Source organism: Ensifer sp. MJa1, assembly GCF_037026475.1.
GTDB lineage: Bacteria > Pseudomonadota > Alphaproteobacteria > Rhizobiales > Rhizobiaceae > Ensifer.
In genome coordinates this window covers 166170-221424 of record NZ_JAKUMO010000009.1, presented here as the reverse complement: position 1 = coordinate 221424, position 55255 = coordinate 166170, and the positions used below count along the sequence as shown (strand labels likewise).

General features: G+C 61.9%; 60 protein-coding genes, 1 tRNA gene and 1 pseudogene (1 of these 62 running past the window's edge). 25 read left to right on the top strand and 37 right to left on the bottom strand.

Features of this window, described 5'->3' with window-relative positions; translation table 11 throughout:
- From MKZ91_RS15050 to MKZ91_RS15025, 6 genes are all read left to right on the top strand, one after another.
- A protein-coding gene (locus MKZ91_RS15050; protein WP_336171768.1) for an ABC transporter ATP-binding protein crosses the window boundary here: on the top strand, window positions 1-20 show its final stretch. 682 nt of this gene lie to the left of the window's left edge; only the last 20 of its 702 coding nucleotides appear in the window; its start codon lies beyond the left edge, outside the window; the stop codon is at window positions 18-20.
- Window positions 21-23: 3 nt separating this feature from the next.
- On the top strand, window positions 24-911 hold the full coding sequence (locus MKZ91_RS15045; protein WP_336171767.1) for a branched-chain amino acid ABC transporter permease: 888 nt from the start codon (window positions 24-26) through the stop codon (window positions 909-911).
- Complete coding sequence (locus MKZ91_RS15040) at window positions 904-1899, top strand: branched-chain amino acid ABC transporter permease (RefSeq protein WP_336171766.1); 996 nt, start codon at window positions 904-906, stop codon at window positions 1897-1899. Before MKZ91_RS15045 ends, MKZ91_RS15040 begins: the two co-directional genes overlap by 8 nt.
- An 88-nt stretch (window positions 1900-1987) precedes the next feature.
- Window positions 1988-3583: a GMC family oxidoreductase gene (locus MKZ91_RS15035; protein ID WP_336171765.1), complete on the top strand. Its 1596-nt coding sequence runs from the start codon at window positions 1988-1990 to the stop codon at window positions 3581-3583.
- A gap of 47 nt (window positions 3584-3630) precedes the next feature.
- The gene (locus MKZ91_RS15030; RefSeq protein WP_336171764.1) at window positions 3631-3765 is read left to right on the top strand and encodes a hypothetical protein; all 135 of its coding nucleotides are present in this window, start codon (window positions 3631-3633) and stop codon (window positions 3763-3765) included.
- Between the two features lie 85 nt (window positions 3766-3850).
- Window positions 3851-4852, top strand: a complete 1002-nt coding sequence (locus MKZ91_RS15025; protein ID WP_442892288.1) for a Tim44 domain-containing protein — start codon at window positions 3851-3853, stop codon at window positions 4850-4852.
- 74 nt (window positions 4853-4926) lie between these two features.
- Here MKZ91_RS15025 and MKZ91_RS15020 read toward each other — a convergent pair whose 3' ends face one another.
- Entirely contained in the window at window positions 4927-5952 is a 1026-nt protein-coding gene (locus MKZ91_RS15020) for a LysR family transcriptional regulator (protein ID WP_336171762.1), read from the bottom strand.
- On the opposite strand from MKZ91_RS15020, the gene MKZ91_RS15015 reads away from it, so the two are divergent.
- From MKZ91_RS15015 to MKZ91_RS14980, 8 genes are all read left to right on the top strand, one after another.
- Window positions 5945-6433 (top strand): DMT family transporter, encoded by a 489-nt coding sequence (locus MKZ91_RS15015; protein ID WP_336171761.1) that lies wholly within the window; start codon window positions 5945-5947, stop codon window positions 6431-6433. The genes MKZ91_RS15020 and MKZ91_RS15015 overlap by 8 nt on opposite strands.
- Window positions 6434-6596: 163 nt before the next feature.
- Window positions 6597-8075 carry an aldehyde dehydrogenase family protein gene (locus tag MKZ91_RS15010; protein ID WP_336171760.1) on the top strand — a complete coding sequence of 493 codons (1479 nt, stop codon included), beginning with the start codon at window positions 6597-6599 and terminating at the stop codon, window positions 8073-8075.
- A gap of 117 nt (window positions 8076-8192) precedes the next feature.
- On the top strand, window positions 8193-9107 hold the full coding sequence (ppk2, locus tag MKZ91_RS15005; RefSeq protein WP_336171758.1) for a polyphosphate kinase 2: 915 nt from the start codon (window positions 8193-8195) through the stop codon (window positions 9105-9107).
- Between the two features lie 121 nt (window positions 9108-9228).
- Window positions 9229-10071, top strand: coding sequence for a MurR/RpiR family transcriptional regulator (locus MKZ91_RS15000; protein WP_336171756.1), 843 nt, complete (start codon window positions 9229-9231; stop codon window positions 10069-10071).
- A gap of 292 nt (window positions 10072-10363) precedes the next feature.
- Window positions 10364-11827, top strand: coding sequence for an MFS transporter (locus tag MKZ91_RS14995; RefSeq protein ID WP_336171754.1), 1464 nt, complete (start codon window positions 10364-10366; stop codon window positions 11825-11827).
- Window positions 11824-12483 (top strand): aspartate/glutamate racemase family protein, encoded by a 660-nt coding sequence (locus MKZ91_RS14990; RefSeq protein WP_336171752.1) that lies wholly within the window; start codon window positions 11824-11826, stop codon window positions 12481-12483. The genes MKZ91_RS14995 and MKZ91_RS14990 overlap by 4 nt, the downstream gene beginning before the upstream one ends.
- A gap of 235 nt (window positions 12484-12718) precedes the next feature.
- A complete protein-coding gene (locus MKZ91_RS14985) occupies window positions 12719-13309 on the top strand; it encodes an ankyrin repeat domain-containing protein (protein ID WP_336171751.1) in 591 nt (196 codons plus the stop codon).
- Window positions 13310-13336: 27 nt separating this feature from the next.
- Window positions 13337-13840 (top strand): YHS domain-containing (seleno)protein, encoded by a 504-nt coding sequence (locus MKZ91_RS14980; protein ID WP_336171750.1) that lies wholly within the window; start codon window positions 13337-13339, stop codon window positions 13838-13840.
- A 28-nt stretch (window positions 13841-13868) separates the two neighbouring features.
- Here MKZ91_RS14980 and MKZ91_RS14975 read toward each other — a convergent pair whose 3' ends face one another.
- On the bottom strand, window positions 13869-16088 hold the full coding sequence (locus MKZ91_RS14975) for an adenylate/guanylate cyclase domain-containing protein (RefSeq protein WP_336171749.1): 2220 nt from the start codon (window positions 16086-16088) through the stop codon (window positions 13869-13871).
- A gap of 170 nt (window positions 16089-16258) precedes the next feature.
- On the opposite strand from MKZ91_RS14975, the gene MKZ91_RS14970 reads away from it, so the two are divergent.
- The 3 genes from MKZ91_RS14970 (at window position 16259) to MKZ91_RS14960 (ending at window position 19662) form a co-directional block, all read left to right on the top strand.
- Window positions 16259-17677, top strand: coding sequence for a DUF1254 domain-containing protein (locus MKZ91_RS14970; protein ID WP_442892286.1), 1419 nt, complete (start codon window positions 16259-16261; stop codon window positions 17675-17677).
- Between the two features lie 18 nt (window positions 17678-17695).
- Window positions 17696-18718, top strand: a complete 1023-nt coding sequence (locus MKZ91_RS14965) for a DUF1254 domain-containing protein (RefSeq protein WP_336171748.1) — start codon at window positions 17696-17698, stop codon at window positions 18716-18718.
- 107 nt (window positions 18719-18825) lie between these two features.
- Window positions 18826-19662: an alpha/beta fold hydrolase gene (locus MKZ91_RS14960; RefSeq protein ID WP_336171746.1), complete on the top strand. Its 837-nt coding sequence runs from the start codon at window positions 18826-18828 to the stop codon at window positions 19660-19662.
- Window positions 19663-19702: 40 nt separating this feature from the next.
- Here the strand turns inward: MKZ91_RS14960 and metH are convergent, their stop codons facing one another.
- From metH to MKZ91_RS14940, 4 genes are all read right to left on the bottom strand, one after another.
- Complete coding sequence (gene metH, locus MKZ91_RS14955; protein ID WP_336171744.1) at window positions 19703-23473, bottom strand: methionine synthase; 3771 nt, start codon at window positions 23471-23473, stop codon at window positions 19703-19705.
- A gap of 165 nt (window positions 23474-23638) precedes the next feature.
- Window positions 23639-24799 carry an AGE family epimerase/isomerase gene (locus MKZ91_RS14950; RefSeq protein WP_336171743.1) on the bottom strand — a complete coding sequence of 387 codons (1161 nt, stop codon included), beginning with the start codon at window positions 24797-24799 and terminating at the stop codon, window positions 23639-23641.
- A gap of 3 nt (window positions 24800-24802) precedes the next feature.
- Window positions 24803-25297, bottom strand: coding sequence for a heme-degrading domain-containing protein (locus tag MKZ91_RS14945; RefSeq protein WP_336171742.1), 495 nt, complete (start codon window positions 25295-25297; stop codon window positions 24803-24805).
- Between the two features lie 4 nt (window positions 25298-25301).
- On the bottom strand, window positions 25302-26198 hold the full coding sequence (locus tag MKZ91_RS14940; protein ID WP_336171741.1) for an ROK family protein: 897 nt from the start codon (window positions 26196-26198) through the stop codon (window positions 25302-25304).
- 251 nt (window positions 26199-26449) lie between these two features.
- On the opposite strand from MKZ91_RS14940, the gene MKZ91_RS14935 reads away from it, so the two are divergent.
- Both MKZ91_RS14935 and MKZ91_RS14930 read left to right on the top strand, forming a co-directional pair.
- Window positions 26450-26526 (top strand) — tRNA-Arg (locus tag MKZ91_RS14935).
- A 205-nt stretch (window positions 26527-26731) separates the two neighbouring features.
- On the top strand, window positions 26732-27124 hold the full coding sequence (locus tag MKZ91_RS14930) for a hypothetical protein (protein WP_336171740.1): 393 nt from the start codon (window positions 26732-26734) through the stop codon (window positions 27122-27124).
- Here MKZ91_RS14930 and ligD read toward each other — a convergent pair.
- Complete coding sequence (ligD, locus tag MKZ91_RS14925; RefSeq protein WP_336171739.1) at window positions 27104-28048, bottom strand: non-homologous end-joining DNA ligase; 945 nt, start codon at window positions 28046-28048, stop codon at window positions 27104-27106. The two genes, MKZ91_RS14930 and ligD, sit on opposite strands and share 21 nt — an antisense overlap.
- 355 nt (window positions 28049-28403) lie before the next feature.
- On the opposite strand from ligD, the gene MKZ91_RS31615 reads away from it, so the two are divergent.
- The 3 genes from MKZ91_RS31615 to MKZ91_RS14915 all read left to right on the top strand — a co-directional run bounded on the left by MKZ91_RS31615 (window position 28404) and on the right by MKZ91_RS14915 (window position 30537).
- Window positions 28404-28772, top strand: coding sequence for a DUF4258 domain-containing protein (locus tag MKZ91_RS31615; protein ID WP_442892285.1), 369 nt, complete (start codon window positions 28404-28406; stop codon window positions 28770-28772).
- Window positions 28765-29229 carry a helix-turn-helix domain-containing protein gene (locus MKZ91_RS14920; protein ID WP_336171738.1) on the top strand — a complete coding sequence of 155 codons (465 nt, stop codon included), beginning with the start codon at window positions 28765-28767 and terminating at the stop codon, window positions 29227-29229. The genes MKZ91_RS31615 and MKZ91_RS14920 overlap by 8 nt, the downstream gene beginning before the upstream one ends.
- A 231-nt stretch (window positions 29230-29460) precedes the next feature.
- Window positions 29461-30537, top strand: a complete 1077-nt coding sequence (locus tag MKZ91_RS14915; protein ID WP_336171737.1) for an LPO_1073/Vpar_1526 family protein — start codon at window positions 29461-29463, stop codon at window positions 30535-30537.
- A 20-nt stretch (window positions 30538-30557) separates the two neighbouring features.
- Here the strand turns inward: MKZ91_RS14915 and MKZ91_RS14910 are convergent, their stop codons facing one another.
- The 4 genes from MKZ91_RS14910 to MKZ91_RS14895 are packed head-to-tail and all read right to left on the bottom strand — an operon-like array spanning window position 30558 to window position 32135.
- Entirely contained in the window at window positions 30558-30884 is a 327-nt protein-coding gene (locus MKZ91_RS14910; RefSeq protein ID WP_336171736.1) for a phage holin family protein, read from the bottom strand.
- Window position 30885: 1 nt separating this feature from the next.
- Entirely contained in the window at window positions 30886-31131 is a 246-nt protein-coding gene (locus MKZ91_RS14905; protein ID WP_336171735.1) for a hypothetical protein, read from the bottom strand.
- Window positions 31028-31246, bottom strand: a complete 219-nt coding sequence (locus MKZ91_RS14900; RefSeq protein WP_336171734.1) for a hypothetical protein — start codon at window positions 31244-31246, stop codon at window positions 31028-31030. The genes MKZ91_RS14905 and MKZ91_RS14900 overlap by 104 nt, the downstream gene beginning before the upstream one ends.
- A 1-nt stretch (window position 31247) precedes the next feature.
- A complete protein-coding gene (locus tag MKZ91_RS14895; RefSeq protein ID WP_336171733.1) occupies window positions 31248-32135 on the bottom strand; it encodes a chitinase in 888 nt (295 codons plus the stop codon).
- A gap of 68 nt (window positions 32136-32203) precedes the next feature.
- On the opposite strand from MKZ91_RS14895, the gene MKZ91_RS14890 reads away from it, so the two are divergent.
- Window positions 32204-32329: a hypothetical protein gene (locus tag MKZ91_RS14890; protein ID WP_336171732.1), complete on the top strand. Its 126-nt coding sequence runs from the start codon at window positions 32204-32206 to the stop codon at window positions 32327-32329.
- A gap of 92 nt (window positions 32330-32421) precedes the next feature.
- The gene (locus tag MKZ91_RS14885) at window positions 32422-32892 is read left to right on the top strand and encodes a hypothetical protein (RefSeq protein WP_336171731.1); all 471 of its coding nucleotides are present in this window, start codon (window positions 32422-32424) and stop codon (window positions 32890-32892) included.
- Window positions 32893-32912: 20 nt separating this feature from the next.
- Here the strand turns inward: MKZ91_RS14885 and MKZ91_RS14880 are convergent.
- The 5 genes and pseudogenes from MKZ91_RS14880 to MKZ91_RS14860 all read right to left on the bottom strand — a co-directional run.
- Window positions 32913-33224 (bottom strand): annotated as a pseudogene (locus MKZ91_RS14880) (hypothetical protein); the annotation flags it as partial.
- A 316-nt stretch (window positions 33225-33540) separates the two neighbouring features.
- Window positions 33541-34449 carry a gp53-like domain-containing protein gene (locus MKZ91_RS14875; protein ID WP_336171728.1) on the bottom strand — a complete coding sequence of 303 codons (909 nt, stop codon included), beginning with the start codon at window positions 34447-34449 and terminating at the stop codon, window positions 33541-33543.
- 12 nt (window positions 34450-34461) lie between these two features.
- A complete protein-coding gene (locus MKZ91_RS14870; protein WP_336171727.1) occupies window positions 34462-35982 on the bottom strand; it encodes a hypothetical protein in 1521 nt (506 codons plus the stop codon).
- A complete protein-coding gene (locus MKZ91_RS14865; protein ID WP_336171725.1) occupies window positions 35982-38534 on the bottom strand; it encodes a phage tail tip fiber protein in 2553 nt (850 codons plus the stop codon). The genes MKZ91_RS14870 and MKZ91_RS14865 overlap by 1 nt, the downstream gene beginning before the upstream one ends.
- An 8-nt stretch (window positions 38535-38542) precedes the next feature.
- A complete protein-coding gene (locus MKZ91_RS14860; protein WP_336171723.1) occupies window positions 38543-38947 on the bottom strand; it encodes a DUF6950 family protein in 405 nt (134 codons plus the stop codon).
- Between the two features lie 114 nt (window positions 38948-39061).
- On the opposite strand from MKZ91_RS14860, the gene MKZ91_RS14855 reads away from it, so the two are divergent.
- Complete coding sequence (locus MKZ91_RS14855; RefSeq protein ID WP_336171721.1) at window positions 39062-39190, top strand: hypothetical protein; 129 nt, start codon at window positions 39062-39064, stop codon at window positions 39188-39190.
- On the opposite strand, the gene MKZ91_RS14850 is transcribed toward MKZ91_RS14855, so the two are convergent.
- From MKZ91_RS14850 to MKZ91_RS14750, 21 genes are all read right to left on the bottom strand, one after another.
- Window positions 39171-39806 carry a hypothetical protein gene (locus MKZ91_RS14850; protein ID WP_336171720.1) on the bottom strand — a complete coding sequence of 212 codons (636 nt, stop codon included), beginning with the start codon at window positions 39804-39806 and terminating at the stop codon, window positions 39171-39173. The genes MKZ91_RS14855 and MKZ91_RS14850 overlap by 20 nt on opposite strands.
- Window positions 39807-39874: 68 nt before the next feature.
- Entirely contained in the window at window positions 39875-40468 is a 594-nt protein-coding gene (locus tag MKZ91_RS14845) for a DUF2163 domain-containing protein (protein WP_336171718.1), read from the bottom strand.
- A complete protein-coding gene (locus MKZ91_RS14840) occupies window positions 40465-41118 on the bottom strand; it encodes a hypothetical protein (RefSeq protein WP_336171716.1) in 654 nt (217 codons plus the stop codon). Before MKZ91_RS14840 ends, MKZ91_RS14845 begins: the two co-directional genes overlap by 4 nt.
- A complete protein-coding gene (locus tag MKZ91_RS14835) occupies window positions 41118-43007 on the bottom strand; it encodes a tail tape measure protein (protein WP_336171714.1) in 1890 nt (629 codons plus the stop codon). The genes MKZ91_RS14840 and MKZ91_RS14835 overlap by 1 nt, the downstream gene beginning before the upstream one ends.
- 14 nt (window positions 43008-43021) lie before the next feature.
- A complete protein-coding gene (locus tag MKZ91_RS14830) occupies window positions 43022-43261 on the bottom strand; it encodes a phage tail assembly chaperone (RefSeq protein ID WP_336171775.1) in 240 nt (79 codons plus the stop codon).
- The gene (locus MKZ91_RS14825; protein ID WP_336171712.1) at window positions 43261-43662 is read right to left on the bottom strand and encodes a hypothetical protein; all 402 of its coding nucleotides are present in this window, start codon (window positions 43660-43662) and stop codon (window positions 43261-43263) included. The genes MKZ91_RS14830 and MKZ91_RS14825 overlap by 1 nt, the downstream gene beginning before the upstream one ends.
- An 11-nt stretch (window positions 43663-43673) precedes the next feature.
- Window positions 43674-44084 (bottom strand): phage tail tube protein, encoded by a 411-nt coding sequence (locus MKZ91_RS14820; protein WP_336171710.1) that lies wholly within the window; start codon window positions 44082-44084, stop codon window positions 43674-43676.
- Window positions 44085-44117: 33 nt separating this feature from the next.
- On the bottom strand, window positions 44118-44582 hold the full coding sequence (locus MKZ91_RS14815; protein ID WP_336171708.1) for a hypothetical protein: 465 nt from the start codon (window positions 44580-44582) through the stop codon (window positions 44118-44120).
- Between the two features lies 1 nt (window position 44583).
- Complete coding sequence (locus tag MKZ91_RS14810; RefSeq protein WP_336171707.1) at window positions 44584-44877, bottom strand: hypothetical protein; 294 nt, start codon at window positions 44875-44877, stop codon at window positions 44584-44586.
- A 1-nt stretch (window position 44878) separates the two neighbouring features.
- Complete coding sequence (locus MKZ91_RS14805; protein WP_336171706.1) at window positions 44879-45208, bottom strand: head-tail joining protein; 330 nt, start codon at window positions 45206-45208, stop codon at window positions 44879-44881.
- Window positions 45205-45591, bottom strand: coding sequence for a hypothetical protein (locus tag MKZ91_RS14800; RefSeq protein WP_336171704.1), 387 nt, complete (start codon window positions 45589-45591; stop codon window positions 45205-45207). Before MKZ91_RS14800 ends, MKZ91_RS14805 begins: the two co-directional genes overlap by 4 nt.
- A 56-nt stretch (window positions 45592-45647) precedes the next feature.
- Window positions 45648-46667: a major capsid protein gene (locus MKZ91_RS14795; protein ID WP_336171703.1), complete on the bottom strand. Its 1020-nt coding sequence runs from the start codon at window positions 46665-46667 to the stop codon at window positions 45648-45650.
- Between the two features lie 13 nt (window positions 46668-46680).
- Window positions 46681-47043 carry a head decoration protein gene (locus tag MKZ91_RS14790; protein WP_336171702.1) on the bottom strand — a complete coding sequence of 121 codons (363 nt, stop codon included), beginning with the start codon at window positions 47041-47043 and terminating at the stop codon, window positions 46681-46683.
- A 1-nt stretch (window position 47044) separates the two neighbouring features.
- On the bottom strand, window positions 47045-47605 hold the full coding sequence (locus MKZ91_RS14785) for a hypothetical protein (RefSeq protein ID WP_336171701.1): 561 nt from the start codon (window positions 47603-47605) through the stop codon (window positions 47045-47047).
- A 57-nt stretch (window positions 47606-47662) separates the two neighbouring features.
- The gene (locus MKZ91_RS14780; RefSeq protein WP_336171700.1) at window positions 47663-48562 is read right to left on the bottom strand and encodes a S49 family peptidase; all 900 of its coding nucleotides are present in this window, start codon (window positions 48560-48562) and stop codon (window positions 47663-47665) included.
- Window positions 48559-50193 (bottom strand): phage portal protein, encoded by a 1635-nt coding sequence (locus MKZ91_RS14775; RefSeq protein ID WP_336171698.1) that lies wholly within the window; start codon window positions 50191-50193, stop codon window positions 48559-48561. The genes MKZ91_RS14780 and MKZ91_RS14775 overlap by 4 nt, the downstream gene beginning before the upstream one ends.
- Entirely contained in the window at window positions 50190-50423 is a 234-nt protein-coding gene (gene gpW, locus MKZ91_RS14770) for a gpW family head-tail joining protein (RefSeq protein ID WP_336171696.1), read from the bottom strand. Before gpW ends, MKZ91_RS14775 begins: the two co-directional genes overlap by 4 nt.
- A gap of 3 nt (window positions 50424-50426) precedes the next feature.
- Entirely contained in the window at window positions 50427-52484 is a 2058-nt protein-coding gene (locus MKZ91_RS14765) for a phage terminase large subunit family protein (RefSeq protein ID WP_336171695.1), read from the bottom strand.
- Window positions 52481-53116 carry a hypothetical protein gene (locus MKZ91_RS14760; RefSeq protein ID WP_336171694.1) on the bottom strand — a complete coding sequence of 212 codons (636 nt, stop codon included), beginning with the start codon at window positions 53114-53116 and terminating at the stop codon, window positions 52481-52483. Before MKZ91_RS14760 ends, MKZ91_RS14765 begins: the two co-directional genes overlap by 4 nt.
- A gap of 143 nt (window positions 53117-53259) precedes the next feature.
- Window positions 53260-54006 carry a hypothetical protein gene (locus MKZ91_RS14755; protein ID WP_336171693.1) on the bottom strand — a complete coding sequence of 249 codons (747 nt, stop codon included), beginning with the start codon at window positions 54004-54006 and terminating at the stop codon, window positions 53260-53262.
- A gap of 192 nt (window positions 54007-54198) precedes the next feature.
- Window positions 54199-55104 (bottom strand): hypothetical protein, encoded by a 906-nt coding sequence (locus tag MKZ91_RS14750; RefSeq protein WP_336171692.1) that lies wholly within the window; start codon window positions 55102-55104, stop codon window positions 54199-54201.
- Window positions 55105-55255: the final 151 nt, after the last annotated feature.

Below are 55255 nucleotides of genomic sequence, written 5' to 3'. Positions count from 1 at the left end.
ATGACGTGCTGGGGGTCTGAGCGATGAGCACGATTTTCGGAATTCCGATGCAGGCCTTCCTCGGGCAATTGCTGATCGGCCTGATCAACGGTTCGTTCTATGCGCTCCTGAGCCTTGGGCTTGCGATCATCTTCGGCCTTTTGCGGGTCATCAACTTTGCCCATGGCGCGCAATACATGCTCGGCGCCTTCTTCGCCTGGCTGCTGCTCTCCTATTTCGGCCTTGGCTACTGGCCAGCTCTGGTCATCGCCCCCATTGCCGTCGGCCTGGTCGGCGCGGTGATCGAACGCACGATGCTGAGACGGCTCTACACCCTCGATCCTCTCTATGGCTTGCTCTTCACTTTCGGCCTGGCGCTGACGATCGAGGGCACCTTCCGCTACCTCTACGGCGCCTCCGGCCAGCCCTATGCGACGCCGGCAGCACTCGCCGGTGGCACCAATCTCGGCTTCATGTTCCTGCCCATCTATCGCGGCTGGGTGATCGTGTTCTCGCTTGTCGTCTGCATCGGCACCTGGCTGGTGATCGAAAAGACCAAGCTCGGCTCCTATCTGCGCGCCGCCACCGAAAACCCGGTGCTGGTGCAGTCCTTCGGCATCAACGTGCCGTTCCTCTTGACGCTGACCTATGCGCTGGGGGCTGCCTTGGCTGCTCTTGCCGGCGTGCTGGCCGCGCCGATCTACCAGGTCTCGCCGCTGATGGGATCGAACATCATCATCGTCGTCTTTGCCGTGGTGGTGGTTGGCGGCATGGGCTCGATCATGGGCGCGATCGTCACCGGTTATCTGCTCGGCGTTGCCGAGGGGCTGACTAAGGTCTTCTATCCGGAGGCCTCCAACATCGTGATCTTCGTGATCATGGCCATCGTTCTCCTGATACGGCCGGCAGGCCTCTTCGGCCGGGATGCTTGATATGACGCTGACACTCGACATCGAAAAACCGAAGGAAAAGAACCCGGTCGTCGTACAGACCGTGTTTCTTGGGATCGGACTGGCGCTGCTCCTGCTGGCGCCTTTGTTCTTCTACCCCGTGTTCCTGATGAAGCTTCTGTGCTTCGCGCTCTTTGCCTGCGCCTTCAACCTGTTGCTCGGCTATACCGGACTGCTCTCCTTCGGCCATGCGGCCTTTTTCGGCGGGGCCGCCTATTTCACCGCCCATGCGGTCAAGGAATGGGGCCTGCCACCGGAACTCGGCATCCTCGTCGGCGTCGTCGGCGCGGCCTTTCTCGGCCTGATCGTCGGCTATCTCGCCATTCGCCGGCAGGGTATCTACTTCGCCATGATCACGCTGGCGCTGGCGCAGATGTTCTATTTCTTCTGCCTGCAGGCGGAATTCACCAAGGGCGAGGACGGCATCCAGTCCGTGCCGCGCGGCCACCTCTTCGGCTTCATCGATCTCAGCCAGTCGACCAACATGTATTATTTCGTGCTCGGCGTTTTCGTCATCGGTGTCGCCATCATCTGGCGCATCATCCACTCGCCCTTCGGCATGATCCTGAAATCGATCCGCGAGAACGAAACGCGCGCCGTGTCGCTCGGCTATTCCGTGCGCAACTACAAGCTCGCCGCCTTCGTCATGTCGGCAGCACTCACCGGCCTTGCCGGCGGGGTCAAGGCGCTGGTCTTCCAGTTTGCAACGCTGACGGATGTCGGCTGGCAGATGTCGGGCGAGGTGATCCTGATGACGTTGCTTGGCGGCATCGGCACGCTGATCGGCCCGCTTTTCGGCGCCGGCCTCGTGGTGACGCTGCAGAACTACCTCGCGACCTCGGAATTCCCGGTGACCATCATCACCGGTCTCGTTTTCATGGTCTGCGTGCTGGTCTTCCGCCGCGGCATCGTCGGCGAGTTCTATCATTCGCGGCTCGGCCGCAAGCTTGGATTTGAACACAGACAGTAGCTGGCCCCACCCGCCCCCGTGGGCGGGAAGGAGCCATAGCCCGATCCGGATAGAACAAGGATCGAGCCCCGAACATTGAGAGAGAACCATGGACACGTTCGACTACATCGTCGTCGGGGCGGGTAGCGCCGGCTGCGTGCTTGCCAACCGCCTTTCGGAAAACCTGGGACATCGCGTGCTGCTTTTGGAAGCCGGCGGCCGCGACAACTACCACTGGATCCATATCCCGGTCGGCTATCTCTATTGCATCAACAATCCGCGCACCGACTGGTGCTTCACCACGGCGGCGGAAGAGGGGCTCAACGGCCGCTCGCTCGGTTATCCCCGCGGCAAGGTGCTCGGCGGCTGCTCGTCGATCAACGGCATGATCTACATGCGTGGACAGGCTCAGGACTATGATCACTGGCGCCAGCTCGGCTGCTCCGGCTGGGGCTGGGACGACGTGCTGCCGCTGTTCAAAAAATCCGAGGACCATTATCGCGGCGCCAACGAGATGCACGGGGCCGGCGGCGAGTGGCGGGTGGAAAAGGCGCGGGTGCGCTGGGACGTGCTCGACGCGTTCCAGAAGGCGGCAACCGAGGCCGGCATCCCGGAAACGCCGGACTTCAACCGCGGCAGCAACGAGGGCTCGGGTTACTTCGACGTCAACCAGCGCTCCGGCATCCGCTGGAACACGGCAAAGGCGTTCCTGCGCCCGGCGCAAAAGCGCGGCAACCTGACGGTGCTCACCAAGGCGCATGTGCGCAAGCTGATCATCGAGGGCGACCGCATCGCCGGCGTCGAGTTCCAGCACGACGGCGTGGTGAAACGCGCCCGTGCGACCCGCGAGACCGTGCTTTCGGCCGGCGCCATAGGCTCGCCGCATATCCTCGAACTCTCCGGCATCGGACGCGGCGACGTGCTTCAGGAAAACGGCATCGAAGTCCGGCATGAGCGGCCGGGCGTCGGCGAAAACCTGCAGGATCACCTGCAATTGCGCATGGCCTACAAGGTGACGGGCGTGCCGACGCTCAATGAAAAGGCCAACTCGCTCTTCGGCAAGGCGTCGATCGGTCTTGAATATCTGCTGAAACGCTCCGGCCCGATGGCGATGGCGCCGAGCCAGCTCGGCATCTTCACACGGTCCGGTCCGGAGAAGGAAACGCCCGATCTGCAGTATCACGTCCAGCCGGTTTCGCTCGACAAGTTCGGCGAGCCCGTTCACTCCTTCCCGGCAATCACTGCCAGCGTCTGCAATCTCAGACCGGAAAGCCGTGGCTCGGTACACCTGAAGGGTCCGGACTTTGCCGCGGCGCCGGACATCCGACCGCGCTATCTCACCGCCGAAGCCGACCGCAACGTCGCCGTCAGCGCCATCCGCATGACACGACGCATCGTCAAGCAGCCGTCTTTCGCCCGCTTCAACCCGGTCGAGTTCAAGCCGGGCCCATCCTATGAGAGCGAAGACGACCTGAAACGCGCAGCCGGCGATATCGGCACGACCATCTTCCACCCGGTCGGCACCTGCCGCATGGGTGCCGATCCGGACAGCATCGTCGATCCCGAGCTGCGGTTGCGGGGGCTCAAGGGGTTGCGTATTGCCGACGCCTCGATCATGCCGACGATCACCTCGGGCAACACCAACTCGCCGACGATCATGATCGCCGAAAAAGCGGCAAGCCTGATCCTCGCGGCCAATCGCTAGCGCAGTTCCAGCAAAGGTCTGCAACGGTTTTGCGTCCGGAAATGCCAATGCCTGATGCCATCGAAGGTGCTGATTCCACGCCGGAATCAGCCCACCGAGTGCGGGTGGATAACGGTAAACTGGCCAAAAATCGACGCGAAAAGCTTAAATCTCAGGCTTTGAGCCCCTATATCAGCCCCTGATGGCCCAGTTCTGGGCCCAAGCAAGATCTAAGGGGTTGTGATGGCAATGCAGCGATTTGGGCGATTTGGACGAACTCTGGCAATGATGGCGATCGGCATGACCGTCGCGCTGACCGTTGTGGACGTCGCCGAAGCGCGGCGTTCGGGCGGCGGCTTCGGCAGCCGCGGCACCCGTACGTTTTCGCAGCCGCCGGTCACCCGCACGGCGCCGACCAACGCAGCACCGATCGACCGCTCGATGACACCGCGGCAGGACGCTGGCCCTGCCGCCACCAATCCGGCAGCCGGCCAGACGCGCCCGACCAACGCCACCCAGCCGAACGCCCGTCCGGGCTTCTTCAGCGGCTTCGGCGGCTCGCTGCTCGGCGGTCTGATGGTTGGCGGCCTCATCGGCATGCTGATGGGCGGCGGCTTCGGCGGTGCGGCCGGTTTCCTCGGCCTGATCGTGCAGATGCTTTTGATCGGTGGCCTGATCATGCTCGCCATGCGCTTCTTCGGCCGCAACCGTCAGCAGACGGCCTATGCCGGTCCGTCCGAGCGCTCGTCGGGTCAGTCGAACGGCATGCCGTCGTTCAAGATTCCGAGCATCGGCGGTGGCCAACCGGCGGGACAGGCGAACGCGCGCCCCATGGCAGCCCCTGCCCCGGCACCTGTCACCGACGGCCCTGCGGATGAAATCGGCGTTCAGTCGTCCGACCTCGACCAGTTCGAAAAGATGCTGAAGGACGTTCAGGCCGCCTATGCCGCGGAAGACTACGGCACGCTGCGTCGCCTGACGACGCCGGAAGCCATGTCCTATCTCGCCGAAGAGCTCAGCGACAACGCAACGAGTGGCGTGAAGAACGATGTCCGTGACGTGCACCTTGTCCAGGGCGACGTGGCGGAAGCCTGGTCGGAAAACGGAACCGACTACGCGACCGTTGCCATGCGTTACGAAAGCATCGACGTGATGCGCGACCGCGCCACCGGCAAGGTGATCAGCGGCGATCCGGACAATCTGACTGAAGCCGTCGAGCTCTGGACCTTCGTCCGCAAGCCGGGTGCGGAATGGCAGGTTTCGGCGATCCAGGGCGTCAGCCACGACTGACGCCAAACAAAGTCCTTGAAGAAGGCCCGGTCGGCACCGCCGCACCGGGCCTTTTCAGTTTCGGGATCGCATTCTCAAGGCGACACGATGCCCGAAACATTCTCCAACGGCGCGAGCATACCGGCGATCAGGTCTCGGACCCAACGATGGGCGGGGTCGCCGTCGCGCCGGCGGTGCCAGATCTGCCTGAAGGCAAAGGGCGGGATGGCAAAGGGCGGATCAAAGACCGTCAACGGCCCGGCCTCAGCAGCGTTCGGAAGGATACGGCGCGCGACCGTCAGCACGAGATCGGTTCCGAGCACCAGGCCGGGTGCGGCGCTCCAATGGGGCAGCGCCAGGGCGATGCGGCGTTTGTGCCCCACCGCCGCCAAAGCCAGGTCGATCTCGTTGCCGGTGTCGCCGCGCAGCGAAACGAGAACATGCGGCCGCTCCAGATACGCGGCGAGGGCCATCGTCCTTTCACCGCCAAGGCTCGCGGCATCGGCCAGGCAGGCGAAGTCCTCCTCAAACAAAAGCGATGTCCTCAGATCCTCGGCCAGCGTCGGAAACACGCCGAGCGCCAGGTCGATCTCGCCGTCGACCGCTTGCGACATCATCACTTCACGGCTCGCCTGGCTGACGATGAGATCGACGTTTGGCGCACGCTGACGCAACGTCGCCATCAACTGCGGCAGCAGAACCAGTGCCGCGTAATCAGACATCGCCAGCCGAAAGACATGGCGTTCTCGCGCCGGATCGAACGCTTGCGATCCCACGAGCTGGCGCATGTGCGCCAGGGCCTCGGCGAGCCGCGGCGCGATCTCCAGCGCCCGCAACGTCGGTTCCAGTTGTCCGCCATGGCGCACGAGCAGCGGATCGTCGAACAGGGACCGCAAGCGCGCCAGCGCATGGCTGACCGCCGGTTGGCTCTTGTTCAAGCGGATGGCCGCACGTGAGACATGGCGCTCGGTCAGCAGTGCGTCGAGCACCACCAGCGAGTTCAGGTCAATTCCAGCGAGATTATTCATAGAACGAATATAGCATGTGCGATTTTGGAATTTCCATTCCTCAAGCTGATAGGAGAGAATGGGGCAATCAAGAAGGAAAACAACAATGCCCACACTCTCCTCCCTCCTGTTGCTTGCCGCAGCCGTCTTCGCCGGCGCCGTCGTCCCCCTCCAGGCCGGCGCCAATGCCACTCTTGGTCGCCTCCTCGGCCATCCGCTCTGGGCGACGGTCGTCTCTCTCGGCGTCAGCCTGGCTCTCGTCTTGCCGATGCTGATCGCCTTCCGGGCGCCGTTGCCAAGTCTCGCGGTGGCATTCAAGGGTCCGTGGTGGCTCTGGATCGGCGGCGTCGCCGGCGTGATCTACATCACCGCGGCTCTCCTCCTTGCGCCGAAGCTCGGCGCGGCAAGCTTCATTGTCGCCGTGATCGCCGGTCAAATGGTCATCTCCATGATGATCGACCATTTCGGCCTGATGGGCTTTCCGGTGAAACCGGTCAATGCGGCACGGCTCAGCGGCCTGCTTTTGATCATCGGCGGCATGATCGTCACCCAGATCGCGAATGCCTCTCCTGCATTGGCGAGCGTGACGCGCTAGCGCTCGCCCACTCATATCAGTTGCCGAACAGGCCAAGCGACTGGACCATCGTGTCTCCCCCAGAGAGCGCCGAACCAAAAACACCAACGCCAGCCGTAACTTGCGGCTGGCGCGTTTCGCTTTCACTGGCCATACTCACACCGGGCTTTTTGAGGGGTATGGCATGCAGGAGCGGTTGTTCATCGACGGCAAATGGGAGAAACCACGGCGCGGGGGCACGTTCGACGTCATCGACCCGGCGACGGAGGAAATCATCCATCGCGCACCCGCGGCAACCTATGAAGACATAGACCGGGCCGTGAAAGCCGCTCGTATCGCCTTCGACAATGGCGGCTGGCGGCAACTATCCGGCACTGAGCGCGGCGCCTATCTTCGCGCAATCGCGGCCAAGATCGAGGAGAAGCGTCATTCGCTGGCGCGGCTCGAGGTGGCCGACAATGGCAAGCCTCTGCCGGAAGCGTTGTGGGATATTGACGATGCCGCCGGTTGCTTTCGCTACTATGCCGGCCTTGCCGAGGAACTGGACACCGACCCCGAGGAGACGATCGCCGTCAGCGACAGCCGTTTCACGGCGCGCGCCGTGCGCGAACCGCTTGGCGTCGTCGGCGCGATCACGCCGTGGAACTATCCGCTGCTGATGGTGTCGTGGAAGGTGGCGCCGGCGCTGGCCGCCGGCTGCACTATCGTGCTCAAGCCTTCGGAGTTGACGCCGCTGACAGCACTTGAGCTCGGCGTCATTGCCGAGGAGGTGGGGCTCCCCCCAGGCGTGCTCAACATCGTGACCGGCACCGGCCAGGACGCCGGCCAGCCGCTCACCGAACATCCGCTCGTCGACAAGCTCGCCTTCACCGGTTCCGTGGTGACCGGCCGCAAGGTGATGATGGCCGGCGCCCAGGACATCAAGAACGTCAGCCTGGAACTCGGCGGCAAGTCGCCCTTCGTCGTCTTTGCCGATAGCGATATCGACAGGGCCGTCGAATGGATCATGTTCGGCATCTTCTGGAACCAGGGCCAGGTCTGCTCGGCGACCTCGCGCGTGCTCGTCGAGGAGGAGATCTACGAGGCGGTCGTGAAGCGACTGTGCGAGGAGGCTGCCAAGATCACCATCGGCAACGGACTGGAAGACGGCACCCTGCTCGGGCCCATCGTTTCCAGGGGCCAGTACGACAAGATCATGGGCGCGATCGACCGGGGCCGTCAGGACGGCGCCACGGTGGCCGCCGGCGGCGGTCGCCCGGCCAACCTCAATACCGGATTCTTCATCGAGCCAACGGTTCTTATCGATATGCGCGAGGACAGTTTCGTCTGGCGCGAGGAAATCTTCGGCCCGGTCGTCTGCGTCAAGCCCTTCCGCGAGGAGGCCGATGCGATCCGCATGGCCAATGACAGCCGCTTCGGTCTGGCTGCCGCCGTCATGTCGGCCGACAAGGAACGTTGCGAGCGCGTCGCCCGCGCTTTTCGCGCCGGCATCGTCTGGATCAATTGCTCGCAGCCAACCTTCCCCGAAGCGCCATGGGGCGGCTACAAGCAATCGGGCATCGGCCGGGAACTCGGCCGCTGGGGCCTGTCCAACTATCTCGAGACCAAGCAGATCACCAGTTTCGACGCGGACGAGCCCTGGGGCTGGTATCTCAAGGGATAGTGGCGAACGGGCCCAGCTGCCCCGTCGTCAAATTCCCTTCATGCGCCTGTGAAATAAGCCGACTAACGATAGCATCGCCAAAAGCTGTCGCTGGGCACATCGTATCCGGAGGGTCAGATGAACAGTTCGAACGACGAAACACAGGACTGGCTGGAAGCGGAACTGGCCGACACGCTCGATGAGGATTACGAGCTCGAGCTCTCCGAACCGGCGCTGTCGGAAGAGATCCGCAAGATCTACCGAAAGAGCCACCCGCCATCGATCCCGCGTATCGAATATTTCCGCACGCTTTTGAAGCTGCAGTCGGAACTGATCAAGCTTCAGGACTGGGTCGTCTACCACAAGGAAAAGGTGGTGGTGATCTTCGAGGGCCGTGATTCCGCCGGCAAGGGCGGTGTCATCAAGCGCATCACCCAGCGGCTCAATCCGCGCGTCGTGCGCGTCGCCGCATTGCCGGCGCCGTCCGACCGCGAAAAGACGCAATGGTATTTCCAGCGCTACGTGCCGCACCTGCCCGCCGGCGGCGAGATCGTGCTCTTCGACCGCTCCTGGTACAATCGCTCCGGCGTCGAGCGCGTCATGGGCTTTGCCACCGAAGATCAGGTCGAGCAGTTCTTCGACGACGTGCCGGAATTCGAGCGCATGCTGGTGCGCTCCGGCATCCGGTTGGTGAAGTACTGGTTTTCGATCACTGACGAGGAGCAACAGATGCGCTTCCTGGTGCGCATCCACGATCCCTTGAAGCAGTGGAAGCTCTCGCCGATGGACCTGCAGTCGCGGGTACGCTGGGAAGGTTACACCAAGGCCAAGGAAGAGACCTTCGCTCGCACCAACATCCCGGAAGCCCCCTGGCACATCGTCGAAGGCAACGACAAGAAACGCGCCCGGCTGAACTGCATCGACCATCTCTTGACGCAGATCCCCTACGAGGACGTACCGCACGAGGAAATCTCGCTGCCGGAACGCGTCTTCAACCCGGACTACGAGCGCAAGGTGCTGCCGCCGGAGCTCCACGTGCCGTCGAAGTACTGACGGCGAAGGAAAGACCTTCGTCCGTACGCCGTTGAAAGCGAGGCGGCACCCGCCCGCCTCGCTTGCAATATCCCCGCGAAAATCAGAGATTGCCGTGAAACGACAGTTTCATGGAAATCGCATGAGCCCCAAAGAACGTTCCTTCCTCACCCGTGTCCGTCAGGTGCTGCCGGACCTGCATCCGGCCGAACGGCGGCTGGGGGATTTCCTCTGCGATTTTCCAGGCGAGGTCGCCAGTTACTCGGCCCAGGAACTGGCGGCGCTGGCGCATGTGTCGAAGGCGACCGTCTCCCGCTTCATCCAGCGCCTCGGCTACGACAATTACGAGGAAGCGCGCCGCCATGCCCGCGCCGACAAGCAGACGGGGTCTCGCCTGTTTCTCGCAACCGCGACCGACAGCGGCGGCGAACAGTCGCTCACGTCGCACGTCGCCCAGGGCGTCGCCAATATCGAGGCGACCTTTCTCGCCATTTCCGAAACCCAGGTGACGGCGGCGGCGGCCGCAATTCTCGGCGCCCGCAAGGTCTGGGTCATCGGCTTTCGCGCCAGCCACTCCTTCGCCACCTATCTGCAATGGCAGATGACGCAGGTGATAGAGAACATCGCCGCCATTCCCGGCGGCGGCCAGACGCTTGGCGAGCACCTGGTCAGCATCGGCCGTGACGATGTCGTCATCCTCTTCGGCCTGCGCCGGCGCGTCTCCCTGATGGAACCCATCCTCGCGCAGCTCGAAAAATCAGGCGCGCGGCTGCTTTACATCACCGATGAGGGCGTGCCCTTCCTCAACCAGGCGGAATGGCATTTCCGCTGCCAGACTCTGGCGCCAGGCCCCCTCTTCAACCACGTCTCGGTGATGGCGCTCTGCCATCTCTTGACCACCCGATGCATCGAAATCGCCGGCACTTCCGGCCGCAATCGGCTGCGTGGCATCGAAGCCATCAACGATGCGCTTGAGGAATTGTGAGCGCCGATTGGGCATTTGCCTGAAACGCCAGAACATTTTTCAGGCACAAGAAACCTGAGTTTCAGACGCCGTTGCGACGATGGCCCGTCGCCAAGGCCCTGACAGAAAACGAGAAACTGTAGTTTCTCATAAGATGGCACGAAACCTGCATTCCCTGCATTGTTCTGCGAAGGTCCTGATCCTTTCGCAGCGCGTCATAGAATCTTCTATGAAACTGAGATTTCATGATGTAGATTTCATGAAACTGAGTTTTCACATTTTCACGTTGTTAAGCCATAAAGGGGAACGAACCATGGCAGCGGAAAATATGGTGCCTTCCGGCAGGTCATCGCCGGTCATCAGACAGTTGGAATCAGCCTTCACCAAGATCGGCGTCACCGGCGCCCACAAGCAGATCCTCGCCCTCGTGCTCATCGGCTGCCTTTTCGACAGCTTCGAGCAGAACACCATCGGCGTCGCCGGCCCCATCCTGAAGGAGCATTGGGGCCTGACGGGAACCGACATCGGCTTCCTCAACACCATCACCTTCGGCAGCGCGGCGATCGGCCGTCTGCTCTCCGGCATCCTCGGCGACCGCTACGGCCGTCGCGTGATGCTGACCATCAACCTCCTGCTCTTCACCATCGGCTCGGCGGCTTGTGCCATGGCGCCGAACTTCGCAACGCTCTGCTTTGCCCGTGCCATCGTCGGCTTCGGCGTCGGCGGCGAGATTTCGACCGCAGTCACGATGCTGTCGGAATTCTGCTCGCCAAAGTTCCGCGGCACCGCGGCCGGCCTCGTCAATGTCGGCGCCGGTGGCTTCGGCAACTTCCTCGCACCCGCCTTCGGCCTGATGATCTTCACCCTCTTCCCGGGTGAAAACAGCTGGCGCTGGCTCTTCGCCGCCCTCGCGCTCCCGGCCCTGCTCGTCGTCTTCTACCGTCGTTTCGTACCGGAAACGCCGCGCTTCCTCGCCTCGCAAGGCAAGATCGACGAGGCCAACAAGGTGCTTTCGATCCTCGCTTCTGGCTCGCTGCGGCCGCGCAACCTCAAGGTCCAGGAGTATCTGACCAAGGACCACCTGAAGGACGAAGAGCCGGTCAAGAGCGACTGGAAGGAGCTTTTCCGCGCTCCCTATCTCGGCCGCACCATCCCCGTCGCCATCGCCATCCTGATGAGCTACGGCGCCCAGCTTTCGGTGCTGACGCTGATGCCGATCATCTTCGTCTCCATGGGTTACACGCTGCAGGGCAGCCTGCTCTACAGCATGATCATCCAGAGCGGCAGCGTGCTCGGCGCCATCGCCGCCTCGATGTTCGGCTATTACTTCCCGCGTAAAAGAGTGCTGACGCTCGGTGCAGCCTGCGCCTGCCTTGCAGCCGTCTCCATCGCCTATCTCGGCGCCAACATCTATCTGGTGCTGATGTTCGGCGCGATTTTCCAGTTCTTCGTGCTCTTGCTCAACACCTCGATCTGGATCTATGCGCCCGAACTCTTCCCGACCCGCATCCGCGCCTTCGGCGTGGCGCTGATCCTGGCAACCGGTTCGGCTGCGGGCTCCTTCATCCCCACCATCGCCGGCGCCCTCTTCGACGTCTACGGCATGGTCGGCGTGTTCGGCCTCGCCGCCGGCATGTATGCGGTCTTCGCCTTTTGCATCCAGCTCGGGCCTGAGACCTACGGCATGTCGATGGAAGACCTCACCCAGCCTGCCGATGCGGACCTCGCAAAGGCTGACACTTCTGAAATCAAAGTCGGCGTGGAACTGAGAACGTGAGCGCACATATCCTTCTGATCAACCCGAACAGTTCGCGTGCCACCAGCGACATGATGGTCGCCATCGCACGCCGGGCTGCATCAGGACGCATGGCCGTGGCAGTCGCCACGGCCATGCGGAACCCGCCGATGATCGTCACACCTGAGCAACTGACTGACGCCGCTGCCGAGGTCGTCGAGATCGGCGAAAAACACGATGCTGGATGCCGCGGCATCGTCGTCAGCGCCTTCGGCGATCCCGGTCTTGCCGCCCTCAAGCAGCGGCTCGACATCCCCGTTATCGGCATCTGCGAGGCCTCGATGATCGAGGCTTCGCTGAATGGCCGCAAGTTCGGCGTCGCCACTACGACGCCGGAGCTGATTGAGGCCATCGACAACCGCGCCCGTGACCTTGGTGTCTGGCCGCAATACACAGGCATCCGCTGCACGTCAGGCGATCCGCTCGCGCTCTCCGCTCATCCGGATCGTCTGCTCTCGGCGCTCGGTGAGGCCGTTCGCCAATGCATCGAAGAAGACGGTGCCGAGGCCGTCATCATCGGCGGCGGCCCGCTCGGCCAGGCCGCTGACGAACTGCAGCCGATGTTTTCGACGCCGATCATCGCGCCCATCCCGAGCGCCATCGGCCGCATGCTCGACCTGATGCGGGTCGCCGCCTGAGGCGCATCCGCAGGCGTAAATCGCCCGAAAGGAGTATGGTCCTGATGGTGGTAACGCCTGTTTCCACCGGCCGCCCTGTGGTATTTTCGCTCCTTCTGCCGCATGTCTCCTGAAATCCTGGGTGATCCAGGGAAAAACATGCAGCAGTTCAAAGTCCTGCAGCGACCTTTGCGCATCTGATCGGACGCGCAGCGCTGGAGTTGGGCGAGACCGAAGCTGGGGCGGAGGTTACGCGATGAAATCACTCTTTGCTTGCCTGGCCGCGGTGGCGTTTCTTACCGCGCCGGCCATGGCCGGCCCCTTGCATGACGCGGCACGGGACGGCGATACGGAACGCGTCAAGCAATTGCTCGACCAGGGAACCGACATAACCGAGCCGGACGCGGCCGGTGAGCCGGCGCTGCTGATTGCGGCCCTGAAAGGACGCACCGAGGTGGTCGCGCTCCTCATCGACCGCGGCAACGACGTCGATATCCGCAACAAGGGTGGCCTGACGGCGCTGCATGCGGCTGCCTATGGCGGCAGTCTCGAAACCGTCAAGCTGCTCGTTGCCAAGGGTGCTGCGGTCAACGACGTCGCCAACTTCTACAAGATGTCGCCGCTGCATGCGGCTGCCGAGGAAGGGCACGTCGAGGTGGTGGCTTTCCTGCTCGCCAACAAGGCCGACATCGAGGCCAAGGAACGCAACGGCTATACACCGCTCACCCAAGCCGGCTGGCGATCGTACTGGCCAACCGCCGAGCTTCTCCTGAAGGCCGGGGCCACATGCCAGAAGGCCGAACTCGTCGGCGAGTGGCTTTATGGCGAATGCACCAAACGGCAATGAACCAGATCCGGAAACGGAGGAAATGGCATGTCTCGACACTCCATAGCATTTGCGATCGCAGCGACTGCGGCGCTCATTGCGTCCGTCGGCCCGTCGCTTGCGGAAGAGCCCGTCAACACCGGCTACTTCGGCGACGTGGCGATCAAGGGCTACGACCCGGTCGCCTATTTCACCGAGAACAAGGCGGTCGAAGGCTCACCCGACTTCAGCTATCGCTGGCTCGGCGCCACCTGGCAGTTCGCCAGTGCCGAGCACCGCGACCAGTTCATGAAGGAGCCGACCCGATACGCGCCGCAATATGGCGGCTACTGCGCCGATGGCGTTTCCTTCGGCACGGTGACGACCAACATCGATCCGAAGGCATGGCGCATCATCGAGAATAAGCTCTATCTCAGCTACGATCCGGGTGCGGCCGACGGTCTGGTGAAGAACCCCAACAAGGTGGTCGATTCGCGCAAGCACTGGTCCGAGGTCGAGCAGACGCTGCTCACCGAGAAGGCGAACATCAACTGGACAAAGCCCCAGCCCTGACCAGGTATGGATCGAACGGTGATCGCGATCACCGTTCGATCGAGAAGAATTTCAGAGCCTGCGGCGTGACGCTGATGTAGTCGGCGTTGCGTTCGCCCTTTGCCGTGTTGCGGTAGACATAGCCGCAGACCATGCGGTCGAGAAAGTATCCGTCATATTTCTCGCAGAGCTGGTTGCCCTTCACCTCGATGCGGCCGGTGATGTTGGTGTTGCTGGTGCGATAGGCGGTGTTGCCGTCCTTGTCGAAGAACTGCGCGAAGCTCGTGCCGTTCTTGTGCACGCCAACCCAGGTCTTGTCGGTGGTCAGCTGCTTGAGTTCCGCCGGGCCGATCCGGTCGCTGGCGGCACCGACGAAGCCGAAGGGCCATTCGGGAATACCCGCGACGCGAAGCCCGAAGAGGTGGCGATAGAGGTCTTCCTGCCGCCAGTAATCGTAGAGGTAGCCGTAATAGCTGAGGTTGGTGTCGGGGAACAGCTTCAACAGCTCGGCCGCCTCCGCTGCAGCACTCTGCTGGTCGCCGCGTTGCGCATAGGCGGTGGCCAGATACTCCCGCACCGCCTCGACCTTCGGCAACGATGCACCGGCCGATTCGATCAACGGGATCGCCTTCTCGAGACGGCGCGCGGTGTAGTAGACGATGCCTGCCAAGAGCTGCAGGCTGGATGACGGCGAAGGATCGAGCCTCAGCGCCCGCTCGATGTCGTCGAGAGCCTGCTCATGTTCACCGGATTGGGCAAGCACCAGCGCCAGATTGGCCAAAGCCTCGGCGTCGTTGGGTTGCGCGGAGACGGCTCGAAGCGCCGATTCCTTGGCCTCCAACGGACGGCCGTCGACCAGCTGCAGCAGCGCCAGCACCGTGTGAGCACGGGCATTGTTGGCATCGAGCTTCAGCGCTTGTCCCGCTGCGTCATAGGCGATCTTGCGGGCAACGGCCGCAGACCAGAGATAGTTGTAATCGTTGCGCCAGACGTCGACCGCCACGCGGGCGATGCCGGCATGGGCGTCGGCGAAGTTCGGATCGAGATCGATCGCGCGCTGGTAGTAGCCCAGTGTCTGGCGATAGGTGTCGACATCGCGCCAGATGAGACCCTGTTGCTCGGCGCGCATGTAATTGTCATAGGCCTCGAGATTGTCGGTCGGGATTCGCGCCAGCTGGTCGCGTTCGCCTTCGCTGAGCTTCACCTCGAGTGCGGCGATGATCTTGCCGATGACATCGTCCTGCACCGCAAAGAGGTCGGCATATTGCCGGTCATAACGTTCCGCCCAGAGCGACAGCCCGCTCACCGCATCGATCAGTTTGACGTTGATGCGCAACCGCTGGTCGGCCCGCTGCAACGTGCCCTCCAGCACATAGTGCACGCCGAGTTCGGCAGCCACGTCCTGGATCTTGGTAGCGTTCCCCTTGAGCGCAAACACCGAATGGCGGGCAATGACGAAGAGGCCGGACACTTTCGACAATTCGGTGATGAGATCGTCGGTCAGCCCTTCTGCCAGATGGTCGTGATCGCTGTCGCCGCTGACATTGATGAAGGGCAGCACCGCAACGGATGGCTGGTCCGGCAACGGATAGGCGAAGCGTTGCGCCGGCCCCGCCTGTCCGACCCATGTCCAGGGCTGCCACCAGGCGGCCGCAGCCAGGAGCGCGATCGCGGCAAGACCTGCGGTCAGCCCCTTGACCCAGGCCGCGCGTCGTCGGTTTTTCTCAACGATTGTCCGGCCGGCGGCGTCCGGGTCCAGAAGCACACGGTAAACCCGGATCGGATCGGCCAATCCCTTCACCGGTTGCGACCCGAGCGAGACGAAACCGGCCTTCAGTTTGGAGCCGACCTGGTCATAGGCGGTGCCAGAAATGGCGATGCCGCCAGGCTCGGCCAAACCTTGCACCCGGTCGGCAATATTGACGCCATCGCCATGGATGTCGTCGCCCTCGACGATGATGTCGCCGAGATTGATGCCGATGCGGAAATCCAGCCTCTCGCCATTCTGCCCCTTGTCGGCTTCGGCCGCCGCCTTGCATCGCTGGATTTCGATTGCACATTGCGTCGCGTCGACGACGCTGCGGAATTCGACGAGCAACCCGTCGCCCATCGTCTTCACCAGACGCCCGTGGTGCTCAAGAAACAGCGGCTCTAGGATACTGGAGAGATCCGACTGGAATCTGAGGCGCGTCCCTTCCTCGTCCAGCCGGCTCAAGCGGCTGTAACCGACGACATCCGCGATCAGGACGGCAGCGAGGCGGCGCTCCATCGACGAGCTCTCAACGTACGATGTACTCCAGCTGCGATGTTACCGCAGCTTGGCAGGCGGCGCCATCGGCGTGCAACGGCGAGACACTTCACCAGCGCCGTAACCGTTACGTACTTGCGGTAGCGCCTCGAACTGGCACGATTGTCTGCGATCATCCGAAGGAATCTGCCATGCTCAAACGACGGTCTCTGCTGGTGCTCGGGGCTCTTGCAACGACACTGCCCGCACTCAAGATGACAAGCGCGACCGCTGCCGATATCGGCATCTCCGCAGACGAGGCCCGCGCCATCGCCAAGGACGCCTATGTCTACGGCTTCCCGCTCGTCGACAGCTACCGGGTGCAACATTCCTATTTCGTCGATCGTGGCAACCCGGAGTTCAAGAGCGGCTGGAACACGCTCAACAACACCGCCCGTGTCTATACGCCCGAGGACAAGGCGATCCAGACGCCGAATTCCGATACGCCCTACTCGTTCCTCGGCGCAGACCTGCGTGCCGAGCCGTTGGTCTTGACCGTGCCGGCGGTCGAGAAGGAGCGCTACTACTCGCTCCAGTTCATCGACATGTACACGTTCAATTTCGCCTATGTCGGCAGCCGCGCCACGGGCAACGAGGCCGGCAGCTTCCTGCTGGCGGGACCAGGCTGGAAAGGCGAAACGCCGCCGGGTATCAAGGCGGTGATCCGCTCGGAAACCGAGTTCGCCTTCGTGCTTTACCGCACGCAGATGTTCAATCCCGCCGACATCGAGAACGTCCAGAAGATCCAGGCGGGATACAAGGTCGAGCCGTTATCGAGCTTCCTCGGCCGGCCGGCACCGGCACCGGCCGCGACCGTCGATTTCGTGACACCGCTCAGCGCCGACGCTGAAAAGTCCTCGCCCGAATTCTTCAAGATTCTCAACTTCGTGCTCGGTTTCTGCCCGACGAACCCATCCGAAACCGGTCTGATGGAGCGCTTCGCCAAGATCAATGTCGGCGGTGGCAAGCGCTTCGACTTCGACACATTTTCTCCTGACATGCAGCAGGCGATCGAAGGTGGCATCGCCGACGCCTGGGCTGCTTTCAAGGAGTTCAAGGAAACCGAACTCGATACCGGGAAGCGGACGAGCGGCGACAGCTTCGGCACGCGTGAGTATCTGAACGGTCGCAACCTCGACCGCATGTCCGGCGCCGTGCTCGGCATTTACGGCAACTCCAAGGACGAGGCGATCTATCCCGTCTATTTCACCAGCGACGACAAGACGCCGCTTTCGGGTGAAAACAAGTACACGCTGCGCTTCGAGCCTGGCCAACTGCCGCCGGTCAACGCCTTCTGGTCGCTGACGCTCTACGAACTGCCGCAAAGCCTGCTCTACGCCAATCCGCTCAACCGCTACCTCATCAATTCGCCGATGGTTGCGGATCTGAAGAAGGACGTCGACGGCGGTGTGACGCTCTACATCCAGCACGAGACGCCGGGCGCTGACAAGGAAGCCAACTGGCTGCCGGCACCTGATGGCCCATTCTTCACCGCGATGCGGCTCTACTGGCCGAAGCAAGACGCATTGGACGGCAAATGGAAAGCGCCGCCGATGCAGCGCGCCAACTGATCAAAAGGGAACCCGATGATGTTGCATCCCCGTTCGCTCTTCGCAGCCAGCATTTTGGTGATCGCTGGCGCGACGTCCTCTAGCGCCGCCGAACCCGTGACCGTCGGCGTTGACAATTTCATTCGCGCCGAGAGCGACATGTATGCGGCCAGCATGGTCAAGGACGGTGCCTTCGGCAAATTCGTCCACCGGCGCGAGCCAGCTTCGATCGACAATCAGACCGTCATCCGCCTCAACCGCGACACGCTCTATTCGTCGGCCGTGTTCGATCTCGATGCCGGCCCGGTCACCATCACCATGCCGGACGCGGGAAAGCGCTTCATGTCGATGCAGGTGATCAGCGAGGATCACTATGTGCCCGAGGTCGTCTATGGCGCCGGCGAGACGACGCTGACCAAGGAAAAGGTCGGCACGCGCTACGTCGTCGTTGGCATCCGCACGCTCGTCGATCCGGCCGACCCGAAGGAAATCGCCGAAGTCCATGCGCTGCAGGACGCGATCAAGGTCAGCCAGAAAGCTGAAGGCAAGTTCGAGGTGCCCGCCTGGGATCCGGCCAGCCAGAAGAAGGTGCGCGAGGCGCTGCTCGCGCTTGGTGCCACCATGCCGGACTTCAAGAAGGCCTTCGGCACCAAGGCGGAGGTCGACCCGGTCCGCCACCTGATCGGCACCGCAACCGGCTGGGGCGGCAACCCGGACAAGGACGCGACCTATCTCAACGTGACGCCGGCCAAGAACGATGGCAAGACGATCTACAAGCTCGACGTCAAGGACGTGCCGGTCGACGCCTTCTGGTCGGTCAGTGTCTATGACGCGCAAGGTTTCTACGAGAAGAATCCCTACGACGCCTATGCGATCAACAACATCACCGCCAAGAAGGGTGACGACGGCAGCGTTGCGATTCAGTTCGGCGGCTGCGACGGCAAGATCGCCAATTGCCTGCCCGTGGTCGACGGCTGGAACTACACGGTGCGGCTCTACCGGCCGCGCAAGGAGATCCTCGACGGCACCTGGCACTTCCCCGAGCCGCAACCGGTGAACTAGGCGCCCTGCTTCGCGAACCAAGCAACGCGGCCGCGCCACTTGTTTCGGAGAAACTGGCTAGAAGCAGCACCTGTTTTGCGTGATCGAATGAACGGGGAGACCAGGCCATGGAATTCCAGGACGGTGACCTTGCCAGGTTTTCCGAGCGTGGCGCGGCCCCCCTCCCGGCCCCGGCCGTCGAGGGCTACGTCGAGCGCGCCGGTGCGCGCATCTGGTATACGACCTATGGATTGGGCACGCCGGTCGTCCTGCTGCATGGCGGTCTCGGTCACAGTGGCAACTGGGGCTTTCAGGTCCCGGCATTGCTTGAGGCTGGCCACCGTGTCGTCCTCATCGACAGCCGTGGCCATGGCCGCAGCACGCGTGATGCCCGGCCCTATAGCTATGACCTCATGGCCCTGGACGTGCTTGCCGTCATGGACAGGCTGGAGCTTCAAAAGGCGGCCTTCGCCGGCTGGAGCGACGGCGCCTGCATCGCGATGGTCCTCGCCTCGATGGCGCCGGAGAGGGCCAGCGGCGTGTTCTTCTTCGCCTGCAACATGGATCCGAGCGGAACGAAGGAGATCGAGCCGAGCCCGATGCTCGACCGTTGCTTCGGCCGCCATTCGAGCGACTACAGGCAGCTATCGGCAACGCCGGATGATTTCGGCGCCTTCGTCGATGCCGTGAGCGCGATGCAGAGGACCGAGCCGAACTACACCGCCGAGGATCTCGGCAAGATCCAAGTGCCGGTCGCAATCGTCCAAAGCGAAAACGACGAGTTCATCAAGCGCGAACATGCGGACTATCTCGCCCGCAGCATTCCCGGCGCCGCATTCATCCTGCTTGACGGCGTCAGCCACTTCGCGCCGTTGCAGCGGCCGGACCGCTTCAATGCCGCGCTCACGGCCTTCCTTGCCGCGCTCAATGATGAGCCTGAAGACGACGTGTGGAGACGGCAATGACGAGCCCGGATCGGCTCGTCATCATCCCATCTGAGCGACACTACTCGGCCGCTTCGGCCTCCGGCATCGGCACATAGTTGAGGATCGGCGACAGCCAGCGCTCGACCTCGCGCACCGGCATGCGCTTGCGCTCCGCATAGTCCTCGACCTGATCTCGCTCGACCTTGGCGACGCCGAAATAATAGGCCTCGGGATGGCCGATATAGAGGCCGGAAACCGACGAACCCGGCCACATCGCATAGCTCTCGGTCAGGCTGACGCCGATCGTGGCTTCCGCATCGAGCAGCCGGAAGAGAGTTGCCTTCTCGGTATGGTCGGGCTGGGCCGGATAACCGGGTGCCGGGCGGATGCCGGCATAGGGTTCGCCGATCAGGTCCTGTGGCGTGAAGGTTTCGTCTGCCGCATAGCCCCAGAGTTCGGTGCGCACATATTCGTGCATGCGTTCGGCGAAGGCCTCGGCAAAGCGGTCGGCCAGCGCCTTGACCAGGATCGAGGAGTAGTCGTCGTTGGCGCGCTCGAAGCGCTCGGCAATCGCCACCTCCTCGATACCGGCGGTGACGACGAAACCACCGACATAATCGTTCGAGCCGCTGTCGGCAGGCGCGACGAAGTCTGAGAGCGCCACGTTGGGACGGCCGTCGCGCTTCGACAGTTGCTGGCGCAGCGTAAAGAAGGTCGCAAGCTCGGATGCCCGATCTTCGCCGGTGAACAGCCGGATGTCGTCGCCGACGGTGCCGGCCGGCCAGAAACCGACGACGGCTTTCGGCGCGAACCACTTCTCCTCGATGATCTTTTTCAGCATCGCCTTGGCATCATCGAACAACTGCCGGGCGGCGACACCCTGCGCCTCGTCCTCGAGGATCTTCGGATAGACGCCCTTGAGCTCCCAGGTCTGGAAGAACGGCGTCCAGTCGATGTATCGGGCAAGCTCCGCCAGATCCCAGCTTTCGAACACGCGTGTTCCGAGGAAGGACGGCGCCTTGACCTGATAGCCGCTCCAATCGATCCGGTGCTGGTTGGCGCGCGCCTGCGACAAGGGCAGCCGGCGCTTTTCCGCTTCGTTGCGGGCATGGGCTTCGGCGACCTTGCGGTATTCCGCCCGCACCGTTTCCATGTAGCTGTCGCGCGCTTCGGGCGACAACAGGCTGGAGACGACGCCGACAGCGCGGCTCGCATCGGTAACGTAGACCGTCTGGCCGCGGTCGTAGCGCGGATTGATCTTGACCGCCGTGTGCACCCGGCTCGTCGTCGCGCCGCCGATCAAAAGCGGCACATCGAAGCCTTCGCGCTCCAGTTCGGAGGCGACATGCACCATCTCGTCGAGCGACGGGGTGATCAGGCCCGAGAGACCGATGATGTCGACCTTCTGCTCGCGTGCCACTTCGAGGATCTTCGCCGAGGGCACCATGACGCCAAGGTCAATGATCTCGTAGTTGTTGCAGGCAAGCACGACGCCGACGATGTTCTTGCCGATGTCGTGCACGTCGCCCTTGACGGTTGCCATCAGGATCCTGCCGGCGCTTTCGCGTGCCTCGCCGCCATTGGCGAGCTTTTCAGCCTCCATGTGCGGCAAGAGCACGGCGACCGCCTGCTTCATCACGCGCGCCGATTTGACCACCTGCGGCAGGAACATCTTGCCCGAGCCGAAGAGGTCGCCAACGACGTTCATGCCGGCCATCAGCGGGCCTTCGATCACGTGCAGCGGCCGGGCGGCAGCAAGCCGTGCCTCCTCCGTATCGGCCTCGATATACTCGGTGATGCCGTTGACGAGCGCGTGTTCGAGGCGCTTTTCCACCGACCACTCGCGCCAGGAGAGATCCTTTTCGCGCCCTTGCGAGCCACCCTGGCCGCGATAGCGCTCGGCGATCTCCAGCATGCGCTCGGTCGAATCGGCGCGGCGGTTGAGCACCACGTCCTCGCAGGCTTCGCGCAGGTCCGCATCTATCGCATCATAGACGGCGAGCTGGCCGGCATTGACGATGCCCATGTCCATGCCCGCCTGGATGGCGTGGTAGAGGAACACGGCATGCATCGCCTCGCGCACCGGCTCGTTGCCGCGGAACGAGAACGAGAGGTTGGAAACGCCGCCCGACACATGCACATGCGGCAGGGTCTTGATGATCTCGCGCGTCGCCTCGATGAAGTCGACGCCGTAATTGTTGTGCTCCTCGATGCCGGTCGCCACCGCAAAGATGTTCGGGTCGAAGATGATGTCCTCGGGCGGGAAGCCGGCCTCTTCCGTCAGCAGCTTGTAGGCACGGGTGCAGATCTCGACCTTGCGAGCCTGGGTGTCGGCCTGGCCAACCTCGTCGAAGGCCATGATGACGACGGCGGCACCATAGGCACGGCAGAGCCTCGCGTGATGCAGGAACGCCTCTTCGCCTTCCTTCATCGAGATTGAGTTGACCAGCGGCTTGCCCTGGACGCACTTCAGGCCCGCCTCGATCACCTCCCATTTCGACGAATCGATCATGACGGGAACGCGGGCGATATCCGGCTCGGAGGCGACGAGGTTCAAGAACTCGATCATTGCCTGCTTCGAATCGATCAGGCCCTCGTCCATGTTGATGTCGATGATCTGCGCGCCGTTTGCCACCTGGTCGCGCGCGACATCGAGCGCTGCCGAATAGTCGCCGGCGGTGATCAGCTTGCGGAACTTGGCCGAGCCGGTGACGTTGGTGCGCTCGCCGACGTTGACGAAAGGAATGTCCGACGTCAGCGTGAAGGGCTCGAGCCCGGAGAGGCGCATCAGCGGCTCGACCTTGGGGATCTCGCGCGGCGGATGTTTCGCAACGGCCTTGGCGATGGCGCTGATATGGGCGGGCGTCGAGCCGCAGCAGCCGCCGACGATGTTGAGCAGACCGTCGCGGGCGAAGGCTTCCACCTGGGCTGCCATCTGCTCAGGCGTCTCGTCATACTGGCCGAACTCGTTCGGCAGGCCGGCATTCGGATAGGCGCAGACGAAGGTGTCGGCAACGCTTGAGAGCTCGTCGATATGGGCGCGCATGGCATTGGCGCCGAGCGCGCAGTTGAGCCCGATGGTGAAGGGGTCGGCATGGCGCACGGAATGCCAGAAGGCGGTCGGCGTCTGGCCGGACAGCGTGCGGCCCGAAAGATCGGTGATCGTGCCCGAGATCATGACAGGCAGCTCGATGCCCTTTTCGGCAAAGACTTCCTTGGTGGCGAAGATCGCCGCCTTGGCGTTCAGCGTGTCGAAGATCGTCTCGATCAGGATGATGTCGGCGCCGCCGTCGATCAGGCCGCGGATCTGTTCGGCATAGGCGATCCTCAGATCATCGAAGGTGACGGCGCGGTAGCCGGGATTGTTGACATCGGGCGAGATCGACGCCGTGCGGTTGGTCGGCCCGAGCGCACCGGCGACGAAGCGGCGACGGCCGTCCTCGGCCTCGGCGCGTTTCGCCGCTCGTTTCGCCAGCCGCGCGCCGTCGCGGTTGAGTTCATAGACCATGTCCTCCATGCCGTAGTCGGCCTGGGCGATACGCGTCGAGGAGAAGGTATTGGTCTCGAGAATGTCGGCGCCGGCGATCGCATAGGCGTAGTGGATGTCCTCGATCGCCTTCGGCTGCGTCAGCGTCAGAAGATCGTTGTTGCCCTGCTGGTGACAGGCGCAGCCGCCGAACCGGTCGCCGCGGAAATGCTGCTCGATGAAGCCGAGTTGCTGGATCTCCGTGCCCATCGCGCCATCCATGATCAGGATGCGTTCGCTCGCCGCTTTGCGCAGCGCTCGCATGATCTCGGAGCCATCCGGCTTGGAGGAAATGTCACCGAAAAGGGCGCCGATGGCGGACATGGGAAATCTCCCGTTCTGAAAACGACAAACAATAAGCGAGTCAATCACATAAAGATATCTTTATGTCAACATATCCACCAATCACATTTCGTCCTCCGGACAAAGAAAAATGGCCCGCCGCGATCGCGACGGGCCATGACGGAAAGACCTGCTCCTGTTGGGGGATCAGAGCCGGGCCAGGCAATCCTCGGTCTCATAGATGGCGCAGAGGATATGATAGAAGCTGCTCGCAGGCGCCGGCTCGTCGACGAAGCTGCCATCGGCCTGCTGTTTGTCGCGCCAGAGGCCTGCAACGGGCGTATCGAGGAATGTCTGAAGTGCTGCCGCGGCCCGCGTTGCGGAGGCAAGATAGCGCTCACGCTCAGTGCCATTGGAGAGCGCGGCAAAACGGACCGATGCCTTCAGCCATTCGGTCTGCGGCCAAAGCCGGGCGATCGGATCGGCGACCGACAGATCATCGAGCAGCGTCATGATCGCAACGTTGCGGTTGGGGCAGATCCCGTGCGCCTCGCCGAGATCGAAAAGCCGTCTCGCCTTGACGATCGCCTCGGCACAGCCGCGGCGTTCGGCCCAGCGCAACAGCAGCCAGGCCCACTCGAACAGATGGCCGGGCTCGACGATCCGGCCCTTGTCACCCGCAAACGGTGCCCAGTCGTGGTCGAAGAACTCGCGCAGCACGCCGCTCTCGGGATCTATAAAATGATCCATCGCCAGATCCGCAATCTCGTCGGCAAGATTGGCCCAGGCCACCCGATCGAATCCCTCCACCGCTTCGCTGGCAAGGCAAGCCTCGAACAGGTGCATATGCGGGTTGGAACAGAGCGGCAGGCGCGGAGGATTGTCCTCCTCGAAACCGGCGGCCGGATGTTTGACATGCGCCTCGATCCGGGACCGAAGGGCATTGCTGCGCTCAATCATCTCAGCCTTGCGTGCGGGCACGACCTCGGCGAGATAGGCGAAGGCCAGAAGCGCAAAAGCCTGATTGTAAAGATCGAAAGAGCCGTCAAGCAGATGGCCGTCGGCATCGGCAAGCCCGCCATAAAAGCCGCTCGACTGCTTGAAGACGCGATCGAAGTAAGCAAGCCCGCCTTCGGCGGCTCCTCGCCAGTCCCCCGTCCAGCCACGGCGTCCCGCCTCGGCGAAGCAATAGACCTGCCGAGGCTGCACCCGCGAGCGCCGATTGGCGTGGGTCGGCTCTCCGGCCATGTCGATCGTCTCGACGAAACCGCCTGAATGATCGACGCCCTTGTCGCGCCAGAGCGGCAGGGCCCTCTCGGCCAGCCACGCGGACAGGACGCGCGATTGCGAAAAGATATCGTCTGCCAACGCTCAGCCCTCGAGCTTCAAGGCGTCATGGTCCTTGCCAAGCAAGGACGAGAGCGCTTCGACAACCATGTTGTGGTCCTCGCGCTGCGGCAGGCCGGAAACCGTGACCGCACCGATGCAACCGGTACCCTTGACGACGATCGGGAAGCTGCCGCCATGCGCGGCATAGTCGGCATCGGCAAGCCCGAGCTTGGCCTGCAGGTTCGTCTGCGCCTTGGCGAGTTCGCGACCGGTGGCGTAGCTGCTCTTGAACAGACGGAAAACGGTGTTGCGCTTGCGGCGCACCCAATTCGGATTGTCCGGCGTTGCACCCTCGAGCGCCGTATAGAACACCTGCATCGAAAACAGCGTGATATCGATGACGACGCCGAGCTTGCGCTCGACCGCCATCTTGCGCAGCAGCGCTCCGAGCTCCCAGGCGGTATCGAGATCGAAGCGCTCGAACTGCAATTCCTGTTCCTGCCGCGCGATGCGGGCCAGATCCTTGTCGATGTTCATGGGGTTATTCCTTCCAGAGCCAGGCCGCACCGCGCACGCCGGAGCTGTCGCCATGCAGGGCCTTGCGGATGGGGGTTTCGAACGTGTCGCCGAAGAGATAGTTGACCACCCGCGGCGGAACGTCGTCATAGATTTCGTCGACATTCGACATGCCGCCGCCAAGCACGTAGACATCCGGGTCGACGATGTTGGTGAGCAGCGCCAGGCTGCGCGCCAGCCGGTCGACGAAGCGCTCGTAGACGCCGGTCGCCACCGGATCGCCCGCCCGCTTCGCTTCGATGATGTCGCGCCCGCGGCGCTCGACGCCCGTGGTCAACCGGTAATCGAGCTCGACCCCGGTACCGCAGGCATACATGTCGAGGCAGCCGTGCTTGCCGCACCAGCACTTGTGGCCGGGATACTCTTCCTTCGTCATCCAGGGCAGCGGATAGTGACCGATCTCGGCGGCGACGCCCTGGTAGCCGGCATGGACCTTCTTGTCGATCGCAAGCCCGCCGCCATGGCCGGTGCCGACGATGACGCCGAAGACCACATGGGCGTCTTTGCCGGCACCGTCGACAGCTTCCGAAACCGCCAGGCAATTGGCGTCGTTGGCGAGCCGGACCGGGCGGCCGAGCGCCGCTTCGAGGTCGCGTCCGAGCGGCTTGCCGTTGATCAGCACCGCATTGGAATTGCGCACGATACCGGTGCGCGGGTTGGGGCTGCCGGGAATGCCGATGCCGATCGAGCCCTTTTCCCCCGCCGTCTGTTCGGCGGCAGTTACAAGGTCGACAACGGCGCGGATGCAGTCGTCATAGCCGCTGGTCGGGGTCGCGACACGATGACGGGCGCGCGTTTCGCCATCGCGGCCGAGCGCGATGACTTCCATTTTCGTGCCGCCCCAATCTATTCCGATGAACATATGTGGATCAGGTCTCTGATGAAGGTCTGAGGGTGAGCGCCAGCCTCCTCAAGCGGGCGCCCGCCTTGCTTAGCATTCGAAAGACCTGAAAGACCAGCCCGTTTTGCAATCGATTTAAATCGAAGGTGGGCGCCCCATGTGCCAGCCGCTCAGGGCGCTACCCCCGACGCGCCTCGCAAGCATTTCCGGCCCGCATCCACGCAAAAACACTTGGCGAAGAGGCTGCGCTTTTGTATGGGTGCTATCCAAGTGGTCCCGTAGCTCAGCAGGATAGAGCACCAGATTCCTAATCTGGGGGTCGCGCGTTCGAATCGCGCCGGGATCACCAATGATTTCAATCACATAGATATAGGGTTCCGCACTAAAGTGTGCGCCACTCATTTACCAGCATTACCCACGTTTTCCGGCATTTCCTGATGTTAGCGGGAATTCGGTGGCGCACGGTTGGCGCATGGCGACGCACAAATCGGTCGATCTTGACTCTTTCCCGGAACAGGAACATTTAGAGAACGAGAAGTTCTTGGACGTGTGACATGCCGGAAGAAATCAAGCTCAAATACCGCTGGCGCCGCCTTCCCGGCGATCCCGAAACACTGTTTCACGGCGACGACGGCGACCGCCGTATGGGTCGAATTCAGAAATCGGTCACCGGCAGTTACTGGCTTTGGTTCATGAACTTCCAACATGGCATCAATGACCCGGCAGTTGCCGTTACATTGAACGGCGCGGCCGAGACGCCGAGGCAGGCTGCTGCTGCTTGCGAGCGCTGCTACGAAGCCGTTCTCGATGCGACGTGGCCCAGGATGACGCCGGCGCTCCGCGACAGCCTCTTGGCGCACGAAAAGGAAACGAAGGCTCGCAAAGCTCAGTGGGCGCGCGAAGACGCTGAGCGTCGCCGCCAGTCGCTAAGAGTTGTCGACGAGTAGATCAGAGATCTCGTAGACCTCGAATTCGCCCTCCATCTCGCGCACGCCCTTGAACGACGGGTGCCGAAGCTTTCCGTCTTGCGTCCAAGCGCGATACTCGACGTCGGCGACCAAAAGCGGCCGCGCGAAGATCGCGCCTTTTCGCTTCAGCGCCACTGCTGGCCGGTCGGCCGGGATCGCGTTGAGCAGTTCGCGCAGCTTCACCGATTCCTGATAGCTCCAACCCGTGCCGCAGCCGCCGACATATACGAGACCATCGCCTTTCCTTGCCGCCAACAGCAGCCGCCCGATCGCGCCGGGCACGGTCGATGGCTCGTAGCCGACGATGGCAAACGTATCGCGACGTACACATTTGATCTTCCGCCATTCCGGTCGCCGTCCAGAGCGATAGGGTTTGTCGCGCCGCTTGGCGATGATACCTTCGAGGCCAAGCTCGCAAGCGACGCGGAAAAAGTCATCGGCATCCGCGTCCACCTCTTCCGAGAGCCGTATCGCGCCAGTCCGGCCTGCGACGATCGGCTCCAGGAGCCGCCGGCGGTCGCTTTGCGGCAGATCGTGCAGATCCCGGCCGTCGAGATAGAGCAGATCGAATGCCATAAAGAGGATCTCGCCGGCATCGTGCAGGCTCGGCCGCTTGCCGAGCGCCCGCTGCAACAGGCCGAAATCAGACCGTCCATGCTCGTCGAGCACCACCGCCTCGCCGTCGAGGATCATTGTTGCGTGCCCGAGCTGGCGCGCCTCGGCGACGATCGCCCCGAACCGCCGCGTCCAGTCATACCCGCCGCGAGTAATTGCCCGCACCTCACCAGGTTCAACATGCACGGAGAGACGGTATCCGTCCCACTTCACCTCCAGGGCCCAACCCGGCCCCTTCGGTGGCCTATCATCGAGCGTTGCAACACAGGGCGGCACACGGCGCGGCATCGGATGTGCCGGCGGCGCAGGAGGGGGTTTCTTCCTCAGTGTTTTGACCATTCCGCATTAACGCACGAATTGGCGAAAACGTCTCACCCGCGCTTTGTTCGCAAAAGCACCGGGCCGGCACGCGAAACTCAGCAAGCAACTAGAAACCTACGCGAACGAACTCAATGCGGAACAGGCGACGAAATGCGATCTAATCTGCGACATTTCCACGGGACGACGCTAATAAGCCGTTGACAATTGTAATCGACGTTTACCGAGAAAACGCAAAAGTTACCAAAAATTCACTCGCAAGGCCTACACAAAGGTATCACCATGATATACATCAACGACGAAGACGGTAATATGGTGTAGAAAATTGGCTAGTGACAGCGAGTGGCCCGCAAGCAAGGCAGCAGATGAAATCAGAGCAATTGCGCGGTCTCTGAAACTGACAATTTCCTATACGAAGCATGCACGCGAGAGAATTGTTGAGCGCGGCTTGATAATTTCAGACGTGTTGTACGTGCTGAAAAACGGTTTTGTCCACGCAGAGCCGTCGCCGTCAACAAGGCCCGGGTTTTTGAAATATGCGATCGAATGTCGAAGCCCTAACGGCGGTAACAGATCAGTTCGAGTGATCGTTATTCCGGACAAGAATGCCTGTTTTTTGAAGATCGCCACTGTCATGTGGGCAGATGAGCCGGACACGAGATCCGGCACCATAATTGGAGAGAACGATGAATAGCTATCATTACACCGAGTGCGGGCTTCAGAACGTCATGATTGACGGTCTGGAATTCGTGTTTGATGACGCTGGCGATGAGATCATCACGATTCCGGCCGTTAATGAGCTTCATCGCGTTATTGCGCTTGGCATTGTCACGCACAAGCACGGCATGAGTGGAGAGGAACTGCGATTCCTCCGCACTGAGATGGGCTTCACACAGGCCGAGCTCGCTGCTGTCGTGCACCACGACAAGCAATCCATCGGACGATGGGAGCGCGGAGAGTACGACATCGACAGCGCAGCCGAGGCTATCATACGCCGGATGGCCATCGAGAAGCTGGAGCTCGACGCTCAGCAGGGGATCGATGAGCTTTCGAGGCGTAGTATTCCAACCGTGCAGACGCAGCCGATCAACATTCAGTACGCAAATGACAACGGCGGGGACCACCCGTCATACACACTGAAGGCTGCATAATGTTTTCAGAACCCCGCCTCGGCGGGGTTCTTTCTTTGTGCCACGCGCTCGGCAAATCGAAGGGACGATCTGAAATGGATGCAATGGATCTAGTAATGTGGGGACTGGCAGTTGTAATCGGCCTCGTAGCAACCTTTATGGCCGCCAAATCGGTTAGGTCGCATAGGCAGGTACAGAAGAGCGGAAAAGACTCGTTTTCGATCCAATCTGGCCGGGACACAAAAATCCGTCATGAATGACAAGCAGGTCCAGAAAGCCGCAACAGGCTCAGTTGCAATTCAAGCTCAGCGGGACGCCATCTACAACCAGGGCATTTCGCCTGGACAGATGATCGAAATAATGGATGCGATCTCTCGACAGGTTCAAACCTTCAGCGCGACCGCGAAGGATCTCATTGATGAGCGCCTCGACGAGTTCAAGTCGACAGTCCTAGAGAAGATTGCCACCGACGCACCCCAAGGTGCGAAGGCCTTTGCAGACCCAGATTTTCAACACGCATTGTTGCAAGCACAAACGGCTTACGCCCGCAGTGATGCCTCAGAGCTCCATTCCGTGCTCATCGATCTTGTCGTTCAGCGCTCGAAACAGGAACGACGGAACAGACTAACGCTGACACTGAATGATGCGATCGTGAAAGCTGCATCGCTCACTCTAGAAGAATTTAGCCTACTGTCGTTCGCGTTCATTTTTCAACGCGTCGTGAATGTCGGTGTTGCCAACCTCGAAGGTATTGCGAGACATCTCGCCAGATTTCTTGGACCGTTGATCCCGCATGTACCTCGCGACGAAACTGCTTTCACCTATCTCGAGACACACGGCTGCATCATAGGAGGCATCGGCGGGATAATAGTGCGGCCGAGCGCAATGGAGATTGTGAAGCACTCTTATCCCGGCATCGCAACAAAAGGAGTAGCCGAACCCGATATGCAGGTCCTTGTCGCACCTGGCGCGCATCTTGGGCTTAACAACCTTGTTCAGGAATCTCCATTCAGTAGCCCTTCTGATACCAGCTACAAGGTCTTTACGCCCGGGAGTGAATACGCACTGAATTTAATCCAAAACCAGTTGGGAATAGTGCCTAATTTGACAAGTTCGTACCTCGAAAAGGCCAAAGCCAATCAGCCCAGCGATGAGGAATTGCTGGCGAAGCTTGAGGCTTACGAGCCATGCCTGAGGGACGCTGCGAAGCTTTATAACGAGACCTCACTTCGCAACGCCCGCCTGACACCTGTCGGCATCGCCCTTGCCCATGCCCACCTAACAAAAAGCGCGGAACTCGCGGCCGATCTGTCAATTTGGATCAAATAGGCTGAGGAGCGGATGAAGAGCTAACCCTTCTCCACCTTCGCCCCAAACCACCGCATGAACAGCACCTCGGAGCCACGCGGCCCGAGGTAGGCGAGCGCGGCGATCATGCCCGTCGCCATCGGTTGACCCAGAGCAAGCCAGGTCGCCAAGCCTTCACCTATAAAGGCCATGCCGACCGCGATCGGCATTTCCCAGAGCAGTTCTTTGCCAAAAAACTTCCGTCGCATCTTTCGCACCTCGTTTGTGTGCCACATGAGGCGGCCGGCGAAGACTGCGATGAGGGTGGTCGCCGCGCCGCCGAACCAGGCGTTGAGCAACTCGATAAGTGACGTGTACTTTTCCTGCATGTCAGCGATTTTCCCCGTGTCGCTTGCATTCCGCCTTCGTCCAGATCGCCGCGGCGCAGATACCGACGGCGGTCCGGTCTATCTTTCGCTGATCTTCCGGCGTCGCCCCTCGCGCGCCGATCAGGTCTGTCCCGACGATGCTTCTAAGAGCCGTCACACTCGCCGGCGCCGAAGTTCCACAGCCCGCCAGCATCAAGGCAGGAATCGTAATCAATGCGCTTCGAATGAGCGCGGCTCGCCGCTTCATTGTTCTGCCTTTCAATCTTGGTGGTGACGGACTGCGCGCCGTCCTCGCGGATCTCGACAACAAGCCAGATGAGACCGGCGAGCACGAGCCCGCCGATGATGATGCGCGGCCACATGTCAGCGGGCCGGCGCGCGGTTCACCGACCAGCGGCCGGTGAAGAACATAAAGGCTGCGATCGAGCCGATAACGATCAGCAGTGCGGCAATGCCGGCGGCGTAGGGATTATTGACGCCGAGAACCGCCGAAAGGCCGGCGCCGCCGAACAAGCCACCGACCGTGGTCACCGCCGTTCCGCTCTTCCCGGCCGGCACGTCGTCGGCCTTCGCGGCTTCCGGCTTCACGTCCGGCAGTTCGGCCGGCGTCCTCGACGCCTCGAGCGCGTCGAGGAAGTTCCGGTAATAGCCGGCGATCAGCTTCGCCTTGTCGGTCCCATTGATGATCGCGCGCGCGCCGACCGGATCATTGGCCACCTGGTTGAAATAGTCGGCGAGCTTTTTGCCGGTGAAGGTGCCTGCGATCGTGCCGTCGAAGAGGATCCGGACAGCAGTCGCCATCTCGCCAGCCTTCTCCGGAGCGTCGACAATGCCGAACTTCGAATAGTTCGATTTGCCGGTGATCTGAGCCAGGCCTCGGCCGCGATAGCGCCAGCCATCATCTGCGCCGGCGTTCCCCATCCGGTCGCCATAGACCTTGTTTGCGAGCTTGCGCGGGTTCCGGGCGAACGGCTTGGCGCTGGCGAGCGTCGGGAACCGGGACGGCCAGACCTCAGTGAGGCGCTCAGCCGAGTAGCTGAGGTTCTCGGTCACCGGCTGCATCGTGCCGCCGGTCTCGTGAAAGACAGTCGCCAGCATGTAGGCGAGATGCCGATTGTCGATCACCTTGCCGGTCGACTGGCGCCGATCCCACTCGTCAAGGATGGCATTCATGCCGTCGATCTGGGATTGCGTCAGGCGGCCGCCAAAAGGCGCGCGCCTCGCATAGGCGAGGAACGTGGTTCTATTCATCGGGTTTACCTCTTCGTTTAGGAAAACAGGCCACCATCCGGCGCGGCATGATGCCTGCAGGGGGGAGCATGATGGGCTATGATTGGGATGGCGCTCGCGGGCGCCGGATGAAGATCGTGCGATTAGGAACGGCCGTCGCACTGGCGGCCTTGCTGGTATCGGTCGCGGCCCAGGTGGTCACGCGAGCGATCTGAGGGCAAAATGTAATCTGTCCGTGTTTTGAACAGCGACTCGACAGGGGCTATTGAGCCTGCTTCATTTGCCCCGTTTTAGGGGTTGAGCACGAATGAGCCGCAAATATTTCCACGTGGTCGTACGAACAAAGGACGACAAGAAGAAGCCAGTGTTCTTGTTCGGAGATCTATCCGAGGGCGAACTTCGGACTAAGTTTCTGAAGCCTTACCGGCGGGGCGGAAAGCTTTTTGTCGAGAACGCCATAATCGATGTGGCCGATTTGGCCAGCATCAAGATTATCGAAACAGCTCAACCTAAAGATGACGTCCTTGAAGAAATGCAGGAGACGAGCCGCAAGGCGATCGACAAGATGAATCGAGAGTCTGGCACATTCGTCATCATGTCCATCGGAGTAGGGTATCGAGATACCGATATAGAGCACGACGGCGACGACGTAACATCGCAATTCATCACCGACGGCCCAGGCACTGCCAGCCAATTATTCCAGATAATGAACAACAACTGGACGATGACGATCGGCGGGGGTGTGCTGGTGGCTCTTTTCAGTTGGCTGCTGCTTTAGAGCCCATCGACCGCGTGCCGCTATTCAGACAGCAATTGCCCTCCAAGCATCGCCGCTCGTTCCATCGGCCACGTGAACGGGCAGGCAGCTTCAAGCTCGGCGACGAACTCAGCGACGGTCGGCTGCGCTCGCTCGCCGGCCATAACCTTCGCCAGCTCGGCCGAGGAGAAGGTCCACACGGCCGATCGCCAATTGAATAGCGCAAGCGCCTCTGCCGCAAAGGCCGGGTTCGGATCATCGCGGTAGCCAATGGCAGTATGAATGCTGTCGTACTGCCGCTCGCGCGCGGTGGCGTCGAGGTGGGCTTGAATGGCGGCGGAGTAATCTGCCTGTGTGATGGGCGGCGACGGCGGCTCGTAGGGCGCGACGATGCCATGTATCCACCGCCGAAGGCCTTGGTTATGGAGAAATTCGCAGCGCTGCTCGTCCGTGATCTCGATCGCGTCCGCGGGAATAAGGCAATCGGGGTTGGGCTCCTCTCCGATTTGCTCGATCGATTCTCCGATCTTGACCTGCTCGCCACCGTCGCTTGTCTCAACAACGTCGACAGACTGGAGCACGGGACGCATACGTGCACCGTGAACCACGTCCACATAGAACCCGGTCGGGAACCCATTTTCGTCAATCGTCATGTAGTATCGCATCGGCTCAGTACCCCCAGGCGATGAAGTCGACACGAACGGCGCCTGATCGAGGCAAGCCATCCGTGGTGTTCTTGACCAAGACAGAGAAGAGACCGGCAGTCGGCCTCGACGCGTTTCTGTAATGGCTGACGACAACGTTGATGTTGCCGTCCCCGTTCCAGGCTACGGGCACATAGTTGCTGGCTGAAGCGAAGGATACCGGCAGGTTTATGTCCGCAAATCCATTGCCATCGGCCGTCACGACCACGGTCCCACTTTGGATGATCATGCCGTTCGGGAACTTCAGCCAGCCGAGACCACCGGTAACGAGGCCGTCGTACCAGAGTTTTCCGAGCACGGAGGTATCCACTTGCGCCGTTAGGCCCTTAGATGGGTCCCAACCGACGTAGACCTTGTTTCCCCCCTGCCCAGAGCCTCCGCCTTGCTGAACAGGCGTAAAACCCAATGCCGCTTGGGCGCCCAATGTTCCGCGCGCGGTTCCGGCGTCAGCATCGTCGAGCAGCGTCTTGATGAAATCCGTGACCGTGAACCATTCCATGGTGTTCGCGCTCAGTCCGCGCGGTACCTTGCCGGCGCCGAGCGTCGCCGCGATCGATGCCAGCGCCGCCAGCGAGGCATTGTCGAGGCGCTGCAGATAGGTCGCGAGCGCGTTTGCATTGGCGACCGTCTGCTGACCGTAGGCTGTGTCGCGCATGATCGCATAGGGATAGGTGCCGGTAGCGCCCTTCCATTTGATCGCCGCCGTAATCTGAGTGTTGCTGTCGACCGTGAGGATCGGCAGTGGGTTGCCGTCCGCCTCGGCGTAAATCGTGCCGCCGGCTATCAGTGCCGTCTGCCAGGCCGTACCGACGCCGGTCACCACGGCGCTGCCGTTCGTCAGGGTGATCGACCCTGTCGTGTAAGGAGTGGTCATGTTGGGAGCTTCCTAAGCTGGAATGCCGAAGATGTAGTAGCGGATACCGCCAGGCGCGTAGGCGCCAGACGTTTGCCAGGTTCCGGGGCTGTCGCCGCGATTGTAATAATCGCCGACGTTGCCGGCGAAGGTGTAGAACCGAGCGTTGTTAGCCGTCAGTTCGCAATAGGTGCTTTCCCCAGCATGAGCTTGGCCGTTGTAGGGATATTTCAGCCGCTTCACGAACGGCAGGCGCCACATAGCACTCCACGACATGGGAAGATTGTTCTGCCCGAGGCTCGCACCGTTGCCGGCTCCGTGGTGCGTGAGGTACTTCACCATCGGGAACATACCTGTCCCGTCAAAGGGAATGTCGGTGATGACGCCGTTGCCAGCGCCGAAGGTGAAATAGCCTTCCTTTAGGATCTGCACCTGCGGCCAGCGGGTATCGATAACGATATCTGCCCAGCCCGGCGGATCTGCCGAACCGGGGCGAAGGAACTGCACCACACGCCCGCCATCCTCGAACTGCCGAAGTACCTTGTTGGATCCTCCTGTTGGGCCGCTAACATCCTCCATGTAGAGCATGAAACGCGCCCGCATTGCCTTCGAGGCTTCAAAGCCGATCAGGCTCCCGTCGAACCAGTACTCTGCGCCGAAATCGAGCACTTGCGGGTTTGACGGGTACATGATCGTCGCGCTGTCGTAGAAATGAACGTCAAGCGCGACGGTGTCGGGCAATGGGATGCCGGTCTGGTAGTAGCTCACCCCGGCAGGAAGCGCGATGTCAGCCGCAGCAATGACCTTCACCGGCATCTTTGAGGCATCAAAGGCCATTTGCTGAACGGTGGCAGTATCGACGTTGTAACCCGGCTTGGCGATTTTCAACGCGGTCGATGATATCTTGATGGTCTTGGTCCCATTCGGCGCCAACACCGGAGCGTCATCCGGGGCGACGTTGTTCCCCGGCAAGTTCCAAACGTTCAAACGCTTGTCGCGCGATCGGAATTTGTTGAAAGCATCAATTCCGTCATTCGGCGTGACAATGATGGGCATGCCGTAGGCGAAGTTCCCGAGATTGTTGTTGAGAACCATGTTTTCCGCCCATCCCATTTGGGCGTAATTCCCAACGGCGTAGAAACCGCCCTGACCGTGGTAATATTCGCCGCTGTCGGTCCAGGCGACCATCTGTTGATTGTAACGATTGCTTCCGCCGCCCTTTTTCGCTTTCACGTCGAACAGGGGAACGTTGTACCGAAGCGTCGGGAATGCCGCGTTGCGAAAGCCCCAGAGCGTTCCCTGCGCAACGGTCAGAGACATGTAAGTGAAGGTCGCGGCATTGGCGCCAGCCGGATAGTAGGTGACGCCGTTGCCGGCCTGGAAGGTGTTCACGACCCAGATGTCACACAAGCTCGCCTGAATGCCGAGCTTGCTGTTGTAGAGGAACTTCCACCGCTCACTATCCGGCGTCGTGCGCGGATCGTCTGCGCTATTCTTCATGATTTTGATGCAGGCGGCACCTGTAGCATCGATGCCGATCATGGTTCGGACCATCAGCTGTAAAACTCCAGAGTACCGAGATTGAGGTTGAAATCGGTCTTGCCGTCGGGGGACAGCATGCGGCCAGCTCGGATCAAGCCGATGTTGGCGATGTTGAGCTTCAATTCGCCGTTCTCGATGACGATAGGCAGGAAGGCATTGCTGCCGCCATTCCAGACAACGAACTGATCGGCCTTCACCGCAAAGCGGGATTTCAGAACGCCGCCTTCGGTGTAGATCTCGATGTAGAAGCCGCTGTCCTTGAACGTGTCGTTCAGCGTAGCGCGCAACATTACCGAGAACCGGGAAGTTACCCCCGACTGATCGGCGGCCGCCTCGAACTTCACCAGGCCGCCTGCAAATCGGCCATTCAGGTCAGCGCTAACACCCGTGATGCTGGACGAAAGAGCACTGTCCCCGTTTGCGCGCGCTGTCTCTTCAGTGATCAATCGCGCCAGGTTGCTGCCGACGGTCGCCGTCAGGCCGGTGATCTGCTGAGCGAGCGCGTCATCCTGCGAGACCCGGACGCGTTGTTCCGTGACGATCTGTGCAAACGCATCCCCGACCGCCGCCTTCAGCTCCTGCCGCTTCACTTCGCCAACCGCGCCGTCGAGCGAGAAAGCCGTCGTCAACTCCTCGAGCCGTTGCCAAACCCCATCGAACTCGCCCTGAAGCTCTTCGAAGCGGTCCTTGATGTCGTCGCGTGTCTGGCCGAGCCCCACCTGCAGGGTGAGTGACCCGGTGGCCGTCGCCGTTGTCCGCCAGGCCGTAAAGGTGCGCAGCCGGTCTGGGTTCGTCTTGATCGTAGCCCGCGCGACATAGGCCTTCTCAGACAGGATATTCTTCGTGGTCCGGTACCGCCCGCCCTCCGGCTCGGCGCACTGGTCAGTGAACTCTTCTGCAGTGCCGTCAGCGCGATAAACGAAAAGCACGTCGGTGATGGTCGGATCATCCGGAGGATCCCAGACGAATTCGAGCGCCGGAACGTCGAAGCCGTTGCCTCCTTGGATCATCCCGGCATGCACGTCGAAGTTCTGCACCGTGAAGAGCTGCGACGGATTGATCGGCGGAACGGGCGGCACAATGATCGGTCCGGGCGCGATGTCGCCATCGTCGTAGATGTCGGCGCCGGTCTCGGTGAGCACAAAGGTGAAGCGAAGATCCGCGTCGCAACGCCACTCCGAGACCATCCAGTCCTTGCCCTGGTAAGTGACCCATTCACCTTCCATGACCTTCAGGCCGACGCGCCGGCTGACTGGCAACGTCACGGTACCGCCCTTGCGGTTCTGGCGGTAACGGACGTTCAGCAGGTATTGCGCGATGTCAGCATCGTGCACCTGCAGGAAATCGATCGAGGTCTGACGCGCGCGCTTGTCGGCGGCGACGTCGGCGTTGACGACGATTGGCTTCAGGCTCTCCGGGTTCCACATCGAATCGGGCGAGGTGAACTGCCCAGAGAGATGGTTGAAGAGATCGAAGGCCGACTTGCGCGGCTGGCGCGGCTTTGGCCGATCGCTCGGAATGTCGGCATCCGTGATCGTCAGCACCGGGATCTGCGGCGCACCGACGACAACGCCGGAGAGCCCGCGGCGGTTCAAGCCATAACCCGCCATCGCGTCGTCAAAGGCCGAAAGCGCCTCGGTATGATCGGTGTCCGAATTGACCCAGAGAGAGCACTGATAGATCGGCTTGCCCTTGCGCAGCGTCCGGCAATAGTTGATCGCGACGAAGTAGGACGAGAGGTCGATCTGGCCGAGCGTCTTGCCTTCGCCGATCAGCGTCCGACCAGAGAGCAAGCCTTTCAGCCCGAGCTGGTAGTTGAGACGGTGGACCGCCGGGTTCAGCGTATGCGCGTGGGTCGACGGGTCGTTCAGCCGCTGCGGGCCATTGCCGCCGGCGACCGTCGAATCTTTCGTCGGATCGTACTCGCGCAGGCCACGCAGCATCCACTCGATTTCCGGGCGGCCGCGGCCCGCGTCGCGGAAGAACTGCAGGTGATAGTAGCGGTAGACGACGACGTAGCAGATACCGCGCAGTCGGCTCGTCGCCTTCCAGGCATTGCCGAGCGCCGCGGTCGCGGCGACAAGCTCTGCATCGTGCACCTGGTCGGGCCGACCGTCATAGAAGCGGATGTCGATCGAGCTGTTGCCATCGCCGTCGATGAAGCCTTCGACGCTGTAACGCGCAGTTTCGCCGCCGGCGACGGCCTTCGGCACGAGATTGTATTTCTGGCCGTACATGTAAATGTACGGCTCGAGGCCGTCGCACCAGCCGTTGGCGAGCGCGAAGACGTCGGCGTTCATCTTGTTGCCCTTGCCCCACTTGGCATAGTAGAGCCGCTGGCCGCGCGTCTTGCCGATACCGAGCAGAGTGTCGACCGGCACGTCGCCGCCAAGCTGCACCTCGCCTTGAACGGCCGTGAACTTCTGCTTCTTCTGCTGCGTTTGGCCGAGCTTAGCGAGGCCGAGTTTCGCGCCGAATGCCAGCGCTCCACCCACAAGATTGCCGATAACGGTCGAGCCGAACAGGGCGCCGAGCCCCGTCGTGATCAACGAGAAAATTGCCATGGAAGGGATTATCCGAGATGGAAAGTCGCGACGACGTCGGAAAGGCCGTGGTCGCTACGGCCCCTCTCGGTTTTGGTGGTGAAGCGGTTGCCGATGCAGACACCGACATGCTCGGCGCCATCGGCAAGGCGCAGGATGACCAGGTCGAAATAGCGGGCCGAGGCGGCGCCATCCGGATCTTGGTCCAGCTCCGCCGACCAGAAGTCGACGAGGCTCGAAAACCCGCGCCGGCGGAGCGCGATGTGTGCGCCCCTCAGCGTCTTGTAGGCGCCTCGGTACTTCTCAACGAGCGAGGTGCCATGCAGCGCGTCCGCCATGGCGCAGCCGAGGTGGAAGCAATCGGCCGGGCCATAGGCATAGGGTGTCGACAGCTCACGCTCGAGCGTGGCCGATCCGATGCGGAAGCGATCCATTGTGAAGACTCGACTTTCAGTTGCCTGTCTGGTCCATTGCCAGTGCCAGCAACAGAGAGATCAACGGCTGTGTTGCAAGGCGAACAGTTTGTGAACTCGCCAGGAGATCGGCACATGACCGAAAAGCGTATTGAAGAGAAAAGCTACACCCCTCGAACGACCGATATTAAGAACCCGGACGTTGGCGGTAACTACACTCCGACGACGAACGAAAACCCGGCTCCTAAGCCGCCGGGGAAGTGATTTTCTTTCGCCGAAAGTCAATTCGCGCGATCTCAGAGCTGGGAATGAAGGTTATTTCATCTCCCCACGCATCAAAGCTGACAGACGCGTTTTCGCGTCTGTCCTCGCCTGGCGGGCGAAAGTGGGTCACGTACATTAGAACGTCGCCATTGGTGCCCAAAACACATGGACCGTTCGGCGCGCTGGAAAAGCGATGCAGATCATCGCATTCAAGCCAGGTCCCGCTCTTTAATTGGACAGCCAACTGGGTCCCATTGACGCCCGTAACGTTGAACATCGAGACCCACGCGCTAGGGAGTTCATCGGCGTAACTTACGTGCATGCCCCTGAGCACGATCTTAAGCAGGTTACGGCCGAACAACCGCCAGAGGATCCCGATGACGCATGTCGCGACATACGGCAGCAGCGCCGACACAAAGATGTTGGTGCCGCGAGCGACCAACCATTGGTGAAAAAACAAGCCAAAGAAGCCAAAAACCGCACTCGAAAACGCAACATCGACACTCTTATGGTGGTCGCGAATGCCCGTGTTCGCAATGAAGTATCCGCTGTAACCAGCCGCCAGGAATAGGACGGTGGCGAGCGGCAGGTTCGCAATTTCGGGCTGAAATGGCATCATGGTCTCCTGGCGACTGTCAAATTTATCGGCGACGCTCGCAGTGATTGCAAGCGCAGCGCTGCTGGCTATCTCGACACCTGTCCCCATTCCTCGGGGATCGTGCCGACGGTCGCGACATACTCGAAGCCGGTATCCGTGGCGTCGTTGTCGAACTGCTGCTCGGCCTTGCTGCGCTTGACCAAAGTCGAGCCGCGCGCCGAGCGGCCGGGCGGCTGCAACTCGATCGTCAGCGTCAGAAGCCCCGCGCCCTTCGCGCCGAGCGCGTCGTCGTTGAAGCTGACGCGGTCGATCTCGTAGATGTTCGAGACGAGGATGCCGACAACCTCATTCGTGTTCGGCACGCCGGCAAGATGGGTGATGATGACCGGCGAATTCGGATAGTCGTACTGCTCGATCTGCGCGACCGCGTCATCCGGGTCCGCGACCGGAATATTCGAAAACACGATCGTTCGCGTCGTCACCGCCACACCGACGGAGCTATTCATGTCGCCCGCCTCGAGGAACCGGTTCGGCAGGTACGTGAGACCGTTGTAGGTGAACGGCCGCCCGCCGCGATGATAGCCGACGGTCTTGCCCGGCAGATCGAAGCGGATCAAGTCGAGCACCGCGAACTCGCCGCTCTCGACGATCGCCTCGACCTCAGGAGAAAGCACGCTCATGAGAAGAACAGCTCCGTAGCGGTGAACTGGACATTGTAGTTTGGCCAGGACTTCGGAAGGCTGTAGCTGCCTTCGTCCATCTCCATGATGCAGGCTGGTTTCTCGAAATGGACCGTGTTACCGGCGGCAAAGGTCTGGGTGTCGAGCGCGAACCGGATCGACAGGGTGACGACGCCTGCGCCATTGGCCGTCGCCGGCGCCATGATCCGATGCAGCGAGCGCACCAGCGGTGATTTGCGCACCTCGACATAGTCGCCGGGCGAGAGCTGGAAGCCGGCAGGCAGCCCATTGACGACGATCGCCAGCGGGTTCGTGATCGACTGAAGAACCGCGTCGCCGTTGAATGCACCGCCACCCGCTTTCACGCCGGAAAGCGGCTCGCTGCTCTGGTAGGCGATCGGCCGAGGCCTGTGCGGATCGTAGCCCGCAAACACGCCGCCATCGCTGGCCAGCATGTTGAAGGCGTCGAACGCCGCGGCCTCCGCCGTCGTCAGTTTGCCCGCAGCATAGGTCGCGACCCAGAAGGGCGTGCCGCGAAGCAGCGTTTCGGTGCGCCGGCCGAGCATGCGCGCAGTGCTACGGGTACGGATCGGGTCGAAGGAAATCGACGGCCCATAGACCACATTCGGAAGCGCGATCAGTTCCGCCATCAGTAGTCCCCGCCGTTCTGGCGCACGTTTGCCCGAGCCGCCTCATTGCTCTGCATCAACCGCAAAGTCTGGCTTCGCGCCTGCTCGAGGATCTGCGCTCGGATTTCCGGGCCCAACTCGATCTGGATAATCGACGTATCACTGCCGGTCTCGATCCCCGAGCCGCCCGCCATCTTGGATGGCGGGACAATCCGGCCGTGTTGCGTCGGAACGAAGAATTCCTCCTCGTACTCATTCACGCGATAGATCCGCCCCGGCGAGACATCGCCGCCGCCAGCCCGCGCGCCGCCGTATCCGAGGACGCTGCCGAGGGTCGTATTCGGGACGAAGCTCGGGGAGAAAAGCCCCTTGCCGCCGCCGCCAAACCCGTCAGAAAACGCTTCGAACAATGAGCCGAACAGCCCCTTGCCATTCGTCTGTACGTTGATCAGTTCCGTCAGTAGCGCCGCCAGGGCCTCCTTCGCATCGAAGGTGCCGTCGACAATGCGGGTAAGCTGATCGTCGAGCGTGTCACCGACGCGTTGCGCCGCATCGCGCATGCGCTCCTGCTGGTCGATCAACTCTTCCTCGGCCGCCATCTGCCGATACTTCTGGTCGATCAGCTTGGAGATTTCCTGCCCCTCTTTCGAGGCGAAGGTAACCCCTGCTTCGCGCAACGCGATCGTCCGCTCGCGTTCGATATCGGTCAGCCCCATCACTGCGAGCTCATCGCGCAACGACTGGATAACGTCGTCGATCGCCCGCTTTTCCTTTGCTGCCTCGCTGGTTGCCTTGGAGCGAGTGCCGCCGCTGCCTTTCGTACCGCCGGATCCGGCCTTGGAAAACGCGTCTTCGATCCGTTGCTGTGCAAACTCGCCGCGCAGAATGTCCTGCGCGGACTGGATACGTCCAGCCTTCGGGGACGCCTGCTTTTCAACGCTGTCACTTATTCCCGCCCGCTTGTCCAGCAGGCTCTGGATCTGGTTCATCTCCTTGTCGATCCGGGAGATTTCCGAGGCGCTGTCGCGACCGAAGATCGAGAGGAAGCTATCTTCGGTCGTACCTTTCATGCTCAGCGCCCTCTCGCGCGCCTGCTTCAGCATGGACTGGCGATAAAGGAGACTGCCGGTCTGCTGCTGCTCGAACGCGCGGAAGGAATCTGTGAAGCTCATGAAGGCGCCGGCAGCATCGACGATCGCAGCCTTTAGGTTCGTGCCAACGGTCGTTGCGATCAGATTAAACCTGCGATCGATATCCTCAGCCCGCGCGACCAACTCCTTGTCCATCACCAGGCCGAGGTCATGAGCAGCCTTGATCTGGTCTCGGATACCTTCCTCGCCCAGCCTGATCAATTGAAGGAACTGTTCGCCACCAGCACCGCCGAAGACCTCATCCAGGATGCGGATCTGTGCCGCCTTGTCGAAGTCTTGTAGCTTGCCGATGATCTCTGTGAAGAGAGCCGACGGGTCCTTCAGCTTATCCTTCAACTTGTCAGCGCTGTAGCCGAGGCGCTGGAAAGCCTCGGCCGCGGAGCCACCACCTGTTTCGATGAATTCGTCTGCCCTCAGGTTAAGTTCCTTGAGGCCATCCGTGAGAGCATCAACAGCAACTCGGTTCTGCTCTGCCACAAACTTCAGTTCCTGGAACGCCTCTACCCCGACGCCAGCACGCCTGGCTTCTTCCCCGACCGCCGCAATGGCGTTGGCGGCGTCCCGAACCACGGCAACCGTAGACGCCGAAATGATGCTCGTGGCGATACCAGCCGCGCCGCCGATCATCCCCTTAATCCTATTGAAGGAAGCGGCGACGTCAGTTGCCGACGACTTGGTGAGAGACCGGATCCGCGCAAGGGCGGACTCGAAGCCCTTTGCGTCTCCGGAGATCGTAACGGGAATATCAGGACGCGACATGGCGGATTACCCCTTCATTGCCCCTTGATTTGATGTTTGGGATTGGCCTTCAGCGAAGGCCGTACCCCATAAGCGGCCGCGGCGCGGCGAACCTCTTCGCGAGAGACAAACGGAGCACCGCCGAGCTTTCCGGAGAGCCCCTCCAGCGCCATCTCAAATTCGACGGCTGTCGACCTCCAGAATACTTCCGGCGACCAGCCGAGAAGCTTCGGAGAGGTGGCGACGCGAAACGCCGTCTTGAGATGGTCGGAAATCAGGAGAGGCTGACGGGCTTTCCCAGCAGAGCATCCGCTGCGATATCATTGGCCGTCTGCTCATCGCGACGGATCTTGCCCGCCGCGATATGGCCGGCGAGCGCAGCCTCTACCGCTTCGCGCCAGTTCGCCTGGTCAGCGAGCGAGATGTTGCCATCGTCGAGGATCTTGGCAACAAGCGTGTCGAGCTGGTCGGCATCATCGACGACGATCAGTGCGCGGACAGCGCAGGCGACGGTCTTAGGCTCGAAACCGAGGAGCCGCGCATAAACCTCGTCGATGGTCTTGGCGCCGAGCGCTTGCGACAATCGAGCGAGACCAGAGAATGTGACAGCGATGCGAAAGTCGATGGCGCCGATCTTGACCGGCGCCTCACCACGGATGGGGTTAGCGTGTTCCACCATCGCCTCCGTCAAACGGCCGGAACGAAGGTGATGACGCCAGTCATCGCCGCGCGGATGTCAGCCTGAAGCTCGTTTGTCTTGTCGCCGGAGAACGTGATCGAAACAAGCGCATCGCCTTCAAACGTGCCGACGCCGGGGACGCTGATCTGATATTCCGTCACGACCTGGTTGATGGCATCTGCGGCAATTGCCTTCATCACGGCGCTGCTCACGAAGGCGCCCTGCCCCGCGAGACGAATGGACTGGATGCCGTACATCAGGGCCAGCGTGAGTTTTTGGCCGGGATCTGTGCAGTTCGGCTTGGTGATATCGATCTCCTCGTTGTTGATTTCGAGGGATCGCTGTTCGGTGATGCAGGCTAGTGTGAAGGCACCCGCACCATCAGAGCGGGCAATGGTAAGCTGACGGCCGAGAGCCATGGCAAAAATCCTCTGTTTGTCGTGGGGGAAGCGCTAGAGCGCTGGCTGCTGGGGATCGACCGCAAGCGTCTTGTAGGCGATCCTGTAGTTGATGGAGCCGGCACAAAGGGAGGTGCCGGTTTGCGAGTTCACATAGTGCCGCTCGGACTCGAGCAGGGCCTCGATCACGAGACCATCGAGCATGATGGCAGCACCCATAGCGCTCTCTACTTCGACGCAGATCTCATCGAATTCCACCTCCGGATCGTCGTCGCGAAGGTGGACGACGATCGACAGCGGCAGGCTGCGATCGTAGCCATCCTCGCCGTTCGGTCCGGAACTCGGCCGCACGCTGGCAATCTCGTTGCTGTCCGACCAGGTGAGCGTCAGCACCGGCAAGGCTTCCTGCTTGATCGCGCCCTTGCGGCCACGAACGACCTTGTCGGGATCGGAGAAGCGCGGAATGGCGACCAGTCTCGCCTTCACCGCCTCGAAGATCTGGGTTCGGAGGTGGCCCATGTCAGACGATCGTCTTGCCAAGATCGCGAAGCGCCTGACCGAGGATCTCGACCGAATAACCGAGGGCCACGATCTGCTCGCGGGTCTTCTTCTGGTCGGCAAGCCGACCGACGTCGGAGCGGATCGCCGAGCGCAAGCGAGACGGCAACTGCTGCCACGGCCGCTGCATCATGCCGCCGACGGCCTTGCGGGCCGCTTCCTTCTTCGCGCCCTCGTCGGTGGCGAACAGCGCCTGGCAGATTTCTTCGGCCGGATCGACCTTCACGGCCGCCGGCGCGTCCTGTTCCTGTTTCATGTCAGATGTCTCCTGAAAGCGAGAGCTTGAGCATGGCCCGGGCGTCGTCGCTCACGTTGATGATGGGATAGGTCACGCCGTCGATCGCGACGAGATCGCGCTGGCTCTCAAGGCCGGGAACGTCGGTCGCTGCGACGGACAGCACATGCGTCGTACCCTCGACCGGCTGATCCGCTTCGTCGACCAGATCGACCCCGCGCCAAACGCGGAAGATGCCCCGAACGGTCCTCGGGCTGAGGACGCCATTGATCGTGAACACGGCGTCGACATTGCCGAAGGCATCGGAGAATTCCGCGCCCATCCCTTCGAACAGAGATGGGCGACGGCTCATTTCTTCGCCTGCTCGAGGTTGTCTTCAGCGGCGTCGACCGCGACGATCGCCTGCTGCAGTGCTTCGTGGTCGGCGTCGGTGGCGTCGGGCAAGGCCGCCTTGTCATGCGCCGCCTGGTAGGCAGCCTTCGCGTCGGCGAGTGCCTTTTCGAGCGCAGCGATGTCGACCGATGGCGCAGACGCCTGCTTCCGCGGTGACGAACCACGGCTCGGCGTGAAGGACACGCCCTTGCTCTTGTAGAGCTCCTCGCGCTCCCTGCTGATCGGCAGGATCTCGACGCCGGCGAGCTTGTCGCCGGGCCAGACCGTCAGCGATCCGCCGACAACGGGCACGGCGACAGCGCGCGCACCCTCATGGGCGATTTCAACTTTGATCGTTTTCATGGAAATCTCCGGGGGTTGTCAGGAGGCATCGGCCAAACCTAGCCTCCTGATCCGCATCAGGTGCGGGTTGCCTTGCGCAGGACTTCGGGCTGGGTGCAGAGATAGAGCGGGTACGAGTACAGCTCGCCCTTCGTCCATGCCTGCCGGTCCTTGTCGACGATGTTCAGGGCATAGGTGTCCTGACCGCGCGTGTTGACGAACGGACCGAACTCCGCCGGCGACATCGCCTTCTTGAAGACATCCTTGGCGCCGACCGGGAAGAACTTCGCCTCGGCCACAGGGACCGCGACGGCGTCGTTGTCATCCGTGCCGCGGTAGTTGTGCCAGGTGATGCCACCGAAGTAGAAGCTCTCGAAGGCCGTCTTCTCACGAAGGGCCTCGGCAGCCGCCCAGTTCTGGTAGGTCTCCTTGACGCTCTGATGCTTGATCAGATCGTCATAGAACTCGTCGCCCGCAATCGCATGAACCTGCGTCGCCGGCGTGAACGACCCCTTGGCCGCCCGCGCCATCGACCGAACGATCTTCTGGCATTCGGTGCGAACGTCGGTACCGGCGACGTCGAGTTCGAAGCTGACGGCCGCTGGTTCCGCGATGTTGAATTCGGCGAAGTAATCGTAGATGACCGTCACACCATCGGCGTCGAGCAACTTCCCCTGCAGCGCGCCGAGGCGATGGTATTCGTGCGTGAGGTCCATATTGCCACGCACCTTCGCCATGCGGCCGGCATATTCGACCTGGAGCGCCTCGAACTCCGTTTCCGTGCCGAAGGCGCGGATCGCCTCAACCTCGTGCGCATACATGGTGAAGCTGTCGGCGAGACGCGTCGTACGAAGATCGCGAATGTCGCGGTCGCCGCGGTCGGTCTCGCGCGGTGCAGCGCCGAGCGGAGAGGTCGAGATCAAGGTCAGCTTGTTTTCGCGGCGTTCCACCGCAACCGTACGGGCGTAGACCGGAACCGGCTCGAAGATGTTGAGCGAGCCCAACAGTCCCGGCACAAAATCGACCTTATCGACGGCCGCGGTCAGGTTGACCATCGAGAAAGCCCGGTTGTTGAATGCATCCATGGAAAGTGGCATCGGGGCCTCTCCTTTATCGAACGATGATGTCGAGCGCCGCGAGGGCTGCGACGCCGGCTGCGATTTGGTTAGCCGTGGCACCGGCAAACCAGGTGAGTTTCGAGGCCTTCACCTCGCTGGAGCGCGCCGTCATGGTGCGCAGGTCGCCGGCGACGCCGCCTTCGAAGAGAATGCGGGCGACGTTCTGGCTACCGTCGACAGCCGCCGGATCGTAGAGCTTGTACGCTCCGGTTGCGGTCACCTTGCCGAGCACGCTACCCGCCGGCAGTTCGCCGACGATGCCGGCAGCGAGCACGCCAGTCTCGCGCGAGAGGTGGCCATTGGCTTCGGAGATCAGATATTCGGCCGTGCGAGGCCCATCCTTGAACACCGGCATGTTACTTCCCCTTCATCTTGACGCCGGCCTTTGCCAGGGCGCCGTCCCAGGAACTGGTGGTGTTCGCGCTGCGAACATCGCCGTTGATGCCGCGGCCGGTATTCGACGGGCCGCGAGCCTGCATGCGATCAGAGAGACGACCGGACGAGGCCTGCGCTCCGCCGTGCTTGAGAGTTGCGAGCGCCTTCTTCGGGCTGTCGGCCGTCTTGAAGGCAAGGTGTGCAGCGAGCGACGGGTTGCCCTCGGCGCGCGGGGAACCAAGGATGGCACCGATGCGCTTGCGCTCGGCGCGGCGGCCCTTGGCGAAGGCGGCCTTTTCCTTGTCGGACATGCCTTCCTGCGGATCGCCTTCTTCCTCGGCGTCCGGATCACCGGCATCGTCGTCGACGGGATCGTCGCCTTCCGCGTCCTTTTCCGGATTATCGTCCTCGGCCGCCGGATCGTCCTTCTCGGTCTCGGCAACCGGGTCGAGGTCCTCGTCTTCGCCATCCTTCGGCGGATCGTCGGACATGTGGCGGGGTTTTCCGCCGGCTACCCGGCGGATCATCTGTGCAAGCGACATTGCGCTTCTCCTTTGCTGGGATAAGCCCTCGGGCGGAACGCCCGCTGTTGCGGGCGGTTAAGCGGCCTTGCGGCCGATCTCTGCGATGAAGGTGTTTGCGGCGACGATCGGATCGCCGACCTCGTCGACGAGCCCGATCTTCACGGCATCGGCGCCCATGAAGGTTTCGGCTTCGGTCTTGCGCAACGCGTCGGCGTCGATACGTCCCTTGCGGTAGCGTGCGACGGCCTCGATGAACATGTCGCGGACGGTGTCAGCCTCGGCCGCCGCCTTCTTGAAGACGTCCTCGCCGAGCTCTTCGTACGGCGAATAGTCGTTCTTCCGCGCGCCGGAGAAGATCGGCGTGATCTTCACGCCCGCCTTGTCGAGCGCCTTCGAATAGTCGACGTGCAGCATGATGACGCCGACCGAGCCGGCAAGCCCGGTTTTCGGGATCACCATGCCGGTCGCGGCCGACGCCAGCAGGTAGGCCGCCGAGCAGGCATGTTCGGTCAGGATCGCCAGGACCGGCTTTTCCTGCGCAAGCTCATGGATCGCATCGGCACAGGAGAATGCGCCGGCGACTGCACCGCCGAAGGAATCGACCTCGAGGATCACGCCACGGACGTCCTTGCTGGCCCGGCAATCGCTCACCTGCGCGTGAATGCCTTCATAGGAAGTGGCATCACACATCGCGCCAATCCACTTGCCTTTCGGTACCAGCGCGCCCTCAGCCTCAATCACGGCGACGCCGGTACCACCGATCATGCGCGGCCCGGTGTAGGCTGGGTTTCCCTCCCAATCGACAACATCACGGATTGGCTCGCCGACGATACCGGCCTGCCATTCCCCGCCAAACGAAACGGGGCCGCCGAAGATCCTCGGGGCCATTGCACGGGCATATTGCTCGAGCGCTCCGCGGTGGGCGAGCAGCGGACGATTGAAGAGCTGCGCTGCGATTTGCGGGTAATGCGTCATGCTGCCTGCGCCTCCTGACGCTCGCGTGCGTCGCGTTCATCCGGTGTTTCGGGTTTCTGCTGATCTGTCTTGCCGGACGCGTTTGCCGGGAACGACAGACCGAGCGACGACAGGAAACGCTGCTCGCGAGCACGCTTGCGGGCGACCTGCTTCCAGTCCATGCCTTGTTCTGCGCATTCCTTCTCGAGGTGCGAGATGCCGAGATCGAGACGCAGACCGGCGGCCTTGGCTTCCTTCTCGGGGTCAACCCAGCCGCGCGCCGGACCGATCCAATCGACCCGCGACCAGGCAGCAGGTGCCGCCTCGAACGAAACGGCGACGCCCGGCAGCTTGATGATGCGCCGGTCGAAGACTTCCTCGAGCCAGGCGCGGTAGATCTGGTTCATAAACTGCGCCGCAAACATGTCCTTACGCGCCGTCAGCCCGCGCCAGACTTCAAGGATCGCAGCGCGTGCCGAGGAATAGTTGACCTGGCTCCAGTCCATGGTGAGCTGCTCATAGGTGAGACCTATGGTCGAGGCGACGTTGCGCAACGCCGCGCGGAAGAACGCCTCGAAGCCTGAGTTCGGGTGACCGGGCTGGGTCAGCGTCACGCTGTCGCCGGGATAGAGGAAGTGCGCCATTCCGGCCGGGATCTTCGGCGGCATGTCTCGATAGGTTTGGACGCGATCAAGCGTACGTGCATCCCAGCGCGCGGCCGCCTCGCTGTCGGTCAGGGCCTCGGCAATCTCGCCATGCTCGCCGGGTGACGTGATAAACGCGGCGAGAACCGCGTTGACCATGGCGGCTTTCAGTTCCGCCTCATCGTACTGCGTCATCTGCTTCAGCTTGCGCAGGATCGGCGACAGCGGCGGCACGCCACGGAACTGGCCGTCGCGATCCGCCTCGAAGGCATGCGCCATAACGGGCCGGCCCCACTCCGTCTCGCGCGGCACTCGCACCCACGAAGGCAGCGCCGAGCCCCAGACATAATCATCGTCGGGATGCTGCGTGCGGATCCAGTAGGCCATGGCCGCGCCGTAGCGATCGAGCTCGACGCCGTCGCGACGATCGGCAGTGTCCGCCTCGTCGAGCGGGTTCGACAGCCGCGCCGGGTCGATCAGCTTGACGAAGGTGCTGTAAGGCGCGCCGCGCGCTTCGTCCCAGCACAGTTCCGCGAGCGCTTCGCCGTCGCCAAAGCGATGACGGTAGGCGCGGCCGAGAACGGAAGCCATCGGTCCCTGACGCTTGGCGTCGACCCAGAAAGCCGGGTCCGTCGCATACTCGGTCCACTTCTCTTCGATCTCGTCTGAGAGTTCGTCGGCCTGTTCCTGCGTCAGGTTTAGCGATTTCTCCGGGAGGTCGACGGCGATATCCCAGCCCGAGCCGACGATCGTATCCAGGTGGCGCGACACCGCCGCGGACGCCCAGCCATCATTGCGTGCGATGTCCTGCACGCGGTCGACCATGACGTCGCGCTCGATCGACAAGGCCGATTGACCGGAAACCGAGCGCGGCACCCAGTCCGACATGTCAGGATGCGTGTAGCTCGCGGACTGGTAGGCGCTGTCGCTAACCGGAAAGCCGCGCTGGCGAACCGACGCGCGCTGCATCGGGCGACCGGTATGGTCGAGAATGACGCTCTTGTTCATACCCGCACTCCCGGCCGGCGCGCCGAACGGATCAGGCCGAGCTTCGCCTGCAGCTCGCGGACATAATTGCGCAAGCGCGCCTCGTCGGCGGGCTTATAGGTCACGCTCTCACCGTTGTAGTTGAGCGTCACGGCGCTCTTTCCGAGCAGCAACTTGTGCAGGGCGGCCTCTGCCTCGGCCAACTGGCCACGATAGAGGGCCTCCTGTTCGGGCGTGAGCATCGTGAACATCCGTCACCTGTTGTTGAGTTGGCGCATGGCCTCGGCGGCCGTGAGCGTTTTCCTGACCGGGCGAGCCGGCCGTGCTTCCGGAGCCGGAGCCGGCGTCGGTTCCGGTGTCTCCGGCAACTGCGGCTGCACCTGGTTGATGTGATCCTCGAGGTCGCCCTGACGCGGCGGCTCAAGCTTCCCGAGGCGATCCTCGATCGCGTCCCACTGTTCCTCGGTCCAGTAGGGAATACCGAGGCGGTAGGCGCCGGCGAGGCTCTGGTTGAGCATGTCGAGGATTTCGTTGCGGCGACCCTCTGGCAGCTTCCAGACGTAGCGGGTATGGCCGCTGCGGGTTTTCTCGGCGACCCGGCTCTCGGACGTTGCTTGCTGAAACAGATCATCCTCGAAGCCTCGGGCGAATCGGATGAAGCCGGCCCGCTGCGGATCGTCTTTTTTGAAGTCGCGGTAGAGCCGAAGTTTGAAGGACGAAGCCGCGAAGGTGTAGAACCGCGACGACCACTTCTGCTTCTTCGGCCTGCCCTTGTTGTCGTACTCACGCGCCTGCGCGATCGGCGGCGCGTTTTCGTTGTTGCCACCGCGCACCATGATGACGCGGGAACGCGGATGTTTGCGCACCCAGTTCCAGACATCGTCGGTGTAGGCGTTGCCGTCGATCGCGGTCATGTCGACGGTGCGCTTCCGGCCGGCTTCGTCGGTCCATTCCCGCGCGATCAACGCGTCGAGGGCCGCCCGAACTTCCGGCTCCGAAATATGACCGGAGTGGACGCGATAGCCTGGCAGGTGGCTGCCGGCCCGATTGTCGATCACGACATGTTCGACGACCGCTCGAAGTCGATTCCTGCCGTAGCCGATCAACAGACACTCGACACGATCACCCTGCACGTCGATGCCCCAGACCAGCGATAGAACGCCGGCGGGGACGATCCCGCGATAGGTGTTATCCGAGACTGCGGCGCGGTCGCGCAGGATTTCCCAGTCGACCGCCTTGTTGTCCGCCTCGTAGGCGAGGCCGAGCCAGTCGTTGAAGAACGTCTGCTCTGCGCCCGAACCGTTCTCGCGCTTCTCCGGTCCGCCGGCCTGCAGCGAGATCCATTCGCGCGCGAGGTTTTCCCAGCGCTCGAAGGGCGAATAGGCCATCCAGATCCGGAACGATCGATGGCGACGCGCCCGGTCCGGATACTTCGCAACCCACTTCGCGCCGTTTTCCGGCCGCACCATCCACTCGCGATGATGCTCGTGGATCTCGCAGCCGCAACCAATGCAGACGAAGTGCGCGTTTTCCGGATGCTCGGGATCGATATGATCCCGCATGTTTTCCCAGCGCAGCTCCTGCAGTTCACCGCAGTGCGGGCAAGGAACGTGGTAGCTCTCCTGCGTTCCCTCGCGATAGTTCGCCGTGATCTTGCATCCCGGCTCGACCATCGGCGTCGAGATCTTGAAGACCTTGGCGTTGAAGAACGCCTTGCTGCGGCTGTCCGCCTGGACCTCCGGGTCTCCGGCCTCGTTCATCTGCCACTTGGCAAGGTCGTCCTGTACCTGCTTTCGCGGCGAGATCATCGACAGGCCCGCGGGCGAGTTGGCGCCGGCCGCCTGGATGGCGCCGCGCCCGTCGATGCGCTCCTTGTAGAGCACCGAGTTGCTGGCATCGCGGCTGTTCTGTGAGAACAGCTTGGCGACGACTGGCATCTCCCGCACCAGCGGCATCAGCTTCGTCTTCGACCAACGGGCGGCGTTCTCCTCGGTCGGGTGGACGTAGAGGAAATCGCCAGGCGCCATGTCGAGCGAGCCGAGCGTGAAGATGTTGGCGCAGATGGTGCCGCCGATCTGCGCCGACTTCGCCAGGCTGACGATGTTGCACGGGTCCTCGGGCGAGAGTGCCCGGAGGATCTCCGAGAAGAACGGCACCAGGTCCTCGTTGTAGGGTCCCGGATGGTCCGTGATGCGCTCCGAGAACACGATGTTCCGCTTGGCCCAGCCGAGGTAGTCGACTGAAGGCGGCGGCTCGCAGATCTCGGCCAGTACCTCCAGCGCGAGCCGCTCCGGATTGTACATCATCGTCACGGCTGATCGTCCTCGGTGTGCTCGTCGAGATCAGCGGCCGCGGCTGCGAAGTCCTTCGCCTTCTTCGCCCGATGGTCACGGAAGGCCTTCAGCAGCACGTACGTTGCATCGTGAGACGAAATCGAAAACTGCGAAGCAAGCGCCTTCGCCATTTCCGGAATACCCTGCTCCATCACCTTGAAGGCCTCGGCCACCGCCTTGACCATCTCGCGACGCGCATCGTCCGTCAGCATGTAACGACCGAGTTCGAGCGCTTCCTCGCGCTCCATGCGGGCGGTCGTGATCTTCTGCTGCTTCAGCTTCTCGGCGGCGACCTCGTCGAGGAATGGATCGATGACGATCGGCGGCTTTTCCCGCGCTGGCGGTCTGGCCACGACGTCGGCTCGATCGACAACAGCGCCCGGTATCGAGCGGGTGGCGGCCCCATTCGCGCCGAAGCGCTGGTTCGGATCGAGCGTCCGCTGGAGTTGCTCCATGGCAACCGACGTGCGGATCTTCGCGTTCCGGCCCTCACCTTCGAGCGCCTCTCCGTGAATTTTCCGCTCGGCGATGTATTGCGAGATGCGCCCCGGGCTGACGCCGACATGAGCGGCGAACGCGCTCTTCGTCATGACTTCAGCGGCAAGGCTCATCTTTAGGGGCGCTCGACTTTAGCGGGCCTCTTTAGGCTCCGACTTTAGGCTTCAAAAAATCGCTCAGACTGGGCAACCACTGCGGTGCCAAATACCCGTAGGCTGGTCTCGTCCGGGAAGGACCCGCGAACCGGGCCGACCGGTCATCGGGCCGTCCGAACCGCCCGTTCGAAGGCGGTGGCGAAGTGATCGTGAATGTTCGCGGTCACGTAGCGCTCGACGACCCCGCGGAGGTGGAGGCGGATGCGATAGGTGCTCTGCGACACGAACAGGATGACCGGGAAGATCGCCTGCGTGGTCGGGTCTCGCTGGTAGATGCCCGGGAAGAGGTGGCCCGCGCGCTTCGCGGCGAAGAACCGCGCGTTCTTGTAGTTCTTGTTTCGCTTTACGGACTTGTCGGACCGGACGCGGGTAGCGCCGGCGCCCCGATAGTCGATCTGCAGGTCAGCCATGACACGGTTCAGAAAGCCTTGTGTCATGTTGCCGTATCGATCGAGAGGCGCACGCTTCGCAGGAACGGCCACTTCGTTGCGCTTCATCAAGTTGCGGTCGATCAGTTGCCGCTCGAAAGCTTTATGCGTGCGCATCCCGCCCTCGATCTGCGGCCCGAGGAATGCCGTTGCCGGCAACCCGCCCTTGGTTCGATCGCCCGTCACCACGACAGCGGCCTGCATGTTCTGCCTGGTCGCCCCGTCATACACGACACCACGCTTGGCATAGGGCGTGGGCCGATCAAACACGCGATCCATCTCGCGTTGGACTTCGAGGCGACCGCCCTTTGCCGTTTCGTTCAGCGTCAGCATGATCGCATAGGGCAACTGCTTGCGCTCGATATCGCGCAGCGATCGCTCGAAACCCGACAGATCGAACTTGATGTGTGCGTCGATCATCGGGCACCTGCCTTTGCCGCCATTACAGCGGCGGGGTTCATGGCCGCCTCCCTCGTCTGGAAAAGCAAAACCCGCCGAGACTTTCGTCCAGCGGGTTTCTGACCGGTATTTCAAGCGGGGTTCTAACCCACTTCTGTACCATCGAAACTATGTCAAGCAACTGCCGCACACAATACTCAAAACCGAATAATTTTATCGTTGTTCTTCAATGACTTGCGCAGAAAACGGCGCGTTTTTGGAGATGGTCCACGGCTGGCGCCTCGGAAAGAATGGCAGCAATTCGTAGGTCGAAAGCCGGTTTTTGAACGATAGCCAGGCGTGGATCTGCTCTAGGGCCGACTGCCAAAGCTGCCAGTCAAGGCGCGAGAGCACGTCGCCGCGAATGGAGCGGTCGAGGCGCCACTTGCGATAGGCACCCTTCTTCGGTCGCTGGCGACGCTGATCGAAACCGTTGTCCTCGTATTCATAGGCGTTGCCGAGGCTATCCTTGGCCGTCCGCTTTACGAACCACGCGGGCTTGCCCTTGTTCATCAGCATCACGGCCTTCGGCGCATCTGCGCGCCAATCCGGCCCACGCTTCAGCACAGCCGCAGATACGACCAGGCTGACCACGTGCTGTCCGCTCAGACGGTCGCTACGCCCCCGCTGCTCTTCCGCCAGCCGGGCCACCTCCTCGGCGATCAGGCCGTGTTCGTCGGCCCAATCGGCCATGGGGTTCCAACCGTTGGCGATATCGAAGCCATGATCGGCAAGCCGGTGGACAGCGCGCCCGGCGATGATCGCGTCAGGATGGGGATCGCCCTCGTAAACAAAGTTCGGAATGACGCCGAACGCGTTCGGGCTCCGATCAACAATGGTCCCAAGCGACGCCACTTCCGCCATTCCCATCCATGCCGCGCTGAAGCCTTGGCCCACGTCAGCCATCACGCCTACCTTTCCAAGCTCCTGCGTGAAAGCCCAGCTCAGGAGGTCCTCTACCGAGATTTTCTTCATTGTGATGACCTTGCGATAGTTTGCGATTGTTTTTCGATAGTTGTAGAGACAGTTTTTTGTAATGTTTTCAAATAGTTCGATAGTATGAGATAGTTTTTCACGCATAACAAAAGAGACAAAAAATTTATGTCTCCCCGCACCCCGCCGTTTCTCATACGCGTATGGGCGCGAAAACTATCGCAACTATCGCAAGCCGTTGATTTTATTCCCCCTTCCCCCCGCCGAACTGTCGCAAAACCCCCGCAAAAACTATCGA

Coding starts and splice junctions, on each gene's coding strand:
- MKZ91_RS15045 (WP_336171767.1), top strand. CDS start 24: ATGAGCACGATTTTCGGAATTCCGATGCAGGCCTTCCTCGGGCAATTG.
- MKZ91_RS15040 (WP_336171766.1), top strand. CDS start 904: ATGCTTGATATGACGCTGACACTCGACATCGAAAAACCGAAGGAAAAG.
- MKZ91_RS15035 (WP_336171765.1), top strand. CDS start 1,988: ATGGACACGTTCGACTACATCGTCGTCGGGGCGGGTAGCGCCGGCTGC.
- MKZ91_RS15030 (WP_336171764.1), top strand. CDS start 3,631: ATGCCTGATGCCATCGAAGGTGCTGATTCCACGCCGGAATCAGCCCAC.
- MKZ91_RS15025 (WP_442892288.1), top strand. CDS start 3,851: ATGGCGATCGGCATGACCGTCGCGCTGACCGTTGTGGACGTCGCCGAA.
- MKZ91_RS15015 (WP_336171761.1), top strand. CDS start 5,945: ATGCCCACACTCTCCTCCCTCCTGTTGCTTGCCGCAGCCGTCTTCGCC.
- MKZ91_RS15010 (WP_336171760.1), top strand. CDS start 6,597: ATGCAGGAGCGGTTGTTCATCGACGGCAAATGGGAGAAACCACGGCGC.
- ppk2 (WP_336171758.1), top strand. CDS start 8,193: ATGAACAGTTCGAACGACGAAACACAGGACTGGCTGGAAGCGGAACTG.
- MKZ91_RS15000 (WP_336171756.1), top strand. CDS start 9,229: ATGAGCCCCAAAGAACGTTCCTTCCTCACCCGTGTCCGTCAGGTGCTG.
- MKZ91_RS14995 (WP_336171754.1), top strand. CDS start 10,364: ATGGCAGCGGAAAATATGGTGCCTTCCGGCAGGTCATCGCCGGTCATC.
- MKZ91_RS14985 (WP_336171751.1), top strand. CDS start 12,719: ATGAAATCACTCTTTGCTTGCCTGGCCGCGGTGGCGTTTCTTACCGCG.
- MKZ91_RS14980 (WP_336171750.1), top strand. CDS start 13,337: ATGTCTCGACACTCCATAGCATTTGCGATCGCAGCGACTGCGGCGCTC.
- MKZ91_RS14975 (WP_336171749.1), bottom strand. CDS start 16,088: ATGGAGCGCCGCCTCGCTGCCGTCCTGATCGCGGATGTCGTCGGTTAC.
- MKZ91_RS14970 (WP_442892286.1), top strand. CDS start 16,259: ATGCTCAAACGACGGTCTCTGCTGGTGCTCGGGGCTCTTGCAACGACA.
- MKZ91_RS14965 (WP_336171748.1), top strand. CDS start 17,696: ATGTTGCATCCCCGTTCGCTCTTCGCAGCCAGCATTTTGGTGATCGCT.
- MKZ91_RS14960 (WP_336171746.1), top strand. CDS start 18,826: ATGGAATTCCAGGACGGTGACCTTGCCAGGTTTTCCGAGCGTGGCGCG.
- metH (WP_336171744.1), bottom strand. CDS start 23,473: ATGTCCGCCATCGGCGCCCTTTTCGGTGACATTTCCTCCAAGCCGGAT.
- MKZ91_RS14945 (WP_336171742.1), bottom strand. CDS start 25,297: ATGAACATCGACAAGGATCTGGCCCGCATCGCGCGGCAGGAACAGGAA.
- MKZ91_RS14940 (WP_336171741.1), bottom strand. CDS start 26,198: ATGTTCATCGGAATAGATTGGGGCGGCACGAAAATGGAAGTCATCGCG.
- MKZ91_RS14930 (WP_336171740.1), top strand. CDS start 26,732: ATGCCGGAAGAAATCAAGCTCAAATACCGCTGGCGCCGCCTTCCCGGC.
- ligD (WP_336171739.1), bottom strand. CDS start 28,048: ATGCCGCGCCGTGTGCCGCCCTGTGTTGCAACGCTCGATGATAGGCCA.
- MKZ91_RS14920 (WP_336171738.1), top strand. CDS start 28,765: ATGAATAGCTATCATTACACCGAGTGCGGGCTTCAGAACGTCATGATT.
- MKZ91_RS14915 (WP_336171737.1), top strand. CDS start 29,461: ATGAATGACAAGCAGGTCCAGAAAGCCGCAACAGGCTCAGTTGCAATT.
- MKZ91_RS14910 (WP_336171736.1), bottom strand. CDS start 30,884: ATGCAGGAAAAGTACACGTCACTTATCGAGTTGCTCAACGCCTGGTTC.
- MKZ91_RS14905 (WP_336171735.1), bottom strand. CDS start 31,131: ATGAAGCGGCGAGCCGCGCTCATTCGAAGCGCATTGATTACGATTCCT.
- MKZ91_RS14900 (WP_336171734.1), bottom strand. CDS start 31,246: ATGTGGCCGCGCATCATCATCGGCGGGCTCGTGCTCGCCGGTCTCATC.
- MKZ91_RS14895 (WP_336171733.1), bottom strand. CDS start 32,135: ATGAATAGAACCACGTTCCTCGCCTATGCGAGGCGCGCGCCTTTTGGC.
- MKZ91_RS14890 (WP_336171732.1), top strand. CDS start 32,204: ATGATGGGCTATGATTGGGATGGCGCTCGCGGGCGCCGGATGAAGATC.
- MKZ91_RS14885 (WP_336171731.1), top strand. CDS start 32,422: ATGAGCCGCAAATATTTCCACGTGGTCGTACGAACAAAGGACGACAAG.
- MKZ91_RS14875 (WP_336171728.1), bottom strand. CDS start 34,449: ATGACCACTCCTTACACGACAGGGTCGATCACCCTGACGAACGGCAGC.
- MKZ91_RS14870 (WP_336171727.1), bottom strand. CDS start 35,982: ATGGTCCGAACCATGATCGGCATCGATGCTACAGGTGCCGCCTGCATC.
- MKZ91_RS14865 (WP_336171725.1), bottom strand. CDS start 38,534: ATGGCAATTTTCTCGTTGATCACGACGGGGCTCGGCGCCCTGTTCGGC.
- MKZ91_RS14860 (WP_336171723.1), bottom strand. CDS start 38,947: ATGGATCGCTTCCGCATCGGATCGGCCACGCTCGAGCGTGAGCTGTCG.
- MKZ91_RS14855 (WP_336171721.1), top strand. CDS start 39,062: ATGACCGAAAAGCGTATTGAAGAGAAAAGCTACACCCCTCGAACGACC.
- MKZ91_RS14850 (WP_336171720.1), bottom strand. CDS start 39,806: ATGCCATTTCAGCCCGAAATTGCGAACCTGCCGCTCGCCACCGTCCTA.
- MKZ91_RS14845 (WP_336171718.1), bottom strand. CDS start 40,468: ATGAGCGTGCTTTCTCCTGAGGTCGAGGCGATCGTCGAGAGCGGCGAG.
- MKZ91_RS14840 (WP_336171716.1), bottom strand. CDS start 41,118: ATGGCGGAACTGATCGCGCTTCCGAATGTGGTCTATGGGCCGTCGATT.
- MKZ91_RS14835 (WP_336171714.1), bottom strand. CDS start 43,007: ATGTCGCGTCCTGATATTCCCGTTACGATCTCCGGAGACGCAAAGGGC.
- MKZ91_RS14820 (WP_336171710.1), bottom strand. CDS start 44,084: ATGGCTCTCGGCCGTCAGCTTACCATTGCCCGCTCTGATGGTGCGGGT.
- MKZ91_RS14815 (WP_336171708.1), bottom strand. CDS start 44,582: ATGGGCCACCTCCGAACCCAGATCTTCGAGGCGGTGAAGGCGAGACTG.
- MKZ91_RS14810 (WP_336171707.1), bottom strand. CDS start 44,877: ATGAAACAGGAACAGGACGCGCCGGCGGCCGTGAAGGTCGATCCGGCC.
- MKZ91_RS14805 (WP_336171706.1), bottom strand. CDS start 45,208: ATGAGCCGTCGCCCATCTCTGTTCGAAGGGATGGGCGCGGAATTCTCC.
- MKZ91_RS14800 (WP_336171704.1), bottom strand. CDS start 45,591: ATGAAAACGATCAAAGTTGAAATCGCCCATGAGGGTGCGCGCGCTGTC.
- MKZ91_RS14795 (WP_336171703.1), bottom strand. CDS start 46,667: ATGCCACTTTCCATGGATGCATTCAACAACCGGGCTTTCTCGATGGTC.
- MKZ91_RS14790 (WP_336171702.1), bottom strand. CDS start 47,043: ATGCCGGTGTTCAAGGATGGGCCTCGCACGGCCGAATATCTGATCTCC.
- MKZ91_RS14785 (WP_336171701.1), bottom strand. CDS start 47,605: ATGTCGCTTGCACAGATGATCCGCCGGGTAGCCGGCGGAAAACCCCGC.
- MKZ91_RS14780 (WP_336171700.1), bottom strand. CDS start 48,562: ATGACGCATTACCCGCAAATCGCAGCGCAGCTCTTCAATCGTCCGCTG.
- MKZ91_RS14775 (WP_336171698.1), bottom strand. CDS start 50,193: ATGAACAAGAGCGTCATTCTCGACCATACCGGTCGCCCGATGCAGCGC.
- gpW (WP_336171696.1), bottom strand. CDS start 50,423: ATGTTCACGATGCTCACGCCCGAACAGGAGGCCCTCTATCGTGGCCAG.
- MKZ91_RS14760 (WP_336171694.1), bottom strand. CDS start 53,116: ATGAGCCTTGCCGCTGAAGTCATGACGAAGAGCGCGTTCGCCGCTCAT.
- MKZ91_RS14755 (WP_336171693.1), bottom strand. CDS start 54,006: ATGATCGACGCACACATCAAGTTCGATCTGTCGGGTTTCGAGCGATCG.
- MKZ91_RS14750 (WP_336171692.1), bottom strand. CDS start 55,104: ATGCGTGAAAAACTATCTCATACTATCGAACTATTTGAAAACATTACA.